General features: G+C 62.5%; 56 protein-coding genes and 3 pseudogenes (1 of these 59 running past the window's edge). 36 read left to right on the forward strand and 23 right to left on the reverse strand.

Going from position 1 to position 55,322, the window contains the following annotated elements; genetic code table 11:
- Positions 1 to 149 (reverse strand): annotated as a pseudogene (locus tag AC0L3K_RS28230) (IS3 family transposase); the annotation flags it as partial.
- Between the two features lie 20 nt (positions 150 to 169).
- On the opposite strand from AC0L3K_RS28230, the pseudogene AC0L3K_RS28235 reads away from it, so the two are divergent.
- The 3 genes and pseudogenes from AC0L3K_RS28235 to AC0L3K_RS28245 all read left to right on the forward strand — a co-directional run.
- A pseudogene (locus tag AC0L3K_RS28235) lies at positions 170 to 758 on the forward strand (IS110 family RNA-guided transposase); the annotation flags it as partial.
- 80 nt (positions 759 to 838) lie between these two features.
- Complete coding sequence (locus AC0L3K_RS28240) at positions 839 to 1,021, forward strand: hypothetical protein (RefSeq protein WP_219684110.1); 183 nt, start codon at positions 839 to 841, stop codon at positions 1,019 to 1,021.
- Between the two features lie 168 nt (positions 1,022 to 1,189).
- Positions 1,190 to 1,582: pseudogene (locus AC0L3K_RS28245) on the forward strand (hypothetical protein); the annotation flags it as partial.
- 42 nt (positions 1,583 to 1,624) lie between these two features.
- Here AC0L3K_RS28245 and AC0L3K_RS28250 read toward each other — a convergent pair.
- From AC0L3K_RS28250 to AC0L3K_RS28350, 21 genes are all read right to left on the reverse strand, one after another.
- Complete coding sequence (locus AC0L3K_RS28250) at positions 1,625 to 2,077, reverse strand: hypothetical protein (protein ID WP_354129020.1); 453 nt, start codon at positions 2,075 to 2,077, stop codon at positions 1,625 to 1,627.
- A gap of 40 nt (positions 2,078 to 2,117) precedes the next feature.
- Complete coding sequence (locus AC0L3K_RS28255) at positions 2,118 to 3,602, reverse strand: phage terminase family protein (RefSeq protein ID WP_246649281.1); 1,485 nt, start codon at positions 3,600 to 3,602, stop codon at positions 2,118 to 2,120.
- Positions 3,599 to 3,778 carry a hypothetical protein gene (locus AC0L3K_RS28260; protein ID WP_219684107.1) on the reverse strand — a complete coding sequence of 60 codons (180 nt, stop codon included), beginning with the start codon at positions 3,776 to 3,778 and terminating at the stop codon, positions 3,599 to 3,601. Before AC0L3K_RS28260 ends, AC0L3K_RS28255 begins: the two co-directional genes overlap by 4 nt.
- A gap of 899 nt (positions 3,779 to 4,677) precedes the next feature.
- Complete coding sequence (locus AC0L3K_RS28265; RefSeq protein WP_246649279.1) at positions 4,678 to 5,346, reverse strand: hypothetical protein; 669 nt, start codon at positions 5,344 to 5,346, stop codon at positions 4,678 to 4,680.
- An 11-nt stretch (positions 5,347 to 5,357) separates the two neighbouring features.
- Positions 5,358 to 5,789 (reverse strand): acyltransferase family protein, encoded by a 432-nt coding sequence (locus tag AC0L3K_RS28270; protein WP_473367306.1) that lies wholly within the window; start codon positions 5,787 to 5,789, stop codon positions 5,358 to 5,360.
- Positions 5,790 to 6,308: 519 nt separating this feature from the next.
- Positions 6,309 to 7,343, reverse strand: a complete 1,035-nt coding sequence (locus AC0L3K_RS28275) for a Gfo/Idh/MocA family protein (RefSeq protein WP_219684105.1) — start codon at positions 7,341 to 7,343, stop codon at positions 6,309 to 6,311.
- Positions 7,340 to 8,551 carry a class I SAM-dependent methyltransferase gene (locus AC0L3K_RS28280; protein ID WP_007602944.1) on the reverse strand — a complete coding sequence of 404 codons (1,212 nt, stop codon included), beginning with the start codon at positions 8,549 to 8,551 and terminating at the stop codon, positions 7,340 to 7,342. Before AC0L3K_RS28280 ends, AC0L3K_RS28275 begins: the two co-directional genes overlap by 4 nt.
- A complete protein-coding gene (locus tag AC0L3K_RS28285; RefSeq protein WP_219684103.1) occupies positions 8,544 to 9,761 on the reverse strand; it encodes a class I SAM-dependent methyltransferase in 1,218 nt (405 codons plus the stop codon). Before AC0L3K_RS28285 ends, AC0L3K_RS28280 begins: the two co-directional genes overlap by 8 nt.
- Positions 9,754 to 10,374: a WbuC family cupin fold metalloprotein gene (locus tag AC0L3K_RS28290; protein WP_007602946.1), complete on the reverse strand. Its 621-nt coding sequence runs from the start codon at positions 10,372 to 10,374 to the stop codon at positions 9,754 to 9,756. The genes AC0L3K_RS28285 and AC0L3K_RS28290 overlap by 8 nt, the downstream gene beginning before the upstream one ends.
- Positions 10,352 to 11,017: a class I SAM-dependent methyltransferase gene (locus AC0L3K_RS28295; RefSeq protein WP_007602947.1), complete on the reverse strand. Its 666-nt coding sequence runs from the start codon at positions 11,015 to 11,017 to the stop codon at positions 10,352 to 10,354. Before AC0L3K_RS28295 ends, AC0L3K_RS28290 begins: the two co-directional genes overlap by 23 nt.
- 25 nt (positions 11,018 to 11,042) lie before the next feature.
- Entirely contained in the window at positions 11,043 to 11,435 is a 393-nt protein-coding gene (locus tag AC0L3K_RS28300) for an LIC12192 family sporadic carbohydrate cluster protein (RefSeq protein ID WP_007602948.1), read from the reverse strand.
- Positions 11,428 to 12,234, reverse strand: a complete 807-nt coding sequence (locus AC0L3K_RS28305) for a sporadic carbohydrate cluster 2OG-Fe(II) oxygenase (protein ID WP_007602949.1) — start codon at positions 12,232 to 12,234, stop codon at positions 11,428 to 11,430. The genes AC0L3K_RS28300 and AC0L3K_RS28305 overlap by 8 nt, the downstream gene beginning before the upstream one ends.
- The gene (locus AC0L3K_RS28310) at positions 12,231 to 13,349 is read right to left on the reverse strand and encodes a DegT/DnrJ/EryC1/StrS family aminotransferase (protein WP_219684102.1); all 1,119 of its coding nucleotides are present in this window, start codon (positions 13,347 to 13,349) and stop codon (positions 12,231 to 12,233) included. The genes AC0L3K_RS28305 and AC0L3K_RS28310 overlap by 4 nt, the downstream gene beginning before the upstream one ends.
- Positions 13,339 to 14,445: a DegT/DnrJ/EryC1/StrS family aminotransferase gene (locus AC0L3K_RS28315; RefSeq protein ID WP_007602951.1), complete on the reverse strand. Its 1,107-nt coding sequence runs from the start codon at positions 14,443 to 14,445 to the stop codon at positions 13,339 to 13,341. The genes AC0L3K_RS28310 and AC0L3K_RS28315 overlap by 11 nt, the downstream gene beginning before the upstream one ends.
- Before the next feature lie 8 nt (positions 14,446 to 14,453).
- Entirely contained in the window at positions 14,454 to 15,413 is a 960-nt protein-coding gene (locus AC0L3K_RS28320) for a transketolase family protein (protein WP_007602952.1), read from the reverse strand.
- A 10-nt stretch (positions 15,414 to 15,423) separates the two neighbouring features.
- Positions 15,424 to 16,272: a transketolase gene (locus AC0L3K_RS28325; protein WP_007602953.1), complete on the reverse strand. Its 849-nt coding sequence runs from the start codon at positions 16,270 to 16,272 to the stop codon at positions 15,424 to 15,426.
- Positions 16,269 to 17,297: an aminoglycoside phosphotransferase family protein gene (locus AC0L3K_RS28330; RefSeq protein ID WP_219684100.1), complete on the reverse strand. Its 1,029-nt coding sequence runs from the start codon at positions 17,295 to 17,297 to the stop codon at positions 16,269 to 16,271. Before AC0L3K_RS28330 ends, AC0L3K_RS28325 begins: the two co-directional genes overlap by 4 nt.
- Positions 17,294 to 17,905, reverse strand: coding sequence for an HAD family hydrolase (locus tag AC0L3K_RS28335; RefSeq protein WP_245286052.1), 612 nt, complete (start codon positions 17,903 to 17,905; stop codon positions 17,294 to 17,296). The genes AC0L3K_RS28330 and AC0L3K_RS28335 overlap by 4 nt, the downstream gene beginning before the upstream one ends.
- A 5-nt stretch (positions 17,906 to 17,910) precedes the next feature.
- The gene (locus tag AC0L3K_RS28340; RefSeq protein WP_007602964.1) at positions 17,911 to 18,912 is read right to left on the reverse strand and encodes an NAD-dependent epimerase/dehydratase family protein; all 1,002 of its coding nucleotides are present in this window, start codon (positions 18,910 to 18,912) and stop codon (positions 17,911 to 17,913) included.
- A gap of 27 nt (positions 18,913 to 18,939) precedes the next feature.
- Entirely contained in the window at positions 18,940 to 20,511 is a 1,572-nt protein-coding gene (locus AC0L3K_RS28345) for a PfkB family carbohydrate kinase (protein WP_007602965.1), read from the reverse strand.
- Between the two features lie 83 nt (positions 20,512 to 20,594).
- The gene (locus tag AC0L3K_RS28350) at positions 20,595 to 21,623 is read right to left on the reverse strand and encodes an SDR family oxidoreductase (protein WP_007602976.1); all 1,029 of its coding nucleotides are present in this window, start codon (positions 21,621 to 21,623) and stop codon (positions 20,595 to 20,597) included.
- A 162-nt stretch (positions 21,624 to 21,785) separates the two neighbouring features.
- On the opposite strand from AC0L3K_RS28350, the gene AC0L3K_RS28355 reads away from it, so the two are divergent.
- The 13 genes from AC0L3K_RS28355 (at position 21,786) to AC0L3K_RS28415 (ending at position 41,992) form a co-directional block, all read left to right on the forward strand.
- Positions 21,786 to 22,373, forward strand: a complete 588-nt coding sequence (locus AC0L3K_RS28355; RefSeq protein ID WP_007602979.1) for an SIS domain-containing protein — start codon at positions 21,786 to 21,788, stop codon at positions 22,371 to 22,373.
- A 76-nt stretch (positions 22,374 to 22,449) separates the two neighbouring features.
- Positions 22,450 to 23,718 (forward strand): class I SAM-dependent methyltransferase, encoded by a 1,269-nt coding sequence (locus tag AC0L3K_RS28360; RefSeq protein ID WP_007602982.1) that lies wholly within the window; start codon positions 22,450 to 22,452, stop codon positions 23,716 to 23,718.
- A 376-nt stretch (positions 23,719 to 24,094) separates the two neighbouring features.
- Positions 24,095 to 24,286: a preprotein translocase subunit SecE gene (gene secE / locus AC0L3K_RS28365; RefSeq protein ID WP_007602984.1), complete on the forward strand. Its 192-nt coding sequence runs from the start codon at positions 24,095 to 24,097 to the stop codon at positions 24,284 to 24,286.
- On the forward strand, positions 24,286 to 24,840 hold the full coding sequence (nusG, locus tag AC0L3K_RS28370; RefSeq protein ID WP_007602985.1) for a transcription termination/antitermination protein NusG: 555 nt from the start codon (positions 24,286 to 24,288) through the stop codon (positions 24,838 to 24,840). The genes secE and nusG overlap by 1 nt, the downstream gene beginning before the upstream one ends.
- A gap of 130 nt (positions 24,841 to 24,970) precedes the next feature.
- Positions 24,971 to 25,399 (forward strand): 50S ribosomal protein L11, encoded by a 429-nt coding sequence (rplK, locus tag AC0L3K_RS28375; RefSeq protein WP_007602986.1) that lies wholly within the window; start codon positions 24,971 to 24,973, stop codon positions 25,397 to 25,399.
- 6 nt (positions 25,400 to 25,405) lie between these two features.
- Entirely contained in the window at positions 25,406 to 26,098 is a 693-nt protein-coding gene (rplA, locus tag AC0L3K_RS28380; protein WP_007602988.1) for a 50S ribosomal protein L1, read from the forward strand.
- 90 nt (positions 26,099 to 26,188) lie between these two features.
- A complete protein-coding gene (locus AC0L3K_RS28385; RefSeq protein WP_473254770.1) occupies positions 26,189 to 27,136 on the forward strand; it encodes a 2-hydroxyacid dehydrogenase in 948 nt (315 codons plus the stop codon).
- 577 nt (positions 27,137 to 27,713) lie between these two features.
- Entirely contained in the window at positions 27,714 to 28,232 is a 519-nt protein-coding gene (rplJ, locus tag AC0L3K_RS28390; protein ID WP_035995742.1) for a 50S ribosomal protein L10, read from the forward strand.
- 54 nt (positions 28,233 to 28,286) lie between these two features.
- The gene (rplL, locus tag AC0L3K_RS28395) at positions 28,287 to 28,664 is read left to right on the forward strand and encodes a 50S ribosomal protein L7/L12 (protein ID WP_007602994.1); all 378 of its coding nucleotides are present in this window, start codon (positions 28,287 to 28,289) and stop codon (positions 28,662 to 28,664) included.
- Between the two features lie 482 nt (positions 28,665 to 29,146).
- A complete protein-coding gene (gene rpoB / locus AC0L3K_RS28400) occupies positions 29,147 to 33,262 on the forward strand; it encodes a DNA-directed RNA polymerase subunit beta (protein ID WP_007602996.1) in 4,116 nt (1,371 codons plus the stop codon).
- 128 nt (positions 33,263 to 33,390) lie between these two features.
- Positions 33,391 to 37,587, forward strand: coding sequence for a DNA-directed RNA polymerase subunit beta' (gene rpoC / locus AC0L3K_RS28405; RefSeq protein ID WP_007602997.1), 4,197 nt, complete (start codon positions 33,391 to 33,393; stop codon positions 37,585 to 37,587).
- A 190-nt stretch (positions 37,588 to 37,777) separates the two neighbouring features.
- Complete coding sequence (locus AC0L3K_RS28410; protein ID WP_007602998.1) at positions 37,778 to 39,838, forward strand: FAD-dependent oxidoreductase; 2,061 nt, start codon at positions 37,778 to 37,780, stop codon at positions 39,836 to 39,838.
- Between the two features lie 132 nt (positions 39,839 to 39,970).
- Positions 39,971 to 41,992 (forward strand): ABC transporter ATP-binding protein, encoded by a 2,022-nt coding sequence (locus AC0L3K_RS28415; protein ID WP_007602999.1) that lies wholly within the window; start codon positions 39,971 to 39,973, stop codon positions 41,990 to 41,992.
- Here the strand turns inward: AC0L3K_RS28415 and AC0L3K_RS28420 are convergent.
- A complete protein-coding gene (locus tag AC0L3K_RS28420) occupies positions 41,920 to 43,158 on the reverse strand; it encodes an FAD-dependent oxidoreductase (RefSeq protein WP_219684095.1) in 1,239 nt (412 codons plus the stop codon). The genes AC0L3K_RS28415 and AC0L3K_RS28420 overlap by 73 nt on opposite strands.
- 640 nt (positions 43,159 to 43,798) lie before the next feature.
- Between AC0L3K_RS28420 and rpsL the strand changes: the two genes are divergently transcribed.
- The 20 genes from rpsL to rpsH form a co-directional block, all read left to right on the forward strand.
- Positions 43,799 to 44,170: a 30S ribosomal protein S12 gene (rpsL, locus tag AC0L3K_RS28425; protein WP_007603006.1), complete on the forward strand. Its 372-nt coding sequence runs from the start codon at positions 43,799 to 43,801 to the stop codon at positions 44,168 to 44,170.
- 15 nt (positions 44,171 to 44,185) lie between these two features.
- Positions 44,186 to 44,656, forward strand: coding sequence for a 30S ribosomal protein S7 (gene rpsG, locus AC0L3K_RS28430; RefSeq protein WP_007603009.1), 471 nt, complete (start codon positions 44,186 to 44,188; stop codon positions 44,654 to 44,656).
- Between the two features lie 30 nt (positions 44,657 to 44,686).
- Positions 44,687 to 46,759, forward strand: coding sequence for an elongation factor G (fusA, locus tag AC0L3K_RS28435; RefSeq protein ID WP_007603010.1), 2,073 nt, complete (start codon positions 44,687 to 44,689; stop codon positions 46,757 to 46,759).
- A 40-nt stretch (positions 46,760 to 46,799) separates the two neighbouring features.
- Positions 46,800 to 47,990 carry an elongation factor Tu gene (gene tuf / locus AC0L3K_RS28440; RefSeq protein ID WP_007603012.1) on the forward strand — a complete coding sequence of 397 codons (1,191 nt, stop codon included), beginning with the start codon at positions 46,800 to 46,802 and terminating at the stop codon, positions 47,988 to 47,990.
- A gap of 82 nt (positions 47,991 to 48,072) precedes the next feature.
- Positions 48,073 to 48,381 (forward strand): 30S ribosomal protein S10, encoded by a 309-nt coding sequence (gene rpsJ / locus AC0L3K_RS28445; RefSeq protein ID WP_002712302.1) that lies wholly within the window; start codon positions 48,073 to 48,075, stop codon positions 48,379 to 48,381.
- A gap of 53 nt (positions 48,382 to 48,434) precedes the next feature.
- Positions 48,435 to 49,148, forward strand: coding sequence for a 50S ribosomal protein L3 (gene rplC / locus AC0L3K_RS28450; protein WP_007603016.1), 714 nt, complete (start codon positions 48,435 to 48,437; stop codon positions 49,146 to 49,148).
- 1 nt (position 49,149) lies between these two features.
- The gene (gene rplD / locus AC0L3K_RS28455) at positions 49,150 to 49,770 is read left to right on the forward strand and encodes a 50S ribosomal protein L4 (protein WP_007603018.1); all 621 of its coding nucleotides are present in this window, start codon (positions 49,150 to 49,152) and stop codon (positions 49,768 to 49,770) included.
- Positions 49,767 to 50,069, forward strand: coding sequence for a 50S ribosomal protein L23 (locus AC0L3K_RS28460; protein WP_007603019.1), 303 nt, complete (start codon positions 49,767 to 49,769; stop codon positions 50,067 to 50,069). Before rplD ends, AC0L3K_RS28460 begins: the two co-directional genes overlap by 4 nt.
- A 12-nt stretch (positions 50,070 to 50,081) precedes the next feature.
- On the forward strand, positions 50,082 to 50,915 hold the full coding sequence (gene rplB / locus AC0L3K_RS28465) for a 50S ribosomal protein L2 (RefSeq protein WP_007603020.1): 834 nt from the start codon (positions 50,082 to 50,084) through the stop codon (positions 50,913 to 50,915).
- Between the two features lie 12 nt (positions 50,916 to 50,927).
- Positions 50,928 to 51,206 (forward strand): 30S ribosomal protein S19, encoded by a 279-nt coding sequence (gene rpsS / locus AC0L3K_RS28470; RefSeq protein ID WP_007603021.1) that lies wholly within the window; start codon positions 50,928 to 50,930, stop codon positions 51,204 to 51,206.
- Positions 51,207 to 51,216: 10 nt separating this feature from the next.
- Positions 51,217 to 51,603: a 50S ribosomal protein L22 gene (gene rplV, locus AC0L3K_RS28475; protein ID WP_007603022.1), complete on the forward strand. Its 387-nt coding sequence runs from the start codon at positions 51,217 to 51,219 to the stop codon at positions 51,601 to 51,603.
- Positions 51,604 to 51,621: 18 nt separating this feature from the next.
- Complete coding sequence (gene rpsC, locus AC0L3K_RS28480; protein WP_007603023.1) at positions 51,622 to 52,347, forward strand: 30S ribosomal protein S3; 726 nt, start codon at positions 51,622 to 51,624, stop codon at positions 52,345 to 52,347.
- Positions 52,348 to 52,379: 32 nt separating this feature from the next.
- Positions 52,380 to 52,793, forward strand: coding sequence for a 50S ribosomal protein L16 (rplP, locus tag AC0L3K_RS28485; RefSeq protein ID WP_007603024.1), 414 nt, complete (start codon positions 52,380 to 52,382; stop codon positions 52,791 to 52,793).
- Positions 52,794 to 52,798: 5 nt separating this feature from the next.
- Positions 52,799 to 53,005 carry a 50S ribosomal protein L29 gene (gene rpmC / locus AC0L3K_RS28490; protein WP_007603026.1) on the forward strand — a complete coding sequence of 69 codons (207 nt, stop codon included), beginning with the start codon at positions 52,799 to 52,801 and terminating at the stop codon, positions 53,003 to 53,005.
- A 13-nt stretch (positions 53,006 to 53,018) separates the two neighbouring features.
- Entirely contained in the window at positions 53,019 to 53,267 is a 249-nt protein-coding gene (gene rpsQ, locus AC0L3K_RS28495; protein WP_007603028.1) for a 30S ribosomal protein S17, read from the forward strand.
- Between the two features lie 83 nt (positions 53,268 to 53,350).
- Positions 53,351 to 53,719 (forward strand): 50S ribosomal protein L14, encoded by a 369-nt coding sequence (gene rplN / locus AC0L3K_RS28500; RefSeq protein ID WP_007603030.1) that lies wholly within the window; start codon positions 53,351 to 53,353, stop codon positions 53,717 to 53,719.
- Entirely contained in the window at positions 53,719 to 54,033 is a 315-nt protein-coding gene (gene rplX, locus AC0L3K_RS28505) for a 50S ribosomal protein L24 (protein WP_007603031.1), read from the forward strand. Before rplN ends, rplX begins: the two co-directional genes overlap by 1 nt.
- The gene (gene rplE, locus AC0L3K_RS28510) at positions 54,026 to 54,583 is read left to right on the forward strand and encodes a 50S ribosomal protein L5 (protein WP_007603032.1); all 558 of its coding nucleotides are present in this window, start codon (positions 54,026 to 54,028) and stop codon (positions 54,581 to 54,583) included. The genes rplX and rplE overlap by 8 nt, the downstream gene beginning before the upstream one ends.
- A gap of 46 nt (positions 54,584 to 54,629) precedes the next feature.
- Positions 54,630 to 54,935 (forward strand): 30S ribosomal protein S14, encoded by a 306-nt coding sequence (rpsN, locus tag AC0L3K_RS28515; protein WP_007603033.1) that lies wholly within the window; start codon positions 54,630 to 54,632, stop codon positions 54,933 to 54,935.
- Between the two features lie 14 nt (positions 54,936 to 54,949).
- Positions 54,950 to 55,322 carry the 5' portion of a 30S ribosomal protein S8 gene (rpsH, locus tag AC0L3K_RS28520; RefSeq protein ID WP_007603034.1) on the forward strand. Its footprint extends 26 nt past the window's final position, so 373 of the gene's 399 nt are visible here — the first part of the coding sequence; its start codon is at positions 54,950 to 54,952; the stop codon falls past the right edge of the window.

Raw genomic sequence — 55,322 nt, forward strand, 5'->3', positions numbered from 1 at the left:
CGCAGCCGGCCACGGAGAGTCGCGTCCGGAGGACGGCTGGAGCGATAGCGGATCATCTTCCGATCCGCTCCGACAATTGAACAGGCCCGCCGCTCCGACAGGCTCATGACGGCCTGCAGATGCGCGACCGCAGCGCGCTTGGCGGCGGGGCTTTTGAAAGGAGGAAGCAATGAGGACACGGAACAAGCCCAGGCCGGCAACGGTGTTTGGGATCGACATTGGCAAGAACCTTTTCCACGTCGTTGGGCTCGACGCCGCCGGAATGCCGATCCAGAAGGCGACCTTTCGGCGCGATACGCTCTTGCAGTTCTTCGAACGTGCAGGACCGGCTTTGGTGGGGATGGAGGCCTGCTCCGGCTCGCAATGGTTGGCCCGCAAGATCGCCGCCATGGGGCACACCGTTCGCATTATCCCAGCTCAATTCGTGAAGCCATATGTGAAGTCCAACAAAAATGACATCATCGATGCCGCGGCGATCCGAAGCCGTGACGAGACCAACGATGCGCTTCGTCGAGCTAAGGTCGCCTGAGCACATTGACCTGCAAGCGCTGCATCGTGTTCGCGATCGGATGATGTCGCAACGGACGTGCCTCATCAATCAGATGCGCGCTTTTTGCCTGGAATATGGGATCGCTATTCACCAGGGCGCCGGCAAGTTCAAGGCTGATCTGCCGAAGGTTTTGGCCGATCAGTCGAATGATCTAACCTCGACAATGCGTCGCATTCTTGCATCTACATTTGACGAGCTGCGGCAGCTGGGGGGGGTGAGCTGGCCTTTGTCGAGTCTACGGTAAGCGAAGAAGAGAGAGGGGGACCTAAACCCTCGGTGGAGCGGCCTATGGTGCTGTTTTGTCACCAGTACTTCACCCCGCAGCGCTGCGTGAAGGGAGGCTCAGCAGGACCGGAACCAAAATCAGGCGCCGTAAAGCTGATGGGTGCTCCCGGCGAGACAGAAGCAATTGATCTGGCGCGGCATGGTAGTAAAGAGATCCGCGACGAATGGGAAAAACTCAGCAAGTAAACGCTATCTTCTTCCGTCGATCTGCTGGCGGTGCCCGGCAGGGTCACGCATGCCAATGGCACCGCCGAACGCCGGGCTGCGGAGGTCATGCTGAAGGCGAGACCCAAAGCCCGCAGGTCGTCGCATCACGGCTGGTGAGGACAAGGCGTACGATACCACCGATCATGTCGCCAATCTTCGCGCCCTCGGCGTGACGCCTCATGTGACACAGAACCAGGCCATCAAGCGATCGACGAACGAACCACGCGGCATCCGGGATTCGGCATGTCGCAATCGCCCGGGGCGATGGTCGAGTGCATTTTCGGATGGGGCAAGCAGCATGGCACCATGCGCAAGAACAAACATTGGGGCATCGCTCGCGTCGCCGCCGACTTCCTGCTTAATCTGATCGCCTATAACCTGATCCGAATCCAAAACTGCTCGCCGCAGAGGCGCCCCATCAGCGCGGAATTTGCCTCGGGCAGTGCTTGTCCAGCCCTGGCTTTGCGCGAGGTTTTTTCTTTGGATCTGGCACAGGAGCGTTCGAAGGTCCCGCCGCGGAACGCGCAGGCACGACGCTGAGGCAATCAGCCAGCGGACAATATGCTTGGGTCACTGACCACTTCAATAGTGCAGGCAATAGGCAGACCTCTGCCGTATCTTACTCCTCTCCAGCAGAAGTCGCTCCATCGCGGCGAGTCCACCTCGTAGTTCGTCCAGCGCCTTGATCAACTTCTGCTTCGCCTCTGACTCTTGCGGCGTCAGCTCCTCGCGTCTGTGCAGCCGCTCGATTTCCCTGGTGGCTGCCACGCTGGCACTATCGAACGGCCTGAACACAGCCAGCTGCTTCATCGCCCGGTGGCCGACCTCGGCGCGGCGTCGCATGATCTCATCACGGGCGAGCTGTCTGCTTCCCTCGATCTCAGTACAGTCGCTATCAAAGGTTCGGGCGAAGTCGTGAAGCTGCTGTACGCACTCATGCAGCAGCCTCCAGACGACGCTCGTGGACGCTTCAGGCCAGCGCAGATGGGTCGGCACGATCCGTATGGCTATCTCGTTCTGGGTCAAGCGCCTCATTGCGGTCTCCTTCTCAATTTAGGACTTCGTAGTGTTGCGATTAGTTCACCTTCAGCCACCGAATTCGCTCTCGCTCAATCGGGCGCATAGTTTTAGGATCGATCTCGCAGCCGGGCCTGCTACCCACTACTGGATAGGTGAACATGCGAAGCCCCGAGCGGACGGCGAGGTTGGAGGCGAGAACGCCGGCGACAGCGTTCGCGAGGTCGTCGTGAGCCCCCGGGGGATGGTCGATTGATTCCCGACCGCTCCTGGCAGTGCGGCGCTCCAGGGCGATGAGCTGGGCGGCGAGTCGCGGGTTGTCGAGTAACTCAGCCCGGCGGCTATTCAGGAGCGGCAGCAAGTCGAGATACAGGTCGCTCTTCGACTTGTTTGAGACGTCATAACTGATGCCGTGCTTGCGAAATTGCTCTCTGGGAAACTCGCCCGCGTACCTGTCGCCCACGATCCCTGAGATTCGGTAGGACCTGCAGGTAGAGGCGAACTCCGCAATCGCGGCTTCGGGTGAGAACGGCGGCTTGATCTCGCGAATACAGTCCAGAATCAGGCTGTCGTTCTCTCGATGAGCGATGGCAAGCGTAAAGCTGTCGGACGACCCGCCACTCGGGTCAGTGAAGGCGAGGTAGCGCAAGCCTGTTCTCGGCTGGCGCTCGAACGTGCCTCTGCTGATGCACGCCTGCACGGCTTCGAGGTTGATGAAGGACTCGACGTCGGACCTGAACTCCGCACCGAACTCGGCGCTCGCGGAGGCGGGATCGCGTTCGTAAGCCTGGTCAATCAATGCCTGCGGGATCGTCGGGTTCATTACCCTCGTCGGTGCCTGCCAGACCAGGACCGGATCGGCATCGCGGCCGAAGTGCCTGCGGTGAGCGTCCCACAGCGCGCCACGCCGCGCGTAGGGGCTGGAGGCGCAGAGCAGCAGCGAATTCGGGAACTGCGCCATGCCGGGCCGCAGAGCATTGATGATCTCGAAGTCGGGCTCCGCCGCGTCGTCGGTCGGCCAGAAGGCAATCTCGTCGCAGAGTGCGGCAACGATGCTATAGCCGCGGGTACTCCGGAATGAGGCGACGTGAACCTCGATGGTGATCTGGTTGTCGAGGTCGAATGCCTCGGCCGTCTCGCGCTCGATCATTTGGGCAAGGAGCGGAACGCGCAGCAGTGCCCGGATGTATCTGAGAATGATACGGGCCTGCTGCCGGTCGCGGGCGATCACCATAATCGTGCCGCGCTCGCCGGGCGCCAGGAATTGTCGGCAGTCGCGGAAGCAGGCGATGAATACCGCCAGCATTGCCAAGACGAACGACTTACCGCCCCTTCTTCCGACGGCCAGCCAAGCCTCGGTCGCGGCTGTAGTAGGCAGCGCCTCGCGGCCCGTGCAGGCTCGATACACCGAAGCTTGCTCCTCCGTCATTTCGATTGCGAACAGGGCAGCAAGAAAGGCGAACCACGCGGCCCAGTGTTCGCGGTTCTTGAACCAAGGGGCGAAGAGGTGCCTGTCACAGGCCGCGTCGAGGATCGAGATCATGTCTCGTCCTCCTCGTCCTCATCCAACTTGCCTTTGAGATAGCTCTCCAGCGAAGGCAGGACCTCCCGCGCCCTGCGGTTGATGCCGATCCGCTGGGCGACCCGGACCATCGTCGACGTGAGCGTCGAGTGGGTGGCCACGTCGATGGGGTGGCCCAGCGCGAGTTGCGCCTCCATCTGCTCGGCGACAACAGCGCTGGCCGCGAAGCGGCGGATCAGCTGAAGCCGAGTCTCGCTAACCTGACGTCAATGGGTACCGCTTTACGATGTACCATCGCGGATTGGTGACGAGTACCGCGGTACGCATGGGCATTGAGAACCCGTCGGCTACCGGAGCCGGCGGGTTTTTCTGTTCGGAATGAGTTAGCGCCGCACTCACTTGCTACCTGTGCCGGGGCAACGCCCTTGTCTCTCGTTGGAGGCGGCCGGTTCGTTCGGATGCCTACAGGAAAGACTCGCCGATCCATTTGCTCTGGAATACGTTGCTCGAGCTACGCGCATTTCGCGTGGCGAATTTTGAACAACGTATATTGGGAGCAGCAAATGTCGATTATGAGAGCTTTTGCCCTGTTCGTAATTCTTGCATTCGGAGGCGCCGTGATCGCCGCCGGGTTCATGACATCGCCGGCATCGGCTAACAAAATGGATGGTAAGCCTGGGGGCTATGGCTCTCGTACCACAGCGAATTATGGTACCCCGAAGAGCGGCACAGCGAAACCGCCAACCGCGACGAAGAAGCCTCCGCAGTAAGCCGTACGGCCCGCCGGTTCGCTGGCGGGCCTCTCTCCCAGGGCGAACTAGTGCTATAATGTGAGGATCGATTCTTCGGCAATCGGTTGGATGAGTCAATGCGCATCCATGTCCTTATGTGGGCAGGTTCGTTGACCCTCTGCGGTCTCCTCATCTCAGCTTGCGCGCATTCAACTGATTCCAACTCGCCGTCAGCTATTCGCGCTGGGGCACCATGGGCGCGAGACCTCAACGAGCCGCCGCCAAGTAGAGAACCCGCTGGTGCGGCAATGCCGCAGATAAAGGCCGATCTAGATGCTGCGCGTGTGAAAGCTTCCACGATTAAATCAAGAAGAAGGAAAGATGCGTCGCGCTAATCTTTGACGTGTTTTAGATCGGGCACCATGCTCGGCGATGCGGGCCATAAACTGCCTTGCCAAGACAATGGACGGATCCGCTTTCGCACTCGAAGCATAGGCTGCTCGATCAATAGCGCCGAAAGTGTACCCATCAGGAGCGTGACCATGAAAGCGAAAAGGGCCCTTGCTCCAGAAGCTTAAAGGCAGGTCTGACGTTAGGTGTTGTATTGGAAGAGCATAGAGATAGACGCCATACGAGATATCGAGCTTGGGCGCAGTCCACCGGGGCAGCGGGATAGTGTTTAGTACGACACAGACCGGTGCGATCGCCACGAGTGCAAGGGTTTCTTTATGGCCACACCACAGGAGCAACACCGCGATCGACGTAAAGCAGGCAACTGCAATCGTCTTCGTTAGGCAACGTTCTAACAGAGCAACGCCGACCCCACCGGCGAAAAGAATTGCGCATGTCAGGCCCCGCTCGCCGAGCCAGATCGGCAATAGCTCGCTCCAAATGCCGGAGATTGCAAAGCCGCCAAGGACAACAAAAACGGCGCCTCCAATGGCGCGGGCATCGAACCGGCAAACTAATGCAACGATGGCCAAACAGACATAGAGCTTTGCCTCCTGGGGAAGCGTCCAGAGCGGTGTTAGCACCTCAGTTGTGCCTAGGCTCGACTCGAAAACTCCCGGAAGCTTGTAATCCAACCCGAAGAAGAGAATCGAGTCCCGCCATAAGAACAAAATGGCGTGTTTCGACCATTGAATCCCAAACCTGGCGGAGCAAAGTAATCGCTTAACGGGAGGGTTGTGACGACAGCACCCATCAGGACGCACAAAGAGACGCAAACGATCAGAGCAGGAAAAATTCGAAACGCGCGACTGACGAGGAATTGCGCCGACGAACGCGATCGGACCATGCTTAGAGAATTCAAATAACCGCTAATCGCAAAGAAGGCGAAGACTGCAAATCCACCCAGCGAGCCAACCCACGGCACGGCGGGCTCAGGGAACCCTGTAATTTGATACTGGTGCGACCAAAACACAAGGGAAGCGGCGACGAGCCGCATCAGATCGAAATTCCCGGCCCGCGGATTCATTGCCGCAACTTATTCGAACGAAAAAAGCAGCGCAATGTACTGCATTGGCCGACACTGTCTGTGTGGCCCGGGCCATGGGCGGACTCCTAGACTTGACGGCGACCACCCGTGGGATCCTGAGCCGCCGCATGGGGCGAGATCAGCGCATCATCGACAAGCTACGGGCATTCGAGCGGCTTTGCATTGAGCTGGCGGCCGACGCGACCATGCCGGAGGAGCCGGCAGGCTCGAGATGGCAGCGAACTATCGCGCCGAGGCTGGCCGCTGCTGGACCCAATCCCGGACCCAAAGGCGAAAGTACAGGACAGAACTGAACGGATAGGGTGGATCAGGGGGCGAGGAGAGCCGCTTGATTTCATTACGCAAACGAATTTGGCGGCACCGGATGATACGATGCCGCCCGTACTCCAAAACCGGGGGTCGCAGGTTCGAGCCCTGCCACTCCTGCCAGCGAAATCAAACGCTTAGCTAGGATGTGGCGATCAGCGATCGGCTGGATATTGCTAGATGGCGTGAGCCCTAGGCGATGACCTGCCGTTTCCAGATCGCCTCCGCAAGGGCGATATCGGCCACAGACTCTGCGCCGGAAGCCAGCGGCGTCCTCCGTTCCACGATATCGGCGACGAATGCATCGGCTTGACGCCGAAACGCCCAGCTCGTGTCGCGCCGCAATTGCGTGCGTTGTCCTTGCTGATCGAGGATGACCTCCGCCTCCTGCTCGGCAAAAGGCGGGGGCAATTCGATGGTCAGCGCGCCCCGCTCGAACGCGATGCTCAGCCCCTCGCGCCAGACGCCTTCGGATCCGTTCGCGAGTTGCAGCGCGCAGGCGACGCCGTCGAAGTCGAGCGTCACGGTCGCCGCGCCCGAGCTCTCGATGGTGCTTTCCGCGACTGTCGGTGACGATCCGAGCATGTAACGCGCGAGGTTGATGATATGGCTGAACACATTCAAAAAATTGTCGTAGCCGGGTAGCATCACGCCCGGCATCCAGTCTGGGCCGTCCTGCCAGAGCTCGAGCCCGTCCGGCCGCACTTCGCCGGTCATGACGAAATTGTCCTGCGACCGGCCAGTGCTGCCGCCGAAGCACCAGCCTCGCGCGCCGACAATGCGTCCAAGCGACTGATCCGTTCGCAGGCGCGCCAACTCGGCCAGCGCGCGCGCCACGCCGGCGTCGTGACGCTTCATGTAGCCGATGCTGTAGACGAGGTTGTGCCGCCGCGCCGCCTCGGCCAGCGCAACGGCCTGAGCCGCGGTGTAGGCCATCGGCTTTTCCGACAGCACATGGCGGCCGCTGTTCAACGCATCCAGCACGATCGGGCCGGTGGCGCGACGCTTCGTAACGACGACGACGGCCGACACCTCGCTATCCGCCAGCAATTCCCGGTGCGTGCCGTAGACCCGCGCGATGTCGAATTTCTGCGCCGCTGCGGCGGCGAGATCAGGCCGGAGATCCGCGATCGCGACAACGCGGCAGGCGGGGTTCGCGGCGAAATTGGCGAGGTGGCACATCTGGCCGACCATGCCCGTTCCGATGATGCCAATGCCCGGCCTCACTTGCTAGGACCCTCGAAGCGTTTCCGGAGAACGAGGAAATGCGCCGGCTGTCCCCAGGTGTTGATGAACGCCCGGTCTGACTGGGTGAGGGCGGTGACTGTGGACGCATCCCGTCGCCCGATCGCGTCAAAGATGCGATGGAAGCTGTCGAGGGTCGCGATGATGGCGTCGATGTCGGACGCATCGTCGGCAAGAATGTCCGTCGCCGGTATCGTCTCGCGCAGTGACGCGAGGTTCGCGATCACACGGGGCAGGCTGGCGCCGAAGGGATCGTCGATCATCGCATCGACATCGAGAACCAGTGTCTCGATCGAAGCCGAGATCGCCTCGACCGCTTCGGTCTTGCCGGCCAGATAGAGCTTCCGTCCGCCGAGAAAGCTCAGACGGCTGCGACCGAGGTGGCGCGTCGCGCGGCGCAGCTTCTCGTCGTCGGAGAGGACCTTCTTGTGCCAGTAGACGTCCAGGCTGTCGCGATAGACGGGCCACCCCGAACAGATATCGAACCCCTGCTCGTGCGCCGCCGTGCACAAGGCCCCCGCGTCGAGGAAGTAGCGGTGCCGGACGAAAGGGTTCTCGAGCACGTCCATCAGCCAGGATTCGAAGCTGCGCGTGTGCGGAATGCTGTTCCATTTCGCGTCGAACAGCAGCTTCGCCGTCTCGAGCCCGGGACGGCCCGTCAGTGCCTTGCCGGCCGCATGAATCGCCTTGAGCGCGAGCTCGAAGAAGCCGCCGTAGCGCTCGTAGTAGGAAACGACGGCGTAACCGTCCGGATTGAGCAGCCGGTGAAAGATGCCGAGCCAATTTTCAGTCGGCTGCACCGTGTAGATGAATCCTTCGGCATCGATAATGTCGAAACGACGATCGCTACGAAATCCTTCGACGTCGAACGACACGAGTTCGCGGAGACGTTGGGCTTGGCTGAAATGCGCGAAGTAAGCCTGGATTTTTGCGTGCGCATGCCGGTTCGGCTCGGCGAGCGTCATGTTCGCGCCCCAGCTCGCAAACACGAGCGCGTTCTCGCCGGAATCAGGGCCGAATTCGAGCATGTCGGCGTCGCGGAACAACCGCGGCGGCAGCACCAGCTTGTCCGAAAACAACTCGCGCCGCAGGCCGGCATAGGCTTCGAGTTCGGCGGCGGATTTGAAATTCCCGAACGTCGGTAGGACGTCCTGACGTTCGTAATAGTTGAAGAGCTTGTCCTCAGCCATGCCGCGACCCTGCGGCCGCCTCGAGACGATCGAGCTCGCTCCAGATGTCGGAGGGCGCGAAGATCGAAACGATGTGGAGCGGACGCTTCACGTTTTCACGCAGCCGGCTGCCGACCTTGTCTTCGTTCTCCTGGTTCACGGCCAGAAGACAGACGAGCGGCTCCGACTTGCCGGCGAGGTCCTCCGGCGGGCGGATCGGAATGCCGGTGCCGGGCAGGAACAAGCCCTGGCGCTCCTTCTGGTCGTCGACCGAGAGGTCGACAAGATCCGCAAATTCATGGGCATTGGTGAAGGTGCAGGCGCGGCAGCCGGCGCCGTAGATGGCAATCTCGGCGCCGTCGGCGCGGGCCTTGGCGAGGATCGGGCGAAGACGCGCGCCGTACTCCCTGGCGCGCCGACCGAATTTCTCGCCGACGCCGGACGGCGCGGCCGGCGTCGTCACGTCGCGCGTCGCGCGTCGCGCTGCAATCGCGAGGCTGCCGCCGCTGAAATTGTACTTCTTCACCGACACCGCCTCGAAGCCGTGGCGCGCCAGCAGCGACAGCAGCGTCGGCTCGGTGAAATAGCTGACGTGCTCCTCCCACAGGACGGAGAGGTCGCCCGCCGTCGAGCCGGGCGCGAAATCAGGCACATCGATGAACAGCAGCCCGTCGTCGCGTAGCGCGATTTTCACGCAGTCGAAAAAGTTCTCGAAATCGACGATGTGCTCCAGCACCTGGCGCGACACGACGAGGTCGAACTTGCCGGCCTCGGCAACCGCGTCGTGAGACAGCGCCGGGCTGATCATGTCGGCATAGACCTTGACGCCACGCTCGCGGGCGATCTTGCCGGACACCGGGTTGGGCTCGACGCCCACCAAAACCTTCGCGCCGCGTTCGCGAAGCCTGTCCATGAACAGGCCGTCGTTGCATCCGATCTCGAACACGGATTGGTGGCTCGAGAATTTGGCGATGGTGTCGAGTTCGTCGACCTGGTGCGGCTCCGGCTTCCAGCTGCTGAAATTGTAGTTGAACTGCCGATACAGAATGTCGGGATCGATCGGCTTCACGATCTGGGGCAGGCCGCACTCGCCGCAGGCGAACACCTCGAACGGATACCGTTCGTCCTGTTCGTCGCGGCTGTGCCGAAGCCGATGCGCAATCGGCATCTGTCCGAGGTCGATGACCGGGCGCAAATTGGTCGAATGGCAGAGGCGGCAATGATTAGTCATCGGTAGCAACCTCTGCTGGAATGGCTCGTGAAGTATGGCGATGGGCCAGATGCTTCGCGGCGAGCGCACCGGTCCTAGTGACATAGTCCTGCACTTCCGCGGCATCGCCGCCATCCGGAGCCCAGTCGGGAAACGCCGTGCGGGAGGGATCGAACGGACCGGCGGTGGTTTCGTGAAACACCAGCCACTCCGAGGTGATCAGGATCGAGTGAAGCACCTGCTCGGGCATCCGGTAGTAGCAGAGCGCGCCCCGACCGTACGGCGCCATCTCTAGCACGTCGCGAATGTGGCCGTCGTCCTCGAAGATCACGACCTGCGCGGTACCCTCGATCAAATGAAACGACTCAGGTTTGCCAAAATGCTTGTGAGGCCGCACATAGGCCTCGCGATGATGCACGATCAGCATCTCGTGCAGGCCGGACGAGGGATCGGGATGCATGCACAGCCGGCTGCGCAGACGCGGATTGCCTGCGGCGATGCGCTTCAGTTCCGCGATCGTGGCGTCGTCCGCCGTGACGATGGCGTCGTCCGAATAATACACTTCAAGATTTTGCGCTCGCAGCGAGGCCGGCCGGCGCAGGCCCGTTGCTTCATTCGAAGAAGATGAACCCATGGTCGCCCCGGTAGCCGCATTTGTCGTAGATCCAGGCCCAGGTTTTCGGACCATGGAAACTCAGGCAGGTGAGCTGCCAGTAGAGCAGGTTCGCCTTCTCGCGCTCGTCGCGGAACGATTCCACCATCAGATATTTCGAGGTGCCGCGTCCAACGCGCTCGATCTCCGACACGGCGCGGAAGACGTCCTCGAGCGGAAGATTGTGGAGCACGCCGAGCGACACCACGAGATCGAAGCTGTGGTCGGGGTAGGGGAGCTCGACGGCGCTGCCGACCTTCAATTGCGGTCGCACCTCTTCCTTGGCATTGGCGATGCCATAGTCGGAGATGTCGATGCCGGCGATGGTGAGGCCAGGGACGAGTTGGGTGAATTCGTAGAGCAAATAGCCCTTGCCGCAGCCGACATCGAGCACGCTCATCCCGGGCTTGATGCCGTAGCGGTCGATCAGGGTCTGGGCGAGCGGCCGCCACCGTCCGTCGTAGCTATAACCGCCATAGCCATAGCGGCGGTCGCCGTCCCAGTAGTCGCGTCCCCATTGCCGCGCGACAGTGGCAGATTCCGCCTTGTCGTGCTCGACGACCCGCTGAACGTAGTGCCGCTTGGTCGATGCGTGCATTGGCTGGAGCAGGTTGATCTCGGTCATTGTTTTCAACCGGTCCGCGGCATCGTCACAGGATGGTCGCGAATTTGTTGACGAGCAGGATGTCCTCGACGGCCTGAATGTTGTCGCGCGAGGACAGCGTGATCTCCTCGACGGCCGCGTGCAGGTCGCAGCCCTCGCTCAGCACGCGGTCATAGATCTTCCGCCGCCTTGCCTCGTCGGGCGGCAGCATGAAGATGCTGTAGAGAATCAAGCCGCGCAATCGAGGCAACTCGTCCAGGATGTCCTCGAGCACCATGTAGCTGCCGGGCATAGTGTGCTCGGCGGCGCTGAGCAGATAATGCAGGTTCTTCCGCCGCGCGTAGTCGCGGATCACGATGTTCTGGACGTGCTGCGGGGTGCGGCTGCCGTTCAGCGGCCGGGCGCCGATATAGCCGCGATGGCCGGCTCGCTCAGCCATGGAAGCCTCCCGGGAGCTTGTATTGCATGCCGACGCGGGTCGCCGGACGTAGCAGGATCGGTTCGAAGAATTCGCCGAATCGCTTGTCCGCATAGGGCGACATGATGCTCTTGAAGCGGCAGTTCATGCTCCAACGCGAGCCGGCTTCCTCGTTGACGCGATTGCCGTGCATCAGGGTCTGGTTGAACAGCATCACGTGACCGTAGGGAATCTCGATGAAGGTCGCGTGCGGCTTGATGGTCTGGTAGAGTTCCTCGGCGCTGCGCAGGCTGGCCATCCGGTCCTGCATGTCGCCGTTCAGGGATGGCGGCAGCAGATACATCGATTTGGTGCGGTGGACGTCGACCAGCGGTACCCACACCACGACCTCGAACGGCGAGTCGCCCGACCAGACGTCGGAATGGGTGGCGAGGAGCGACGAATCGTCTCCGGGCAGCTGGATGCTGAGATTGACGCGGCGCTGCATGCAGAGTTCGTTGCCGACGATGGTCTCGATCGTCGAGCGCGCCAGACGGAAATAGGTCGGCCGGAACCAGGGTTCTGCATTGAGGCCGTTGAAGACGTGCAGCCGCAGGCCGTTGAGATCATCGACGCTCACCCGCGTGTGGATGGTGTCGAGCATCGCGTAGGGGTCGTTGCCGTGTGGCAGCTTCAAAAAGTCCGCCGCGAGCTCGGCGGCGCGCCGCTGGATCCGGTCGAGCCCGGCGCGATCGTCGGCCGGCGTGGTGACGAAGCCGTCATCGATGAAACGTTGCGCCAATGCCTGCTCATCGGCCTCGAGGAAAGCCGTGTCCGTCATGCAAAGTACTCCCGGGCGGTCGCGCAAATATAGCTGATGTCCGAGGTCGAGAGGAACTGGTTGATGGGGAGCGTGAGGATCTGATCTGCCTGCCGCTCGGTCGCCGGGAACGCGCCGCGACCGTGGCCAAGATGCGCAGCCGCCTCCTGGAGGTGGATCGGTACCGGATAGTGGATCGCGGTCTCGATACCTTTGTCGGCAAGATATTTTTGGAAGCTATCGCGACGGTCCGTCTGCACGACGAAGGTGTGGAAGGTGTTGAACTCGATGTTGCGACAAAGCGGGATGAACAGGGGAAGGCCGGCGAGCTCGGCGCGGTATTGCGCGGCGTTGCGGCGCCGGCGTTCGATGACAGAGGGCAGGTGACGCAAGCGAATCCGGAGCACCTCGGCCTGGACCGTGTCGAGGCGTGACACGATGCCCCATTCCTGGACGTCACTGCGATTGATCAGGCCATGATTGCGCAGGCGGCGAATTCTCGCGGCAAGCTCGGCGTCGGCGGTGACGACGAAGCCGGCGTCGCCCGCGGCATTGAGGTTCTTCAGCGGGTGGGCGGAGAAGCAGCCGAACGTTCCGATGGTCCCGCTCATCCGCCCGTCATAGGTCGAGCCGACGGCCTGCGCGCTGTCCTCGATCACGGCGAGAGCGTGCTTGGCCGCGATCGCCATCAGCGGGTTCATGTCCGCCATGCGTCCGGTCAGGTGCACCGGCATGATCGCTTTGGTGCGCGAGGTGACGGCGGCCTCAACTGCGGCGGGATCGATATTCTGGTCCGGCAGCACGTCCGCAAACACGGGCTTGGCGCCGACGGCAATGATGGCCGCGGTCGATGCCACGAACGAATTGGGTGGGGTAATCACCTCGTCCCCGGGACCAATGTTGAGCGCCCTCAAGGACAGGATCAGCGCATCGGTGCCGGAATTCAGCGTCACCACATGCGGCGAGCCGATATAAGTGGTGAGCTCCTCTTCGAACTTGGCAATGGCCGCGCCGCCGATGAAATCGCCGCGCCGGAATACGCCCTCGACCGCCTGCATGATCTCAACGCGCTCTTCCTCGAATTGGGCGGGAAGATTGACGTAACCGATGCGCCGGCGGCCGGTGTCAGCGTCCATGGCAGAACGCCCGAACGATCTCGATGACGCGGTCCTGCTGCGCCCGTGTCAGATGCTGGTCGACGGGGAAGCTGATGACTTCCCGGGCATGGCGGTCGGAGACCGGGAAGGTGCCTGGCGCGTAGCCGAGGTGTTTGAGGCCTTCCTGCTGATACAGCGGGATGGGATAGTGGATCTTCGCTTCGATGCCGTTGTCCAGGCAGTGTTTGTAGAGCTCGTCGCGGCGCTCGGCGAACACCATGTAGAGATGGTAGACGTGCTTCACGTTAGGCCGGCGCGGCGGAATGCGCAGGCCGGGCAGGCACGCGAGGCCTGCATCGTAATAGGCCGCGTTCTCGATTCGACGGCGCGTGATCTCGCTGGTCTGGCCGATCAGCCAGTTGCCGACGACCGCCTGGAGGGAATCGAGCCGCGAATTGCAGCCGAGAATCGCGATTTCGTCGCGATTCTTCATGCCGTGGTTGCGGATCAGGCGAAGCCGCTCGTTCATCCCGTCGTCGTTGGTGACGACGACGCCGGCATCGCCCCAGACGTTGAGGTTCTTCAGCGGATGCAGGGAGAAGCCGGCCGCGATACCGTGGGTGCCGGACCGCTTTCCCGCGAATTCCGACAGGATGCCCTGGCAGGAATCCTCGACCACGGGGATGTTGTGACGCTGGGCGATCGCCATCAGCCTGCCCATGTCGGTGACCTCGCCGGTCAATTGAACCGGCATGATCGCCTTGGTTTTCTCCGTGATCGCGGCTTCGACGTAGTCGACGTTCATGCAGAAGGAGTCGTCGCAGTCGACCAGCACCGGGGTCGCGCCGGTCTCGGCGATGGCGCCGACGGTGGCGATGAAGGTGTTGGCGGCCGTGATGACCTCGTCCCCATGGCCGATGCCGAGCGCCTTGAGCGGCAGCTTGAGCGCATCGGTGCCCGATCCGACGCCGATGGCGTGACGCACGCCGATCAGTTCGGCAAAGCGCCGTTCGAATTCCGCGACCGGCTTGCCCAGAGTGAAGTCACCCGTCGCCACCAGTCGGCCGATCTCGGCCAGGATCGGTGCTGGGTCGGAGAATTGCTCGAGCAGATAGGAATATCGAACGTCGTGCATGGGACCCGTCAGGTGGAATGAAGTTGCGGAGAGGAGGTGTATGAGGCGGGAAGCGCGCGCGCGATCGAGGTCGCAATGGCGTCGGCGGAAAGTCCGTGCTTCTTCAGCAGCGAGTCCTGCGATCCGTAATTGTGCATGAACCGGTCCGGCAACGACAACCGCAGCATCGCGGGCAGGCCAGAGCCGAGCTTGTCGATCAGCGTCTCCGCGACCGCGCTGCCCAGGCCGCCCGAGGGCACGTGCTCCTCCAGCGTCGCCACTAGCCTGATACCCCGGATCGCTTGCAGCAGCGCCTTGGTGTCGAGCGGCTTGACCGTGTGCATGTGCAGGATGCCGGCGCGAATGCCTTGCGCGGCCAGCAGGTCGGCCGCAGCGAGTGCCCGCTGGAGCATGATGCCTGTCGTGATCATGACGACGTCGCCTGGCGGCCGCATCAGGATGGCCTTGCCGATCTCGAAGCCGTGCTCGGCCTTTGAGACTACGGCGTCGCCACCTTTGCCGAGCCGGATGTAGATCGGCCCGGTCCAGTCGAGCGTTTGCCCCATCAGCCGCGCCGCTTCGTCGGCGTCGCACGGGCAGACCACCGTCATGTTCGGCAGCGCCCGCATGATGGCGATATCCTCGATCGCCTGGTGGGTGGGGCCGAGCGGGGCGTAGACGAGCCCGCCGCCATTGGCGATCAACCGCACCGGCAGATTGTGCAGGCACAGATCGACCGCGACCTGCTCGTAGCAGCGGCGGGTCAGAAACGTGGCGATGGTGTTGACGTAGGGCACGAAGCCTTCCATCGCGAGACCTGCCGACATGCCGATGATGTGCGCTTCCGAAATGCCTTCGATCAGGTGGCGCTTGGGAAACTCCTTGCTCATCGCGCGCAAGGTACCTGCGCCGGGATCGGAGCCGATGTAGAGCACACGCTCGTCGCGCGCGGCGAGCTTGTGGACCATGTTCATCGCGGTGTTGCGCATGAGAAGCCGATCAAAAATCCCCGACGGCGACGCGGATGGCGTCGAGCTCGCTGTCGGTGAGCTTGTTCTTGTGATGCCAATCCGCGTTGGATTCCGCGGCCGGCAGACCCTTGCCCTTGACGGTATGGCAGATGATCGCTGTGGGTTTTCCCGGAACGGCCGGGACCTGCTTCAGGACAGTGCGCAGGGCGCCGACGTCGTGGCCGTTGAGCTCCTGCACGGCAAAGCCGAAGCTGCGCCATTTGTCCGCGAGCGGCTCCAGCGGCAGGACGTAATCGGTGGGCCCGTAGCTCTGCAGCTTGTTGTAGTCGATCAGCGCGACAAGATTGTCGAGCCCGTGCTTGGCCGCGCCCATGGCAGCTTCCCACACCGATCCCTCGTTGATCTCGCCGTCGCCGAGAAGGACGAAGGTACGGTAGGTCCGCTCGCGCATGCGCGCGGCGAGCGCCAGGCCGACACCGATCGACAGTCCGTGTCCGAGCGCGCCGGTCGAGGCCTCGACCCCCGGCACCATTCCGTATTCGGGATGTCCGCCCAAAATGCTGTCGGGGCCGCAGAAACCGTCCAGCTCCGACAGCGGAAAGAATCCGCGATCGGCCAAGAGCGCATAGAGTGCCAGACACCCGTGTCCCTTGCTGAGGATCGCGCGGTCGCGGGTCGGATCGCGCGGATTGCTCGGATCGATCCGCAGCACGTCGTCGTAGAGCACGCGGACCATCTCGATCAGCGACAATGCCGGACCGACATGTCCGCGTCCCGCAGAGCGGACAGAACCGAGCACCAGGCGGCGCAGATAGAGGCTGCGCTCATCCAGCGTGCAGGCGAGGGCGGTTTCAGCGTGGGGTGAGATCCGGGTCACTTCGGTAAATCGGTTGGGCGAATCGTCTGGTGAAGTCGGCGGGCTTTGTCGAGCTGACCGGCGAGGCGGATCCTAACATCGCCACCTTGCGCAGGCATTGCGCGCCGGGAGCGGCTGTCCGGCAAATACGCGTTCAGGACAATCAGGCACCAGATTCCCTTGAACACAGGATACAGTACGTCAAGGCGGATCGCAAACGCGTCATCGCTCGCCTCGAAGGCGCGCGACAGCCGTTCGATCAAGCGATTCGCGCTCGCTTCCGGCAGGTCGCTGCCGGGGTGAATGGCGGTGTCGGACACGAGCTTGACCGGATCGTCCCAGCCAAAATATTCGAGGTCGATGAATCGCAAGCGCCCGTCTTCGGCGCGCAGCGCGTTGTGCAGTCCGAAGTCGGACGGACTCAGCGCGCGATGGGTGGGCGCAAGGTCCACCGAGGGACCCCGGCCCAGTTCCGCGTAGCGCCGGCGGAGCTGCCGAATCGCGACGGCAGTGCTGGGAACGAGGCTGCCTTCGATAAACGTGCGCAGGTCCGGATGATCATCCAATGCCCGCCTCAATGCGTCCAGGCGCTGCTCGTACTGGGCGATGGCCGCTTCTGGCGAAAAGATGCTGGCTGAGGCGTTGCGCAAATGCTGCGCGCCTTCGGCGTCGCGCAGCTTCTGCAGCCCGATGAGGAAATCGGCGAGTTGATCGGCATCGTCGCCCTGGGGGCGCAGCACCGCAGGTTCGCCGTCGAACCATTGGTACAGCGCGCAGAACGCATCCGCGTCCTTCGCGACCGGCCGTGGTGTCGACGTGATGCCGTGGCGCGCCAGGAACGAGAGTGCATCATACTCCTGTCCCAGGCGATCGCGTCCGTCGGACCGATAATGCTTGAGGGCGAGGGGCGGTCCCTCCGCCATCTCCAGCCGAAAAACCCTGTTGTTGCCGCCGGACCGTGCCGGCTGGGCGTCTGCGACACGCGCACCGGCCAGGCGGCTGCCGATTGCCATCGCATCCGGCGCGGTGATGTCGCTCTCGCTCATGCTGCAAACACCTCGCGGCGGATATCGGCCCATGTCGCGATCGGCTTGCAGTGTTCGGGGTGAGGAGGCTCCGACCGCGTGAACAGGATCGATCGCGTGGTTTTCGGAAAATGCGGTTGCTCGAAGACGTCGACCAGATCGTCGATGAAGACGTCCAGCTTCAGGCTCGCGAGCCTCTCGACCTTGGCGGCCAGTGTGTGCTCGAAATAGACGTCGTCGACGGCCAGCGCCGCATCCGCAGCGTCGATCAGGCCGGCTCCCCGCAGCCAGCCGCGCGCCGCGTCGCGCAGGTCGGTGCGGTCGGGGTCCTGATGACCGAATCGGGTCTTGTGGCTGACGATGCAGACCTTCGAGCCGGCCCGCTTGCACGCCACCAGGAATTCCCGCACGCCCGGATAGATTTCGGCGCCGCCAATTCCCTTGCCGTAGACGAAGCCTTGCAGTCCTTGCCAGGCGAGCTCGCCGCCCGCGCTGGACCGGAGATGATCCCGTAGGTCGGTCTTCAGCCCCTCCCACCCTTCCGGCACCAGCCCACGCTGAAGTGCGACGGCGGCAAAGACCTTGTCGTAGCAGATGATCGTGTTGTCGAAATCGATGCCGATCCGCACGCCGCTCACTTCAGGCTGATGTTCTGCATCATCTTGATGTTGAAGTACCGGGGGTCGTTAAGCGAGTTCGGCAGGTGGCCCGCCTTGAAAGCGTCAACGAGGCCGGACACGGCCTGCTCGATCGTATGGGACGGCGCAAAGCCGAGCTCGCGCCGGATCTTCTCCGAAGAAACGTGGTAGGAGCGGAGATCGTCGGTCGGCTCGACGACGACATCGACATTGCTGCCGACCACCGACTTGACGATGTCGGCGATCTTCATCAGCGAGTGGTTCTCGTAGCCGATATTGTACGTCTTGCCGTCGATCTTTGCGTCATCCAGCTGGAGCAGGAACAGATAAGCGGCTGACATGTCCTGGATGTGCAAATTGGGCCGGCGCTGCGTTCCGCCGAACACGCGGATGCGGCCGGTGTTAACCGCGAGATTAGTCAGGATGTTGACGACGACGTCGAGCCGCTGTCGCGGTGCGTAGCCGCAGACGGTGGCGGGGCGAACCGTGCAGGCGACGAACCCGGACGCGGCCTCGTCGGCTAGGTCGGTCTCGCACATCGCCTTGAACTTCGAGTAGTCCGTGAGCGGCTCGCAGGACAGGTCCTCGGTCACCTCGGCTTCGTCCTTGATTCCGTAGACGCTGGACGAGGAGGCATAGATGAAGCGCTTGATGCCAGCCTTCTTGGCGGCGCGCACCATCGGCCGGAAGCAGTCGTAGTTGATGGACTTGCCGAGCCCCGGGTCCAGCTCGAACGACGGGTCGTTGGAGATGCAGGCGAGGTGGATTACGGCGTTGTTGCCGCGCAGGGCCTCGTTGATCGCGGCTTCGTCACGGATGTCACCCTTGATCAGGCGCAAATTGGGATTGTCGCGGACGGCATCGAACACGTCCTCGCCATACATGAACAGGTCGAGCACGGTGACCTTGTGGCCCGCAGCGAGCAACTGGGGAACCAGCACGCTACCGACATAGCCGGCACCACCGGTGACCATCACATTCCATTTTCGACCAATCACTGTCGTTCTCCAGTATCTGCCGTCGCGCTACTTCAACAGCGCGGTGACGAACTTGACCAGCGGCACCTTTTCGACCGAGCTGCGGTGGCCGACGATCCCGACCTTGATCGCGCCGGCTGCGTTCCCGATGAAGGCGACGTCCTCGATATTGCCGCCGGCGGCAACCAGCGGCGCGGTGATCGTTAGGAAGGCGTCGCCCGCGCCGACGGTATCGACGACGGTCTTGGTGAAGGCGGGGACGCGCGTGACGCCGGTTTTCGACGAGAAGGGGTAGCAGCCGAAGGAGCCGTGCGTGATGATCATGTTGTCGCAGTCGATCTTGCCGTGCAAGCCGGCCTCGATCACGGACGCGATGTCGCTGAACTTGTCGCTTGCAGCCAGACGCGCCTCCGGCGCGTCGATGCAGATGTAGTCGGCCCGCGGATACCTCGTGATCAGGTTGTAGCCGTGATTGCCGCTGTTGCTCTGGGCATTGACCGCCAGGAATCTGGAGTTGGCGATCAGGGTGTCGATCGTGCTCGACGCGATCATGCCGTGACCGAAATCGGTGGCGATCACCACGTCCGCGCCACGGACGCGCTCCGTCGTGATACGGTCGATCTCCTTCCGATCGGCCTCGTCGAGCGGCGTGTCGTCCATGGTGTAGACTTCGAAGAGCTTGTGCAGATATCCGAGCTCGACGTACCGCGATTTGCGGGTCGTCGGACGGCCCTGAAGGCGGATCGGCGTCAACGTGACGTTCGGGCGGACATGCGCCCGAATGAACTCCTCAGGGTAGTCGTTGCCACCAAGCGTCGTGACGACCTCCACCGACTTGCAGAAGCTCGCGACATGGTTCGCCGCGGCAATGACGCCGCCCGCAAATTGCTCGCCGCTCTTGAACAGCGTGGCGACGATGTTTTCCTTCGAGGCCTTTCCGAGCGCCGTGACGTACTGGTATTCGTCGATGATGGTGTCGCCGACCAGCACGACGTGCATGTCCTGCACCTTGTCGATCAGCTTCAGCAGGCGATCGGCGCCGCCACCTTCACGGACTTTTTGCAGGTAGTCGCGGAGGGGAGGATCGTAGATGTCGAAATACCGGTTCACCAGCGACGAGGAGCTGAATGTCACGTCGCGCGTGAACACGATGCGCCCGCCGTGACGCTCGACGGCGTCGCGCTCGGTCCGGATCTTGCCGGTTACGTCGTCTTCGGGGTTTTCATAGTCAGACCCCTTCACATAGATGTCCGGCCGCACCGTATCCAGGATCGGCTCGGCGCTGGAAGTGTGATTGATGCCGACCCAATCGACGGTCGCGAGCGAGGCCAGCATCTCGGCCCGCATGTTTTCGGGGAAGATCGGCCGACCGGGTCCCTTGTTGACGTAACGGTCGGCGGTGATCGTGACCATGACGACGTCGCCGTCGTTGCGCGCCGCCTGGATGTGTCTGATATGGCCGAGATGCACGAGGTCGAAGACGCCATGGCAGAGTGCAACCTTCCGGCCCCGCGCTTGCGCGGAGCGCGCGATCTCGCCCAGTTCCTCGATTGTCCTGATCTTTTCGTGCTCCGCCAGTTGGTCGTTCAACGCGGGATTGTCGGTCGGAATATAGCCCATGTGAATTACCTAAAGCGCCGGCCGGCCTCAGCCGGGCGGCCCGGAATTGATCGATTCGCGGCAACGATACCCGGCGAACCTGTTCACTGGCTTGCCTTCTGCGGCGCGCCGGATGGCGCGTCGTTGTTGTCTGCGAGATATTTGAACCAGTCCTTCGTGGCGTCCGCGATCTTGTCCACTGTCCACAGGGGAGCGTCCTTGTACTGATCCATCGAATTCAGCATCGTCGCGACCCCGTCCTCAAATCTTACCTTCGGCGTCCATTTCAGGATCCGCTTGATCTTGGTGATGTCGGCATAGGTGCAATCGGGCTCGCCGGGACGCTTGGGAATGTGGACCTTGTCGCCGCCGAGAAGCTCAACCAGCCGGTTGACACTGTAGGTGTTGTCGGAGCCGACGTTGAAAATCTCGTTCGAGACCTCGGAGCGCGCGGCGGTCACGAAAGCATCGGCGACATCGCTGACGAAGGTGAAGTCGCGGGTCTGTTCGCCATCGCCGACCACCGTGAAGGGCTTGCCGGCGAGCTTCTGCGCCATGAACACGCCGAACACGGCGCCGTAGGTGCCCGTGGTGCGATGGCGCGGCCCGTACACGTTGAACAGGCGCAGCGCGACCGCGGGCAGCTTGTAGACCTGGCACCAGTGCATGACGCACTGCTCGCCGAGATTCTTGGTGAGGGCATAAGGATACATCGGTCGGATCTCAGCGCTCTCCGGCGTCGGATAGACATCGGGAATTCCGTAGCAGGAGGACGACGCAGCATAAACGAAGCGGCTGACGCCGGCCTGCCGGGCAGCCTCGAGAACGTTGATCGTGCCGTCGACATTGGCGCGGTGATACGGGATCGGGGACTCGATCGAGGGGACGATGTCGGCCAGCGCGGCGAGATGAAACACCCAGTCGATGCCGTCGAAATGCGGCTTGATCGATTCGAGTTCGGTGACGTCGGCCCGCACGATCTTCAGTCGACCAGAATCGACACGCGAGGCCAGATTTTCGGGGCGTCCGATCACGAAATTGTCGAGCGCGACGACCTCATGGTCGTCGTCGAGGAGGCGGTCGACGAGGTGACTGCCGATGAAGCCCGCGCCACCGGTAACGATGCATTTCATAGGAACATCCGTGATGCGAATGCCCAGCGAAACAGGCCCGCCAATGTTGAGTGAAGGTGGAAACCGAATCGGCTGTTGGTCGACTTCGATGGTAATATAGCTTTGCAATCGCTGGTGATAGCCGGTATCAGGGGCGCCATGTTGCCGTCGAGCTGCCAACCCATGCCTGTGGAGCCCATCAATCCCGATCACAAGGCCTTCCTCGACGATTATGTGGGGCGCCTCCATCGCGCGACGGCGGTTGACGACGGGGTTTTCGCCAGGATTTCCGCCACCCGCACGGCTTGGTTGCGCGCGCGCGAGCAGGGCGGCCGAGTCATCTTCATCGGCAATGGAGGCTCGGCCGGCATCGCCTCCCATCTCGCGATCGATCTGGCGAAGAACGCATCGGTGCCCGCACTCTGCTTCAGCGATGCCAGCATGATGTCGTGTCTTGCCAATGATTACGGTTTCGAGCACTGGCTTGCGCATGCTGTGCGGCTGAGCGCCCGCGCCTGCGATTGCCTCGTCGCGATCAGCTCGTCGGGACGCTCGAAGAATATTCTCAATGCGGTCGCGCAGGCGCGGGCGATGAAGCTCGATGTGATCACGCTGTCGGGCATGAACGCCGAGAATCCGCTGCGCAATCTCGGCGACGTCAATTATTACGTCGACAGCCGCAGCTACAACATCGTCGAGACCACGCATCAGTTCTGGATGATGGCCGCGATCGACCTCATCATCGGTGGCGCGGAATATCCGGCGTCCTGAGGCGGTGCCGTCGATCTGATCACCACGGGGTGAGATTGCCTCACCCGCTCGCATGTCTCCGTTTTACGGTCCTACGATGAAAAACCTGTTTTACGTCCGCCATACCTGCCGCCTCTGTCATTCGGACAAGCAAGAGCTTGTCGTCCCGATGGCGGGCATGCCCATCGGCACCCCGAACTTCCAGGTGCCGGATGCAAGCGCCGACGATTCTGTCTTTCGGGCCGCGGTGCCGATGGCGCTGCACCTGTGCGCAGACTGCGGCCACCTGCAGATTCTCCACGTCGGCAATCCGGAGATCCAGTACCGCAACTACGTCTATACCACCTCGCTCTCGCTTGGCCTGCGGGAGCACTTCGCAGGCTATGCCAACGACGTCGTCAGCCGGTTCGCCGTCGCGCCGGGCTCGCTGGTCGTCGAGCTCGGCAGCAACGACGGATCGCTGCTCGGTTTCTTCAGGGAGCGCGGCATGCGGGTGCTGGGTGTCGATCCCGCCGTCGACATCGCGCGGCGTGCGACGGAAGCAGGAATCGAGACCATCGGCGATTTCTTCACCGATGCCATCGGTCGCCGCATCCTGCAAAGCCACGGCGCGGCCAGCGTCGTGATCGCCAACAACATGATCGCAAATGTCGACAATCTCGACCCGCTGGTGATCGGGGTTCGCGACGTGCTTGCGCCGGACGGGCTGTTCGTTTTCGAAACGCAGTATGGCCTCGACGTCACCGAGAAGAACCTTCTCGACACCGTCTATCACGAGCATCTGTCGTATTTTAACATCAAGCCGCTGACGCGCTTCTTCGCGCGGCTCGGCATGGAAGTGATCGACGTCCAGCACATCGAGACCAAGGGCGGCTCGATCCGGGTGACGGTGCAGCGTGCCGGCGGCGCGAAGAAGCCGTCCGCTGAGGTCGCGCGCTTCATCGCCGAGGAAGATCGGCTCGGCGTCGACCAGCCGGGCTACTATGTGCCCTATGCGAAGAGGATCGCCGCCATCCGCGACGAGTTGGTCGCGATGGCCGATGCCGCCCATGCGCGCGGTCAACTCGTGGCCGGCTACGGCGTCTCGGTCGGGACCACGACCCTGCTGCCGCAGTTCGGCCTGGAGAACAAGATCGACTTCCTGGTGGACGACGATCCCAAGAAGGCGAACGTGATGGCCGGCCCGGGATACGACATCCCCATCCTGCCGCCCGCCGCCCTTTACGAGCGCAAGCCAGCGTTCGTCGTCGTCTTCGCCTGGCGCTACGTGGACCCGATCCGGGCCAAGCATGCCGGCTATTTCGCCGAGGGCGGAAAGTTCGTTGTGCCGTTGCCGGGCATTTCGACGATCGACCGGGCCGACTGACCTTGAGGAGGCGCTAATGGGGCGGCAGATGACGGGCCCGGTGGTCTCGTCCTGCCAGGAACCGGCTGCGCCCCTTGGGACGGCGGATTGCAGGCGGCAGATAAGCCCTTGATTGGCCTGATCTCTGGTCGGTCGCCTGTGGAGGTCGTTTTGCTCGCGCCAGCCCTCCCTGTCTTGACCTTTGGCCCCATCCGCAGTAGATACCGCGCACTCGCAGCCGGCCCGTTAGACGCGGATCTCCGGCGCGGCTTTGAAATCCCCGAACAATCGAGCCCGGATTCCGGCTCATCCTTCGAGACAGAGGGCTGGGCCAACGGCGGCTGTTCGGATCCCTGAAATTCATTCGCGTCTGTCGACGGACGTTGGACATCAAACGATGGCAGTCAGCCCGTTCAAGTTCTTGCAGGAAGTGCGCTCGGAGACCGCCAAGGTCACCTGGCCGACCCGCCGCGAGACCACGATCACCACCATCATGGTGTTCGTCATGGTCGCCGTGGCCTCGATCTTCTTCTTCGCCGCCGACCAGATCATCCGCGTCCTCATCACCTTCCTTCTGGGCATTCACTGATGGCAACAGCAACGGCTCAATTGTCTGACAAGCGCTGGTACATCGTCCACGCCTATTCGAACTTCGAGAAGAAGGTCGCCGAATCGATCCGCGAGCAGGCCAAGCAGCGCGGGCTCGAGGAGCTGTTCGAGCTGGTGCTGGTTCCGACCGAGAAGGTCACGGAAGTGCGCCGCGGCCGCAAGATCGACGCCGAGCGCAAGTTCTTCCCGGGCTACGTGCTGGTGAAGATGAAGCTGACCGACGAGGCGTTTCATCTGATCAAGAATACGCCGAAGGTGACCGGCTTCCTCGGCGCGGAAAACAAGCCGATGCCGATCTCGGAAGCCGAGGCCATGCGCATCCTGCACCAGGTGCAGGAGGGCGTGGAACGGCCGAAGGCGTCGGTGTCGTTCGAAATCGGCGAGAACGTGCGTGTGGCCGATGGCCCGTTCGCCTCGTTCTCGGGTGTGGTCGAGGAAATCGACGAGGCGCGCTCGCGCGTGAAGGTCGCCGTGTCGATCTTCGGCCGCGCCACGCCGGTCGAACTGGAATTCGGTCAGGTCGAGAAGGTCTGATCGGGTAGGCGCGAGACTTCGGTCTCGCGCAACAAGAGGCCGTGGGAGGGAGAGGGTGGTTGCCAGCCGCATCTGACCCAGACCACGAACCTGAAACCGCCGGCCCAGGCCGGCCCAACAGGAGTGATACATGGCAAAGAAAGTGACCGGATACCTGAAGCTTCAGGTCCCGGCCGGTGCGGCGAATCCTTCGCCCCCGATCGGTCCCGCGCTCGGTCAGCGCGGTCTCAACATCATGGAGTTCTGCAAGGCGTTCAACGCCCAGACCCAGAAGGAAGAGAAGAATACTCCGATTCCCGTCGTGATCACGATCTACGCCGATCGTTCGTTCACGTTCGAGATGAAGACGCCGCCGATGTCCTTCTTCCTCAAACAGGCTGCCAAGATCCAGTCCGGCTCCAAGGCGCCGGGCCGTGACAAGGCCGGCGCGGTGACTAAGGCGCAGGTGCGCGAGATCGCCGAGAAAAAGATGAAGGATCTCAATTGCGACTCGATCGAGTCGGCCATGAAGATGGTCGAGGGCTCTGCCCGCTCGATGGGTCTGGAAGTGGCGGGGTAAGGGCTCATGGCAATCGGAAAACGTTTGAACAAAGCCCGCGAAGGTATTGATCGCGAAAAGCTTTACCCGCTCGCGGACGCCATCAAGATGGTCAAGGAACGCGCGAAAGCGAAGTTCGACGAGACCATCGAGGTCGCGATCAATCTCGGCGTCGATCCGCGTCACGCCGACCAGATGGTCCGCGGTGTCGTGACCCTGCCGAACGGCACCGGCCGTACGCTCCGCGTCGGCGTGTTCGCCCGCGGCGCCAAGGCTGACGAGGCCAAGGCTGCCGGAGCCGACGTCGTCGGCGCCGAGGACCTGGTCGAGAAGGTGCAGAACGGCACGATCGATTTCGACCGCTGTATCGCAACCCCCGACATGATGCCGCTGGTCGGCCGCCTTGGTAAGGTGCTCGGCCCGCGCGGCCTGATGCCGAACCCGAAGATCGGCACCGTGACCATGGACGTCACCGGCGCTGTGAAGGGCGCCAAGGGCGGCTCGGTCGAGTTCCGCGTCGAGAAGGCCGGCATCCTGCAGGCTGGCGTCGGCAAGGCCTCGTTCACCGAGGAAAAACTGGTCGAGAACATCAAGGCTCTGGCTGACGCTGTCTCCAAGGCCAAGCCGGCCGGTTCCAAGGGCACCTACATCCAGCGCGTTGCGGTGTCCTCATCGATGGGCCCCGGCGTGAAGGTCGAGCCGGGCACCATTCTCGGCTAAGGTTCGGAAACGACATGAGGCGAGGGGCGGAATTGGGCAACCGATTCCGCCCCTCGTCGTTTGTGACGGCGTTCACCGGAAACAAGAACAATGACTGACAAGGTCCTGATCTACTCGCGCTTTCCCAAGACGATGATGGCGCGCTTCGCCGAGCGGTTCGAGCTGCTCGACACCGGCGGCAAGCCTGCGCGCGAGGTGTTTTCCGCCGACGAGCTCGGCGGCATCCGCGCGGTGCTCACCGCGGGTGGCACGCCACTGGGTGCGGAGGCGATGGACCTGTTTCCGAAGCTCGGCGCCATCGTCTGCTACGGCACTGGCTATGACGGTGTTGACCTGAGGGCCGCTGTTGCCCGCAACATTGCGGTCGGACATAGCCCGGGCGCCAATGCGGCCTCGGTCGCCGACATCGCGATGACCCTGATGCTCGCGACGACGCGGCGAATCCTGGTTGCCGACCAGTACGTCCGCAGCGGCGATTGGGCCGCGTCAAAGCCCTCGCCGATGATGCGCCCGCAGGCCGGGATGCCGGGCCGCCGCATCGGCGTCTACGGCATGGGTGAGATCGGCCGCAAGATCGCAGCGCGCTGCGCATCCTTCGAGAGCGAAATCGGCTATTTCAGCCGCAGGAGGTACGATCTGCCCTATCAATATTTCCCGACGCTGGAGGCGCTCGCCGACTGGTGCAGCGTGCTGATGATCGCGGTCCGGGCAGGGGCCGAGACCCAGCATGCCGTCAGCGCCGATATCCTCAAGCGCCTCGGGGCGGACGGCTATGTCGTCAACATCTCCCGCGGCTCGGTGATCGACGAGAAAGCCCTGGTGGTGGCGCTCACCGAAAAGACCATCGCCGGCGCCGGTCTCGACGTCTACGACCAGGAACCGCACGCCCCGGACGCGCTGACGGCGCTCCCAAATGTCGTGTTCGCCCCCCATATCGGCGGCCACACCCTCGAATCGCACGTAGCCATGCAGAACTGCGTGCTGGCGAACCTGACCGCGTTTTTCGAAGGCAGGCCGCTGCCTTATGAGGTCAAATGAGCGGAAGCCGGCCCTTGTCGGCCATGGTTAAGCGCGAGCGGCAACGGATTGGAACTGGTGTGAATTTTGCTCTTGGCAAGCAGGCCCCGAGCGGTTAAAGAACCGCTTCCGGACGTGCCGGCCTCGGCTGGCGCGTTCGTGCACGCATTCCGAAAACAAGCGATGGAGATCATTCCTTTTCAGGACGTCCGTGAGGATTGGCTGGAAAAGGAGGGAAATTCGTCGGGTGTGGGATGCGGGCAGAGGTCAGGCGGTTCGCCGGCTGACCTTGTCCTGTCCAAGACTGCAGGCGCTCGCGGGGAATTTCGATTTCTCAACGGCTTAATCGCATGGCCTGCATAGACGGGTGAAGACCGGATTTCACTTCGTGGCCACCTTAGGGTCGGTTGCGGAATGGGTTTGGTTCGGACCTCGACACGCCGTGGGCCCTAACGGGCTCCCGGAGGGCAGGCTTTGAATTGTCGTCTTGCCCGGCGTGTCCGATGGGTTTGGCCCTGAGGTTCAGGTTTGGGCGGGACGATGGGTGCAACCCGGCGGTCCCGCTTTCGCGATGACCGCCAACCGGAAAGAGCTTGCTGTGGAACGAGCGGCAAAAAAGGAAGCGGTCGAACAGCTCAATGGGGTCTTCAAGACCACGAGCGTCGCGGTCGTTGCCCAATATTCCGGCCTGACCGTTGCCCAGATGCAGAAGCTGCGCATGCAGATGAAGCAGGCTGGCGCCTCGGTGAAGGTCTCGAAGAACCGTCTCGCCAAAATTGCTCTTGAAGGCACTGACGTCGTTGCCATCGGCCCCATGCTGAAGGGACCGACCGTGATCGCCACCTCGGACGATCCGGTAGCGGCGCCAAAGGTCGCCGTCGAATTCGCCAAGGCGAACGAAAAGTTCGTCATCATTGGCGGCTCGATGGGAAAGACCGTCCTGAATGTCGACGGCGTGAAGGCACTTGCCTCGCTGCCGTCGCTTGACGAACTGCGCGCCAAGATCGTCGGCCTGCTTGTGGCCCCGGCGACCAAGATCGCTCAGCTCGCCAACGCGCCCGCGGGCAAGCTCGCGCGCGTCATCCAGGCTTATGCCTCAAAGGGCGAAGCGGCCTGACGCCCTTCGCAAAACTCAAACCCGAACCAGACTTACATTCAAGGAAACTGAACAATGGCTGACCTGCAGAAGATCGTTGACGACCTCTCGAGCCTCACCGTGCTCGAAGCTGCCGAACTCGCGAAGCTCCTCGAAGAGAAGTGGGGCGTTTCGGCTGCCGCGGCTGTCGCCGTGGCCGGCCCGGCTGGTGGTGGCGCTGCCGCCGCTCCGGCCGAAGAGAAGACCGAGTTCACGGTCGTTCTTGCCGCCGCCGGCGACAAGAAGATCGAGGTCATCAAGGAAGTCCGCGCCATCACCGGCCTGGGCCTGAAGGAAGCAAAGGACCTCGTCGAGGGCGCGCCCAAGCCTGTCAAGGAAGGCGTGAACAAGGACGAAGCCGAGAAGCTCAAGGCCCAGCTCGAGAAGGCTGGCGCGAAGGTCGAGCTCAAGTAAGCAACGCTTACTGGCACGAGATCCCGGTGCGCATCATCGCAACCGGGGTCTCGGTCCACTCCCCGAAAGGGTGGGCTGGATGCAAAAGGCGTGCGACGGAACGACCCGACGCAGGCCGAACACGAAAAAGTGTGGGGATTTGAGGGTTTGTCCCTCGAATCTGCACTAATGTCGCCCCATATCGGGTCGGCAGCACGAAAGCGCGGTGGGCAGGGATGCCGCATTCCCTGTAAGCCGTTGGGAGAGCAAGCTATTTCGGGCTTTTGCAGTCCGTGAAGAGGATGGTTGTGACGGGCGGGCGCGCTCCTGCGCCCCGCGCGTCGTTTTGCGTTTTGAAGGTCTGAAGAACAGATTCAGGACATTCCTGCCTGAAACTGAGTCTCCGGCCCCCAAGACGGGTTCGAAAAATTCAACCCGGGGAGCGGCGGTCGCCGCGTTCCGGAGGACGCGCCCAAATCGGGCGACGAAAATGAGAGGCCACGATGGCGCAGCAGACATTCACCGGTCGCAAACGCGTTCGCAAGTTCTTCGGACACATCAAGGAAGTGGCCGAGATGCCGAACCTGATCGAGGTTCAGAAGGCGTCCTATGACCAGTTCCTGATGGTCGACGAGCCCCAGGGCGGACGGTCGGACGAGGGCTTGCAGGCGGTGTTCCGCTCGGTGTTCCCGATCTCCGACTTCTCGGGCACCTCGATGCTGGAATTCGTCCGCTACGAGTTCGAGCCGCCGAAATACGACGTCGACGAGTGCCGCCAGCGCGGCATGACCTTCGCGGCTCCCCTCAAGGTGACGCTGCGCCTCATCGTGTTCGATATCGACGAGGAAACCGGCGCGAAGTCGGTCAAGGACATCAAGGAGCAGGACGTCTACATGGGCGATATCCCGCTCATGACGATGAACGGCACCTTCATCGTCAACGGCACCGAGCGCGTCATCGTCTCGCAGATGCACCGTTCGCCGGGCGTGTTCTTCGACCACGACAAGGGCAAGACCCATTCGTCGGGCAAGCTGCTGTTCGCCGCCCGCGTGATCCCGTATCGCGGCTCCTGGCTCGACATCGAGTTCGACGCCAAGGACATCGTCTATGCGCGTATCGACCGTCGCCGCAAGCTTCCGGTGACGTCGCTGATGTTCGCGCTCGGTCTCGACGGCGAGGCGATCCTCAGCACCTTCTACAAGAAGATCCAGTACAAGCGGATCAAGGAAGGCTGGCGCGTTCCGTTCGACGCCAATCGTTTCCGCGGCTACTCGACCATCAACGACCTGATCGACGCCGATACCGGCAAGGTCGTGCTCGAAGCCGGCAAGAAGCTCACCGTGCGCGGTGCGCGTCAGATGCAGGAGAAGGGTCTGAAGGCGCTGCGCCTGTCGGATGCGGAGCTCGTCGGCAACTACATCGCCGAGGACCTCGTCAATCCCAAGACCGGCGAGATCCACGCGGAAGCCGGTGAAGAGATCACCGACAAGTCGATGAAGGCTCTCAACGAGCAGGGTTACAAGGAACTGCCGCTGCTCGACATCGACCACGTCAATGTCGGCGCCTACATCCGCAACACGCTCTCGGCCGACAAGAACATGACGCGTGAGGACGCGCTGTTCGACATCTACCGCGTCATGCGTCCCGGCGAGCCGCCGACGCTGGATTCGGCGCAGGCGATGTTCCAGTCGCTGTTCTTCGACGCCGAGCGCTACGACCTCTCGGCCGTCGGCCGCGTCAAGATGAACATGCGCCTCGACCTCGATGCGCCCGACACCCAGCGCACGCTGCGCAAGGAAGACATCCTCTCCGTCATCAAGACGCTGGTGGACTTGCGCGACGGCAAGGGCGAGATCGACGACATCGACCATCTCGGCAACCGCCGTGTGCGCTCGGTCGGCGAGCTCATGGAGAACCAGTACCGCATCGGCTTGCTCCGCATGGAGCGTGCGATCAAGGAGCGCATGTCTTCGGTCGACATCGACACGGTCATGCCGCAGGACCTGATCAACGCGAAGCCGGCGGCCGCTGCCGTGCGCGAGTTCTTCGGCTCCTCGCAGCTCTCGCAGTTCATGGACCAGACCAACCCTCTGTCGGAGATCACCCACAAGCGCCGCCTGTCGGCGCTTGGACCGGGCGGTCTGACCCGCGAGCGCGCCGGCTTCGAGGTGCGCGACGTGCATCCGACGCATTACGGCCGCATCTGCCCGATCGAGACGCCGGAAGGTCCGAACATCGGCCTGATCAACTCGCTCGCGACCTTCGCGCGCGTGAACAAGTACGGCTTCGTTGAGACCCCGTATCGCAAGGTCAAGGACGGCCGCGTCACCGACGAAGTCGTGTACCTCTCGGCAATGGAAGAGGGCCGCTACACGGTCGCGCAGGCCAACGTGCCGCTCGATCCGAAGGGCCGCTTCACCGAAGACCTCGTGGTCTGCCGTCACGCCGGCGAAGTCTTGCCGGTGACCCCGGACAAGGTCGACTACATGGACGTGTCGCCGAAGCAGCTCGTTTCGGTCGCAGCCGCGCTGATCCCGTTCCTCGAGAACGACGACGCCAACCGTGCGCTGATGGGCTCGAACATGCAGCGCCAGGCGGTGCCGCTGGTTCGCGCCGAAGCGCCGTTCGTCGGCACCGGCATGGAAGGCGTGGTTGCGCGTGACTCGGGTGCTGCGATCGCGGCGCGCCGTTCGGGCGTGATCGACCAGATCGACGCGACCCGCGTCGTCATCCGCGCCACCGAAGATCTCGATCCGACCAAGTCGGGCGTCGATATCTACCGGCTGATGAAGTACCAGCGCTCCAACCAGTCGACCTGCATCAACCAGCGTCCGCTGGTGAAGGTCGGCGACATCGTCAAGAAGGGCGACATCATCGCCGACGGTCCGTCGACCGATCTCGGCGAGCTCGCGCTCGGCCGGAACGTGCTCGTCGCGTTCATGCCGTGGAACGGCTACAACTTCGAAGACTCGATCCTGCTCTCCGAGCGGATCGTGAAGGAAGACGTGTTTACCTCGATTCATATCGAAGAATTCGAGGTGATGGCCCGCGACACCAAGCTCGGACCCGAGGAAATCACCCGCGACATTCCGAACGTCTCGGAAGAAGCGCTGAAGAACCTCGACGAAGCCGGCATCGTGTACATCGGCGCGGAAGTGCGCGCCGGCGACATCCTGGTCGGCAAGATCACGCCGAAGGGCGAAAGCCCGATGACGCCGGAAGAAAAGCTCCTGCGCGCCATCTTCGGCGAGAAGGCTTCCGACGTCCGCGACACCTCGCTGCGCGTTCCTCCGGGCGTGCAGGGCACCATCGTCGAAGTGCGCGTGTTCAACCGGCACGGCGTCGACAAGGACGAGCGTGCGCTGGCGATCGAGCGGGAAGAGATCGAGCGTCTGGCCAAGGACCGCGACGACGAGCAGGCGATCCTGGACCGCAACGTCTACAACCGCCTTGCCGAGCTGCTCGAAGGACGGCAGGGCATCGCCGGTCCGAAAGGCTTCAAGAAGGACACCAAGATCACCCGTGCGGTGCTCGAGGAGTACCCGAAGTCGCAGTGGTGGCTGTTCGCTTCGCCGAACGACAAGCTGATGGCCGAGATCGAGGCCATGCGGAAGCAGTACGACGAGTCGAAGAAGGGGCTTGAACAGCGCTTCCTCGACAAGGTCGAAAAGCTTCAGCGCGGTGACGAATTGCCGCCCGGTGTGATGAAGATGGTCAAGGTCTTCGTCGCGGTGAAGCGCAAGATCCAGCCCGGCGACAAGATGGCCGGCCGCCACGGCAACAAGGGCGTGGTGTCGAAGATCGTGCCGATCGAGGACATGCCGTTCCTCGAAGACGGTACGCATGCCGACATCGTGCTCAATCCGCTCGGCGTGCCCTCGCGCATGAACGTCGGACAGATCCTCGAGACCCATCTCGGCTGGGCATGTGCCGGCCTCGGCAAGCGTATCGGCCAGACGGTCGATGCCTATTTGTCGAAGCAGGACATCAGGCCGCTGAAGGAAACCTTGAAGAAGGTCTACGGCGAGGACGAGACGATCAAGTCGCTCAACGACAACGAGTTGATCGAGCTCGGCCACAATCTGAGCCGCGGCGTTCCGATCGCGACGCCGGTGTTCGACGGCGCCAAGGAAGCCGACATCGAGGAGATGCTGAAGCTTGCCGGTCTCGACGCTTCGGGCCAGTCGACCGTCTATGACGGCCGCACCGGCGATGCCTTCGACCGCAAGGTGACGGTGGGCTACATCTACATGCTCAAGCTGCACCATCTCGTCGACGACAAGATCCACGCGCGTTCGATCGGTCCGTACTCGCTCGTTACCCAGCAGCCGCTGGGCGGCAAGGCGCAGTTCGGCGGCCAGCGCTTCGGCGAAATGGAAGTGTGGGCGCTCGAGGCTTACGGCGCGGCGTACACGCTCCAGGAGATGCTGACCGTGAAGTCGGACGACGTCGCTGGCCGTACCAAGGTGTACGAGGCGATCGTGCGTGGCGACGACACCTTCGAGGCCGGTATTCCGGAATCGTTCAACGTGCTGGTCAAGGAAATGCGCTCGCTCGGCCTCAACGTCGACTTGCACAATTCCAAGGTCGGACCGGGGACGGCGGAAGCGGCCGAGTAATACGACCCTCATGCCCGGCCTGAATGGCCGGGCATCGGCGCCCAGTCCTCGAATCGCGAGGGCAGGGCGCCCCGCATAGTGATTTTCGAATTTGCTGCCGGAGGCGACCGGCACGCGAGGAGAAGACGATGAACCAAGAAATTATGAATCTCTTTAATCCGACGACGCCGGCTCAGGTCTTCGACCAGATCCGGATCTCGATCGCGAGCCCCGAGAAGATTCTGTCCTGGTCGTACGGCGAGATCAAGAAGCCGGAAACCATCAACTACCGTACCTTCAAGCCCGAGCGCGATGGCCTGTTCTGCGCCCGCATCTTTGGGCCCATCAAGGACTACGAGTGCTTGTGCGGCAAGTACAAGCGCATGAAGTACAAGGGCATCATCTGCGAGAAGTGCTCGGTCGAAGTCACGCTGTCGCGCGTCCGGCGCGAGCGCATGGGCCATATCGAGCTCGCAGCCCCCGTCGCCCACATCTGGTTCCTGAAGTCGCTGCCCTCGCGCATCGGCCTCCTGCTCGACATGACGTTGAAGGATCTCGAGCGGATCCTCTATTTCGAATATTACGTGGTGCTCGAGCCGGGCCTCACCGCGCTGAAGGACCGTCAGCTCTTGTCCGAAGACGAGTATCTGAAGGCGCAGGACGAATACGGCCAGGATTCCTTCACCGCCATGATCGGCGCGGAAGCGATCCGCGAGCTGCTCAAGGGCATGGATCTCGAGAAGCTCGAGCTGACCTTGCGCGCAGAGATGCAGGAGACCGACTCCGACATCAAGCACAAGAAGCTCGCCAAGCGCCTGAAGATCGTGGAAGCGTTCCGCCACTCCGGCAACAAGCCGGAATGGATGATCATGACCGTGGTCCCGGTGATTCCGCCGGACCTGCGTCCGCTGGTGCCGCTGGATGGCGGCCGCTTCGCGACCTCGGACCTCAACGACCTGTACCGCCGCGTCATCAACCGCAACAACCGCTTGAAGCGGCTGATGGAGCTGCGCGCGCCGGACATCATCATCCGCAACGAGAAGCGCATGCTTCAGGAGGCCGTCGACGCGCTGTTCGACAACGGCCGCCGCGGCCGCGTCATCACCGGCGCCAACAAGCGTCCGCTGAAGTCGCTCGCCGACATGCTCAAGGGCAAGCAGGGCCGGTTCCGTCAGAACCTGCTCGGCAAGCGCGTCGACTATTCGGGCCGTTCGGTGATCGTGGTCGGTCCCGAGCTGCGCCTGCATCAGTGCGGCCTGCCGAAGAAGATGGCGCTCGAGCTGTTCAAGCCGTTCATCTACTCGCGGCTTGACGCCAAGGGCCTGTCCACCACCGTGAAGCAGGCCAAGAAGCTGGTCGAGAAGGAGCGGCCCGAGGTCTGGGACATCCTGGACGAGGTCATCCGCGAGCATCCCGTGCTGCTCAACCGCGCACCGACGCTGCATCGCCTCGGCATCCAGGCGTTCGAGCCCGTGCTGATCGAGGGCAAGGCGATCCAGCTCCACCCGCTGGTCTGCGCCGCGTTCAACGCCGACTTCGACGGCGACCAGATGGCCGTGCACGTCCCGCTGTCGCTCGAAGCGCAGCTGGAAGCGCGCGTCCTGATGATGTCGACCAACAACATCCTGCATCCGGCGAACGGCCAGCCGATCATCGTGCCGTCGCAGGACATCGTGCTCGGTCTCTACTACGTCTCCATCATGCGCGAAGGCCTGCCCGGCGAGGGCAAGATCTTCGGCGAGATGGCGGAGCTCGAGCACGCGCTGCACGCGAAGGTCATCCACCTCCACACCAAGATCAAGTACCGGTGGGAAGGCATCGACGAGACCGGCAAGATCTCCAAGCGCTGGATCGAGACCACCGCTGGCCGCGTCATGCTGGGCAATTTGCTGCCGAAGAACCCGCGCGTTCCGTACGAGATCATCAACAAGCTGATGACCAAGCGCGAGATCTCCGGCGTCATCGACCAGGTCTACCGCCACTGCGGTCAGAAGGAGACGGTGATCTTCTGCGACCGCATCATGGCGCTCGGCTTCTACAACGCGTTCAAGGCCGGCATCTCGTTCGGCAAGGACGACATGGTCGTGCCGCACTCCAAGTGGAAGATCGTCGACACCACACGTACGCTGGCGAAGGATTTCGAGCAGCAGTACAACGACGGTCTGATCACCCATGGCGAGAAGTACAACAAGGTCGTCGACGCCTGGTCGAAGGCCACGGAAGAAATCGCCAAGGCGATGATGAAGGAGATTTCCTCGACCAAGAAGACGGCGAGCGGGGCGGATGCCGACATCAACTCGATCTACATGATGGCTCACTCCGGTGCCCGCGGTTCGCCGGCCCAGATGCGCCAGCTCGCCGGCATGCGCGGCCTGATGGCCAAGCCGTCTGGCGAGATCATCGAGACGCCGATCATCTCGAACTTCAAGGAAGGCCTCTCGGTGCTCGAGTACTTCAACTCGACCCACGGCGCCCGCAAGGGCCTCGCGGACACCGCGTTGAAGACTGCGAACTCCGGCTACCTGACCCGTCGTCTCGTCGACGTCGCGCAGGATTGCATCATCACGCAGGACGATTGCGGCACCAAGCTCGGCATCAAGATGCGCGCCATCGTCGATGCCGGCACCGTGGTCGCTTCGCTCGGCTCGCGCATCCTCGGACGCACGGCCTGCGAAGACGTGCGTGACAGCACGGGCAAGGTGATCTTCAAGCGCGGTACGCTGATGGAAGAGAGCCATCTGGATGCCATTCATCAGGGCGGCGTCCAGGAGGTGAAGATCCGCTCGGCGCTGACCTGCGAGCTCGTCAACGGCATCTGCGGCAAGTGCTACGGCCGCGATCTCGCTCGCGGCACGCCGGTCAACCACGGCGAAGCGGTCGGGGTCATCGCGGCCCAGTCGATCGGCGAGCCGGGCACCCAGCTCACCATGCGTACCTTCCACATCGGCGGTGCGGCGCAGCTGAACGAGCAATCTTTCGTCGAATCCAACTTCGACGGCAAGATCGTGATCAGGAATAAGGCCATCGCCCGCAACAGCGACGGCCACCTGGTTGCGATGGTTCGCAACATGGTGATCGCGATCGTCGATGCCGACGGCACCGAGCGTGCGACGCACCGTATTCAGTACGGTTCGCGCCTGCACGTCGACGAGGGCGACATGGTCAAGCGCGGCCAGCGTATCGTCGAATGGGATCCCTACACCCGTCCGCTCCTCACCGAGGTCGAAGGCACCATCGGCTTCGAGGATCTGGTCGAGGGACAGTCGATCTCGGAAACGCTCGACGAGGCCACCGGCATTGCCAAGCGCGTGGTCATCGACTGGCGCTCGATGCGCGGCGGCGGGGACCTGCGTCCCGCCATCGTGATCAAGGGCAAGGACGGCAAGGTGCTCAAGCTCGCCCGTGGCGGCGATGCTCGCTACATGCTGTCGGTCGACGGCATTCTGTCGGTCGATGTCGGAGCCAAGGTCCAGGCGGGCGACATTCTCGCCCGTGTCTCGACCGAAAGCGCCAAGACGCGCGACATCACCGGCGGTCTGCCGCGGGTGGCGGAACTGTTCGAGGCTCGGCGTCCGAAGGATGCGGCGATCATCGCCGAAATCGCGGGCACCATCCGGTTTGGGCGCGACTACAAGAACAAGCGTCGCATCTCGATCGAGCCGATGGACAAGACCGACGAGGCGCGCGAGTACCTGATCCCGAAGGGCAAGCACATCCACCTTCAGGACGGCGACGTCGTCGAAAAGGGCGACTTCATCGTGGAAGGCAACCCGGCGCCGCACGACATTCTGGCGGTCAAGGGCATCGAGGAACTCGCGGCCTATCTGGTCAACGAGATCCAGGAGGTCTACCGGCTCCAGGGCGTGCTCATCAACGACAAGCACATCGAGGTGATCGTCCGGCAGATGCTCCAGAAGGTGGAAGTCACCGACCAGGGCGACACGGACATGATCTCGGGTGAGCAGATCGACAAGATCGAGTTCGACCAGATCAACGCGAAGGCCAAGGAAGAGGGCAAGAAGATCGCCACGGGGACGCCGGTTCTGCTCGGCATCACCAAGGCCAGCCTTCAGACCCGCTCCTTCTTCTCGGCGGCCTCGTTCCAGGAGACCACCCGCGTCCTCACGGAAGCGGCGGTCAACGGCAAGGTCGATCCGCTCGAAGGCCTCAAGGAGAACGTCATCGTCGGTCGGCTGATTCCGGCAGGCACCGGCGCCTCCATGGCGAAGATCCGCGAAGTCGCGGTGAAGCGCGACAAGATGATCCTCGACGAGCGCGAGAAGCAGGCGGCCGTCGTGCCGCCGGCGCCGGAAGTGGAGCCGATGGCGCTGCCACCTGCGGAATGATCATTCATCCGTAGGAATACCGAGGACACTGAAAAGGCCGGCGCAAGCCGGCCTTTTTGCTGCTTTGTTTCCCTGTTGCGGTGCAGGATCAACCTTTGTTCATCTTTCCTTCAGGCGCAAAAGCGCTTCTGCTAGGAGAGCTTAGACCGGTGGTCCCGTGAAGGGGCGGGCCGGAGACCACGGAATTCTCATGCTTGATCTCGCAATCGTAGGCGGCGGCCCCGGTGGGCTGATGAGCGCTTGGTATTTGAAGCGCAAGCTCGGCGACCTCTGCCGCGTCACCATCTACGAGGCATCCGACCGGCTCGGCGGCAAGATCGTCACGCGCAAATTCGATTCCGCGCCCGCGATGTACGAGGCCGGCGTTGCCGAGATCTACGACTACTCGATGACCGGGCCGGATCCGTTGCGCGAGTTGATCCAGCATTTCGGCTTGCAGACCATTCCGATGGATGCCGAGCAGGTGCAGTTCGGCGGCGAGCTCCTCAACGACGTCGCGGGCATGCGTCGCAAATATGGTGCCAAGACCGCGGCTGCGATTGAGGCGTTCCGTAAGCGCTGCGCCGAGGCGATGACGCCGATCGAGTATTACGAGGGCGTCGGCGCGCACGACAACGAGAATCCCTGGGCCTACAAGACCGCCGAACAGGTGCTCGACGAGGAGGTCGAGGACGAGACCGCAAAACGATTCTTCAAGGTGATGGCGCGTTCGGACCTCGCGACCGAGAGCCACAACACCAACGGTCTCAACGCGCTCAAGAACTACCTGATGGATGTCGACGGCTATATCGGCCTCTATTCCATCCAGAACGGTAACGAGCAGCTCATCGAGTGCCTCCAGTCGGAGGTCAATGCCGACATCCAGCTCAATCACCGAATCCTCACGGTCGGCAAGGCGCCGACCGGTCGCTATCAACTCAAGATGATGAACGGCAAGGGGCCAGAGACGCGCGACTTCGACCTTGTGCTGGTCTGTCTGCCGCATTCCTGGCTCGGAACCGTCGGCTGGGAGGGCGAACAGCTCCGCAAGTCGATGGTCAAGCACGTCTCGTACTTCGACCGTCCTGCGCACTATTTGCGGGTCTCGATTCTGTTCGACACGCCGTTCTGGGGCGACAAGATCGCCGGCGCCTGGTTCATGTCGGAGGCCTTTGGCGGTTGCTGCGTCTATAACGAGGGCGCGCGCCATGATGTGGGCAAGCACGGCGTGCTGAACTGGCTGATTCCGGGCTCCGACGCGCTGGCGTTCGCGAATCTCTCCGACCAGGAGCTGATCGATGCCGCGCTGAAATCGCTGCCGGCATCGCTCGGCGATGCACGCGCGCATTTCATGGAAGGCAAGATCCACCGCTGGTTGTCGTCAGTGAACGCGATTCCGGGCGGCTTGCCCGTGCGCGACGTCATGACCAATCACCGCCCCGAGCCGAAGGAACATCCCGGAATCGTGGTGGTCGGCGACTATCTGTTCGACTCGACGCTGAACGGCCTGCTCGATTCCTCGGACGCGGCGACCGACATCATCTTGACCGAGATGATGCGCCTGCGCCGCGAGCGTTCGCAGGACGACAAGCCGCTCTCGGACAAGATCGATCGCGATTATTTTGACAATTATCGCGGCCAGGGTCCTTACAGCGAAGTGTGGCAACACTTCACCGATCCCGACTATCTCACAAAACTGATCGGCATCGTCTGGGGCAAAACCAAAGGCACGAAGCTCTTGATCGCGGGCTCGGCCAGCGGCGAGCTTGTCGGCGCGCTGCGCGACCGCGGTATCGATGCCTTCGGCATCGAGAACAACCGCACCATTCACGCCAGAACGCCGAAGGCGCTGAAGAAGTACAACAAGCTCGGTTCGATCACCGCCATGCCGTTCAAAGACGGTGCGTTCGACTTCGTGTTCGAGACCAGCCTCTGCCATGTTTCCCCGAAGCAGGTGGTCCGTGCGATCAGGGAGCTGAACCGTGTGGTCAAGACCGGGCTCGTGTTCGGCTCGATCACCTCGGACATGGCGCCGGCACTGATCGACCGCTACGACCTTCTGCGCGGCGTCAAGAAGCTCGGCACCTGGTGGGAATGGTCCGAACTGTTCTTCGGCAACGGCTTCGAGCTGTCGATGCACCGCAAGGACTGCACCGACGCGCTCTGGGAGACGACGCTCGCCGCCAACAAGGGCCCGGGCCAGTGGTACGCCGACGCCGATTCGTTGCGCTATTCCTTTTTCGACAAGGTCGAGGACGAGGAAGACGACTAGCCGCCTGAAGCGGACGCCTTCGCCAATTGTTTTGCCGAATTCATCCTGATCGCATAGAATCGATGCAATAGCGGTTTCCGCTATTTCCTTCTTTCTCTGCGGTCATGCCGGCCGTCAGCATCGGTTGGTTTCATGGCGTCCAAGCCCCTCCCGCCCGACAAACAGAAGCTCGCCGCGGAAGAGGCGGCCGAGCTCGACGATAAGCTCGTCCCTATCGCCAAGCCGGACCTCGAAGACGACGAGGACGATGAAGACGAGGAGGATGGCGGGCTGGAGCTCGATGACGACGATGAGGACGAGGACCTCGTCGTCTTTACCGCGCGCGAGGCCGCCGGCGCGCTCGCGACTATCCTGGGCTTCGTCAAACCCTTCCTGGTCAATTACAAGCAGATGCTGTCCTTCGTGGCGTTTGGCGTCTTCGTCGAGACGCTATTCAACGTCATCATGCCGCTCAGCCTGAAGTACCTGATCGACGACGCGCTCGGCGAGGAGGATTTCCAGGCGCTGTACAAGATCCTCGGCGTGCTCGCGGTCGCGGGCATCTTCACCTCGATCGTCGCGGTCTGGTACGAGCGCTGGGATGCGCGGCTCGCGGCGTGCATCATCTCCGACGTCCGCAAACGGCTGTTCGAGCACGTCCAGGACCTGCCGGCGGCCTATTTCGGCCGCACCAAGCGCGGCGAGATCCTGTCGCGCTTCTCCGTTGACCTCGCGGCCTTCGAGGGCTCGGTCAAGACCTTCGCCAACAGCGCGGCATTGCCGTTCCTGGAGTTGATCGCGGGAATCATCCTCATGGTGTTCCTGAACTGGCAGCTCGCGGCGGTTGCGCTGCTGGTGTTCCCGATCACGCTGATCGGTCCCCGCATGCTGACGCCGAAGGCCGTTCAGGCGAATTACGAGCAGAAGCTCAATGAGTCCGCGCTGCTTGGCATGGTGCAGGAGAACGTGGCGGCGCAGGCCGTGATCAAGGCGTTCAGCCTGCAACGCCGGATGCTCGGCTTCTTCACCTTTCGCAACGACGAGACGCGAAACAGGATGGCCTCGGCGGCGTTCCTGTCGACCATGGTAGAGCGGACGGTCACCATCTCGGTGCTGCTCTTGCATCTCGTCGTGCTCGCGATCGGCGCATATCTGGCGACAAAGGGTCAGATCACCATCGGCACCTTCGTCACCTTCGAGAGCGCGTTCTGGGAGGTGTCCTACAACATCGCCCATGTGATGCACTTCATCCCCGTGTCGATCTCCTCGGCAGCCGCGATTCGTCACATGCAGGAGCTGCTCGACGAGCCCACGCGCAGCGCCGATCGTGCCGGCGCGCCCGATCTGCCCCGCATCACCAACGACATCACCTTCGACCACGTGACGTTCCAGTACGAAGGCAGCCAGACGCCGGTGCTGGACAATCTCAGCCTCAAGCTCAATGTCGGCAAGCGCATTGCCGTCGTCGGTCCCTCGGGCTCCGGCAAAAGCACGCTGCTGAATCTGATCCTGCGGCTCTATGTGCCGGACGAGGGGCGGGTCACCATCGACGGCGTCGACGTCCGCAAGGTGACGCTGGATTCGCTGCGCCGGAGCATGGCGGTGGTGTTCCAGGAGAACATGCTGTTCAACATGTCGATCCGGGAGAACATACGGCTCGGCAAGGAGGGCGCGACCGACGAGGAGGTGGAGGAGGCGGCCAAGAAGGCCGAGATCCACCGCTACATCATGAGCCTGCCGCAGCGATACGACACGCCGGTGGGCGAGCGCGGCGATACCTTGTCGGGCGGCCAGCGCCAGCGCATTGCGATCGCGCGCGCGGTCATCCGTAATCCCTCCGTGCTGCTGCTGGACGAAGCCACTTCGGCGCTCGACCAGACCACGGAAGCCGCAATCAACCGCACGCTGCTGAAGGTTGCCAAGGGCCGCACCATGATCTGGTCGACCCACCGCCTGACCTCGGTGGTCGAGATGGACGAGATCATCGTGATTTCAGGGGGCAGGGCGATCGAGCGCGGCTCGCATGCCGAGCTGCTCGCCAAAAACGGCACCTATCGCAAGCTGTGGAACGACCAGATCCATCAACCGCATGGCGCGCCGGCTCACGTCGACGAGGACAGCGACGATGACGACGAGGATGAAGACGACCTCGACGAGGACGATGAGGAGGAGTGACCGAGGAAGTTCGGCTCCAGATCGAAGGCTCCTCCAAGCGGCCGCAATAGCCCCTGAACCGACCAGGCAATGAAGCGTCCCCAGCGCTGCGCCGTCCAATAGGGGCTCGTCGCAATCGAGACCGAGCGGAAGTCGAACGCCTTCGCCGCCGACCAATCGTCGCACGCCCGCTTGACCGGATCTGCGTAGAAGGTGGCGATCTTGCTTGTATCCATCCCGTCGGAGGCCAGCCACTGCGGGATGTAGAGGTTGCAGAGCCGCTCGACGTCGGTGAAGACCTTGTCGCAGCCGGTGCCGGCGGCAGGGCAGGAGGTCGAGAAGGCATCGCCCACCAGCACGAGGCCGGGTTGGCCGCTGGCATCGTTCACATAGAGATCGACCGGGCGGATTTTCAGCTCACCGGGAATGTCGAATCGTCCGGTGATGCGCTTGAGCCGTGGCAGCGCGGCGTTCAACGTCTCGGCGGGCGCGCGGCGCAGCTCAACCAGCCAGGGATCGTCGAAGCTGCGGTAGACGAACAGATTGGCGCGCATCCGCGTCCCGATCGGAAAAAGCGTGAGATAGGGGATGCGGTCGCTCGGCCGTTCCGAGAAATAGGTCAGCGCCGGGAAGTCGAACGAGTCCCGTCCCGCGGGCACCACGTCGAACCCGATCGAAATCGAATGGCAGGCACTGACGACTTTTCGGGCGATTCCCAGCTGGTGGCGCAGGCCGACATTGAGTCCGTTGGCGAGCACGACCAGTCGGGCGGAGACCATCTCGTCGTTGGACAGAGTGACCTTCTGCCGCTCCGTACTTGTCTCGACCGAGACGGCCTTGGCGCAGACGCGCTCGACACCGGCAGGAATTTCGTCGCGGACAGCGTTGACGAGGGAATCGTAGAGGATGTTGAACTGCCGGCTTGGCGCCTTGTCGAGAAGGCGGCCAAAGCGCGCGATCCAGTTCTCACCCACAAAGGTCGCGCGGCGCAGCACCGATTCGGCGATTCCCGTCTGCAAGAATCGCCCGACCTGCACGTGGCCGCTGAGTTTTTCGACTCGAAAGTCCGCAGAATAGCTCTCATGCGGATCGATCAGGATGGTCGAAATGCCGCTACGGCCGAGCATCGCGGCGGCGGTCGAGCCGGACAATCCCCCGCCGATAATGGCAATGTCGGTGTACCGCATGGTGCCAATCCCTGCCCAAGGCGGTACATTGGCGCCCCAACAGGAAAGAAAGCCTTAGCCAAAGGTCATAAAAGTATATTTAACCCGGGTATAAATTGGATTCGAGGTGGCGGAACGCGCTCTTCATTTCCATGTCGCGAAGGCGCAGCGAGCGGCCCAGGAAGCGATTTCGGCAGGCGCGGGAAGCGCTTCTGACTGACGTTTCGCCTTGACTTGACCGACTCCCACTTATAGAACCCCCTCACTTAACGACAGGCGGTGAGCATCGCCAACGTCGGAACGGGCCACCTGTTTGATCCCCTGGGATCACCAAGACAGGCACCAACCTCGACGAATGCCGCTCAAACGCTGTCGATCATAGCTAGGCAATGCCAGTGCGATTTTAGGTCTCGTGAGCATGTTCTCTCGAGATCGAATTCGGATGCATGACCTCGGTGCGCGGACCGCAGCTTCAAGCTGACCGGTTCAACTACTGCGGTCCTCTGTGGCGTCGAAGCGCTTTCCGCCCGTTAATGGGTGGTTGGCGCGATTTCGCTTTGTGCGGATTGTTCCGCGCAAGGTGGCCTCGTCGGGCGGGTAGCTCGAAAGAATTTGCGGACCCGGTGACGGGCCGCGGCAGAACACAAAGGGTAATGCCAGGATGCCGACGATCAACCAGCTGATCGCTCAACCGCGGGAAGTGCAGAAGTCGCGCAAGAAGGTGCCGGCGCTGCAGCAGTCGCCGCAGAAGCGCGGTGTTTGCACGCGCGTTTACACCACGACCCCGAAGAAGCCGAACTCGGCGCTTCGTAAGGTTGCCAAGGTGCGCCTGACCAACGGCTTCGAGGTGATCGGCTACATCCCCGGTGAGGGCCATAACCTCCAGGAGCACTCGGTGGTCATGATCCGCGGCGGTCGCGTCAAGGACTTGCCCGGCGTGCGCTACCACATCCTCCGCGGCGTTCTGGATACCCAGGGCGTCAAGAACCGTAAGCAGCGTCGTTCGAAGTACGGCGCCAAGCGTCCGAAGTAAGCGGGAACCAGGTCCATGTCTCGTCGCCATTCTGCCGAAAAGCGCGAAGTCCTTCCCGATCCGAAGTTCGGGAATATCATCGTTACGAAGTTCATGAATTCGGTGATGTACGCCGGAAAGAAGTCGGTCGCCGAAGGCATCGTCTACGGCGCGTTCGGCCTCATCGAAAGCAAGACCAAGCAGAACCCGCTCGGCGTGTTCGAGCAGGCACTCGAGAACGTCATGCCGACGATCGAAGTGCGCTCCCGCCGCGTCGGCGGCGCGACCTATCAGGTTCCGGTCGAAGTTCGCTCGGTGCGCCGTCAGGCGCTGGGCATTCGCTGGTTGATCTCGGCTGCGCGTGACCGCAACGAGAAGACGATGACCGAGCGGCTCTCTGCGGAGCTCCTGGACGCGTCGAACAACCGGGGTAACGCCGTCAAGAAGCGCGAAGACGTGCACCGGATGGCGGAAGCCAACCGCGCCTTCTCGCACTATCGCTGGTAACGGCGACACACGGAATCTAAGGAACACTCCATGCCCCGCGTTCATGCCATAGAGAACTACCGTAACTTCGGTATCATGGCGCATATCGATGCCGGCAAGACCACGACCACCGAGCGCATCCTCTATTATACCGGCAAGAGCCACAAAATCGGCGAAGTGCACGAAGGTGCCGCGACGATGGACTGGATGGAGCAGGAGCAGGAGCGCGGCATTACGATTACGTCGGCCGCGACCACCGCGTTCTGGGAAGGCAAGCGTCTCAACATCATCGACACTCCCGGCCACGTCGACTTCACCATCGAAGTCGAGCGCAGCCTGCGCGTGCTCGACGGCGCCGTGTGCGTGCTCGACTCGAACCAGGGCGTCGAGCCCCAGACCGAGACGGTCTGGCGCCAGGGCGACAAGTACAAAGTTCCGCGCATCGTCTTCGCCAACAAGATGGATAAGACCGGCGCCGACTTCTACAAGTGCATGCAGGACATTATCGATCGTCTCGGCGCAAAGCCGATCGCGATCCAACTTCCGATCGGTTCCGAGAACAACTTCAAGGGTCTGGTCGATCTCGTTCGCATGAAGGGCGTGATCTGGGAAGAAGAGAAGCTCGACGCCAAGTTCGTGGACATCGATATTCCCGAGGACATGGTCGAGAAGGCCAAGGAATATCGCGAGAAGCTGCTGGAAGCCGCCGTCGAGCTCGACGACGAAGTTCTCGCCGCTTACCTCGACGGCAAGGAGCCCGATGAGGCGACGTTGAAGCGCTTGATCCGCAAGGCCGTGCTGACTGGCGCGTTCTTCCCGGTGTTGTGCGGCTCGGCGTTCAAGAACAAGGGCGTGCAGCCTTTGCTCGACGCGGTCGTGGATTATCTGCCGTCGCCGGTTGACGTGCCCGCCATCAAGGGCGTCGATGAAGACGGCAACGAGGTCGTTCGCCTGCCGGACGACAAGGAGCCGCTGGCTCTGTTGGCCTTCAAGATCATGGACGACCCGTTCGTCGGCACCATCACCTTCTGCCGCATCTATTCCGGCACGCTGCTGTCGGGTACCGGCGTCATCAATTCGACGCGCGACCGCAAGGAGCGCATTGGTCGCATGTTGCTGATGCATGCGAACAACCGCGAAGACATCAAGGAAGCCTATGCCGGCGACATCGTTGCGCTGGCTGGCCTGAAGGAAGCGCGCACCGGTGACACGCTGTGCGATCCCGACAAGGCGGTGATCCTCGAAAAGATGGAATTCCCCGAGCCGGTCATCGAGATCGCGATCGAGCCCAAGTCCAAGGCCGACCAGGAAAAGCTCGGTGTGGCGCTGGCGAAGCTCGCTGCGGAGGATCCGTCGTTCCGCGTGTCGACCGACCAGGAGTCCGGCCAGACCATCCTCAAGGGAATGGGCGAGCTCCATCTCGACATCAAGGTCGACATTCTCCGCCGCACCTACAAGGTCGATGCCAACATCGGCGCGCCGCAAGTGGCGTTCCGTGAGCGCGTCACCAAGAGGGCCGAGGTCAAGTACACCCACAAGAAGCAGACCGGCGGTACCGGTCAGTTCGCGGAAGTGTCGATCGTGGTCGAGCCGAACGAGCCCGGCAAGGGTTACGAGTTCGAGTCCAAGATCGTCGGCGGTGCGGTTCCGAAGGAATACATCCCCGGCGTCGAAAAGGGCCTCAACAGCGTGATGGGCTCTGGTGTCGTCGCGGGCTTCCCCGTGGTCGACGTCAAGGTTCAGCTCGTCGACGGCAAGTATCACGACGTCGACTCGTCGGCGCTCGCCTTCGAAATCGCATCGCGTGCTGCATTCCGCGAAGCCTTGCAGAAGGGCAAGTCCGTCCTGCTCGAGCCGATCATGAAGGTCGAAGTGGTGACCCCGGAAGATTACACCGGCTCCGTCATCGGCGACCTGAATTCCCGGCGCGGTCAGATCCAGGGTCAGGACATGCGCGGCAACGCCAACGTCATCAACGCGATGGTGCCGCTCATGAACATGTTCGGTTACGTGAATAACCTGCGCTCGATGAGCCAGGGTCGCGCAACCTTCACCATGCAGTTCGACCACTACGCAGAAGCGCCGGCCAACGTGTCGGCAGAAGTCCAGAAGAAGTTTGCCTGATTGTCGTCGGTCTCGAACTGACGATTGAACGGAGAGTCAAATGGCCAAAGCAAAGTTTGAACGTAACAAGCCGCACTGCAATATCGGCACCATCGGTCACGTCGACCATGGCAAGACGTCGCTGACCGCGGCGATCACCAAGGTCCTCGCCGAAGCCGGCGGTGCGACGTTCACGGCGTACGACCAGATCGACAAGGCGCCGGAAGAGAAGGCGCGCGGCATCACGATCTCGACGGCGCACGTCGAATACGAGACCAAGAACCGCCACTACGCGCACGTCGACTGCCCCGGCCACGCCGACTACGTGAAGAACATGATCACTGGCGCTGCCCAGATGGACGGTGCGATCCTGGTCGTGTCGGCCGCTGACGGTCCGATGCCGCAGACCCGCGAGCACATCCTGCTCGCCCGCCAGGTCGGCGTTCCCGCGCTGGTCGTGTTCCTCAACAAGTGCGACATGGTCGACGATCCGGAACTGCTCGAGCTGGTCGAGCTCGAGGTTCGCGAGCTGCTCTCGAAGTACGAATTCCCGGGCGACACCATCCCGATCATCAAGGGCTCGGCGCTCGCCGCCCTCGAAGATTCCGACAAGACGCTCGGCCATGAGGCCATCCTCGAGCTGATGAAGCAGGTCGACGCTTACATTCCGCAGCCGGAGCGTCCGGTCGACCTTCCGTTCCTGATGCCGGTTGAAGACGTGTTCTCGATCTCGGGCCGCGGCACCGTCGTGACCGGCCGTGTCGAGCGCGGTATCGTCAAGGTCGGCGAGGAAATCGAGATCGTCGGTCTGCGCGCCACGCAGAAGACCACGGTTACCGGCGTCGAAATGTTCCGCAAGCTGCTCGATCAGGGCCAGGCCGGCGACAACATCGGTGCGCTGCTTCGTGGTACCAAGCGCGAGGACGTCGAGCGCGGCCAGGTGCTGTGCAAGCCGGGTTCGGTCAAGCCGCACACCAAGTTCAAGGCTGAGGCCTACATCCTCACCAAGGAAGAGGGCGGCCGCCACACCCCGTTCTTCACCAACTACCGTCCGCAGTTCTACTTCCGCACCACCGACGTGACCGGTGTCGTGCATCTGCCGGAGGGTACCGAGATGGTGATGCCGGGCGACAACATCGCGATGGAAGTGCACCTGATCGTGCCGATCGCGATGGAAGAGAAGCTCCGCTTCGCGATCCGCGAAGGCGGCCGCACCGTCGGCGCCGGCGTCGTGGCCTCGATCATCGAGTAATTACGAGAATAGGGATCGGCGAATAGCGAATGTGACATTCGCTATTCGCTATTCGCCACCCCACTGAAGAAAGACCACGGCAATGAACGGCCAAAATATTCGCATCCGTCTCAAGGCGTTCGACCATCGTATCCTCGATACGTCGACCCGCGAGATCGTGAACACGGCGAAGCGCACCGGCGCGCAGGTCCGCGGACCCATTCCGCTGCCCACCCGCATCGAGAAGTTCACCGTCAACCGTTCGCCGCACGTCGACAAGAAGAGCCGCGAGCAGTTCGAGATGCGCACTCACAAGCGCCTGCTCGACATCGTCGACCCGACCCCGCAGACCGTCGATGCTTTGATGAAGCTCGACCTGGCCGCCGGTGTCGACGTCGAGATCAAGCTCTAAGATTTTTGGATCACGTTCGCCACTAGCGGACAGAAAGAACAGGAAGCACGCCGATGCGCTCCGGAGTGATCGCACAAAAGGTCGGGATGACGCGGGTCTTTACAGAGGCCGGCGAACATATCCCCGTGACCGTGCTGAAGCTCGGCAATTGCCAGGTCGTAGGCCACCGCACCGAAGAGAAAAACGGTTATGTCGCGCTCCAGCTTGGTTCTGGCAGCCGCAAGACCGTGTACATGCCCAAGGCGGAGCGCGGCCAGTTCGCGGTCGCCAAGGTCGAGCCGAAGCGGCAGGTCGAGGAATTCCGCGTCTCCGCGGATCAGATGATCCCCGTCGGTGCCGAGATCCTGGCCGACCACTTTGTCGTCGGTCAGTTCGTCGACGTCACCGGTACTTCGGTCGGTAAGGGTTTTGCCGGCGGTATGAAGCGCTGGAACTTCGGCGGTCTGCGCGCCACTCACGGCGTCTCGGTCTCGCACCGTTCGATCGGTTCGACCGGTGGCCGTCAGGATCCGGGCAAGACCTGGAAGAACAAGAAGATGCCCGGTCACATGGGCGTCGACCGCATCACCACGCTCAACCTTCGGGTCGTTCAGCTCGATGTCGAGCGCGGTCTGATCCTCGTCGAAGGCGCCGTTCCCGGTTCCAAGGGCGGCTGGATCCGCGTGCGCGACGCCGTCAAGAAGCCGCTGCCGAAGGAAGCTCCGAAGCCCGGCAAGTTCAAGGTTGCTGGCGAAGCGGACGCTGCTCCGGCTGCGCAGGAGGCGTGAGATGGAATTGAAGGTCACGACCCTCGAAGGTAAGGAAGCCGGCTCGGTCCAGCTTTCCGACACCATTTTCGGCCTCGAGCCGCGCCAGGACATCATTGCACGTTGCGTGCAGTGGCAGCTCAACAAGCGCCAGGCCGGTACGCACAAGGCCAAGGGCCGCGCCGAGATCTGGCGCACCGGCAAGAAGATGTACAAGCAGAAGGGCACCGGTGGTGCTCGTCACGGCTCGGCTCGCGTGCCGCAGTTCCGCGGCGGTGGCCGTGCCTTCGGTCCGGTGGTGCGTTCGCACGCCACCGACCTGCCGAAGAAGGTCCGTGCGCTCGCCCTCAAGCATGCGCTCTCGGCCAAGGCCAAGGACGGCGATCTCATCGTGATCGACAAGGCAGCGCTGGAAGCTGCCAAGACCAAGGCGCTGCTCGGTCATTTCTCCGGTCTGGGTTTGACCAACGCGCTGATCATCGACGGCGCCGAGCTCAACAACGGCTTCGCCGCTGCAGCCCGCAACATCCCGAACATGGACGTGCTGCCGATCCAGGGCATCAACGTCTATGATATCCTGCGCCGTCGGAAGCTTGTTCTGACCAAGGCCGCCATCGATGCGCTGGAGGCGCGCTTCAAATGACGAAGAACATCGAGCCTCGCCACTACGACGTGATCCTGTCGCCGGTCGTGACCGAAAAGGCCACGATCGCCTCGGAGCACAACAAGGTGCTGTTCAAGGTGGCCGCAAAGGCGACCAAGCCGCAGATCAAGGAAGCGATCGAGAAGCTGTTCGACGTCAAGGTCAAGAGTGTCAACACGCTGGTCCGCAAGGGCAAGACCAAGATCTTCCGCGGCAATCTCGGCTCGCAGTCGAACTCCAAGCGCGCGATCGTGACTCTCGAAGAGGGTCACCGGATCGACGTGACCACCGGTCTGTAAGGTCGTACGACGATGGCACTGAAGACATTCAATCCCACGACGCCGGGCCAGCGCCAGCTGGTCATGGTCGATCGTTCGGCCCTCTACAAGGGCAAGCCGGTCAAGGCGCTCACCGAAGGTAAGCACTCCTCTGGCGGCCGCAACAACACCGGTCGCATCACCGTGCGCTTCCGCGGCGGCGGTCATAAGCGGACGTTGCGTACGGTCGATTTCAAGCGTGACAAGGTCGATGCGCCCGCGACGGTCGAGCGGCTGGAATACGATCCGAACCGCACCGCCTTCATCGCGCTGGTCAAGTACGAAGACGGCACCCAGGCCTATATCCTGGCGCCGCAGCGTTTGGCCGTCGGTGATTCCGTCGTCGCCGGCAACTACGTCGACGTGAAGCCGGGCAATGTCATGCCGCTCGGCAACATGCCGGTCGGCACGATCATCCACAACATCGAGGTCAAGATCGGGAAGGGCGGCCAGCTCGCCCGTTCCGCGGGCACCTACGCCCAGCTCGTCGGTCGCGACCAGGACTACGTGATCGTCCGCCTGAACTCGGGCGAACAGCGCCTGGTGCACGGCCGTTGCCGCGCCACGATTGGCGCGGTGTCGAACCCGGATCACATGAACACGTCGATCGGCAAGGCCGGCCGCAACCGTTGGCTGGGCCGCAAGCCGCACAACCGCGGCGTTTCCATGAACCCGATCGACCATCCGCACGGCGGTGGTGAAGGTCGTACCTCGGGCGGTCGCCACCCGGTTACTCCGTGGGGCAAGCCGACCAAGGGCAAGAAGACCCGCTCGAACAAGTCGACCAACAAATTCATTCTCCTAAGCCGCCACAAGCGGAAGAAGTAAGGAACGCCGGACATGGTTCGTTCAGTCTGGAAAGGCCCGTTCGTCGAGGGTTCTCTGCTCAAGAAGGCAGATGCCGCGCGCTCGTCCGGCCGTCACGACGTCATCAAGATCTGGAGCCGTCGCTCGACGATCCTGCCGCAATTCGTCGGCCTGACCTTCGGCGTCTACAACGGTCAGAAGCACGTGCCGGTGGCCGTCAACGAGGAAATGGTCGGTCACAAGTTCGGCGAGTTCTCGCCGACCCGTACCTTCCATGGCCACTCCGGGGACAAGAAAGCCAAGAAGGCTTGAGGATTAAACGATGAGCAAACCTAAGCGCGAACGGAGCCTCGCCGAGAACGAGGCCAAGGCGGTCGCCCGGATGCTGCGGGTGAGCCCGCAGAAGCTCAACCTGGTCGCCCAGCTCATTCGCGGCCGGAAGGCGGCTGCTGCGCTCGCCGACCTGCAGTTTTCGCGCAAGCGGATCGCGGTTGACGTGAAGAAGTGCCTGGAATCGGCTATTGCCAACGCCGAGAACAACCACGACCTCGACGTCGACGATCTCGTCGTGGCGCAGGCCTTCGTCGGCAATGGCCTCGTGATGAAGCGCTTTGCCGCCCGCGGCCGTGGCCGCTCGGGCCGTGTCTACAAACCATTTTCACAGCTGACGATCATCGTTCGTCAGGTCGAAGCCGCAGCAGCGGCTTAAGGGACGCAGGAGAACACGATGGGTCAAAAGATCAATCCGATCGGTCTGCGTCTCGGCATCAACCGGACCTGGGATTCCCGCTGGTACGCCGGCAAGCAGGAATACGGCAAGCTGCTGCACGAGGACGTCAAGATCCGCGAGATCCTGCACAAGGAGCTCAAGCAGGCGGCCGTCGCCCGCATCGTGATCGAGCGTCCGCACAAGAAGTGCCGCGTCACCATCCACTCGGCTCGTCCGGGCGTGGTGATCGGCAAGAAGGGCGCCGACATCGACAAGCTGCGCAAGAAGGTCGCGGACATCACCGCGTCCGACGTCGTCATCAACATCGTCGAAATCCGCAAGCCGGAGCTCGATGCGACGCTGGTGGCCGAGTCGATCGCGCAGCAGCTGGAGCGCCGCGTGGCGTTCCGCCGCGCCATGAAGCGCGCCGTCCAGTCGGCGATGCGTCTCGGCGCGGAAGGCATCCGCATCAACTGCTCGGGACGTCTGGGCGGTGCGGAAATCGCGCGCATGGAGTGGTACCGCGAAGGTCGCGTGCCGCTGCACACGCTGCGCGCAGACATCGACTACGGCGTTGCGACCGCGTTCACGACCTTCGGCACCTGCGGTGTCAAGGTCTGGATCTTCAAAGGCGAGATCCTCGAGCACGATCCGATGGCCCAGGACAAGAGAATGGCCGAAGGTGAGACTGGTGGCGGCGGCGATCGCGGCGGCCGGCAGCGCCGTGACAACGCTGCAGCCTGACGCCAGCACAGAGAATTTGAGGGCTTGAAGCCATGATGCAACCTAAGAAAACGAAGTTCCGGAAGGCGCATAAGGGCCGTATCCACGGCGTTGCGTCTTCGGGCGCGACGTTGGCGTTCGGCCAGTTCGGTCTGAAGGCGACCGAGCCTGAGCGCGTCACCGCGCGCCAGATCGAAGCCGCTCGCCGCGCGCTGACCCGCCACATGAAGCGCGCCGGCCGCGTCTGGATCCGCATATTCCCCGACGTTCCCGTGTCGAAGAAGCCTGCCGAAGTCCGCATGGGTTCCGGCAAGGGCGCGCCGGAATTGTGGGTCGCGCGCGTCAAGCCGGGCCGGGTACTGTTCGAGATCGACGGCGTCAACACCCAGACAGCGCGTGAAGCGCTGACCCTGGCGGCAGCCAAGCTGCCGATCAAGACGCGCTTCGTCGAGCGCATTGCGGAGTAATGGCCATGGCCCAGATGAAAATCGAAGACATCCGCGCGTTGAGCCCCGATCAGCAGGATGACGCCATCCTGAACCTGAAGAAGGAGCGCTTCAACCTGCGCTTCCAGCGCGCCACCGGGCAGCTCGAGAACACCTCGCGCCTGCGCGAGGCCCGCCGTGACATCGCCCGGATCAAGACCGTCGCCGCGCAGACGCGCGCGAAGAAGAAGTAAGAGGCTTACGAAGATGCCGAAACGTACTTTGCAGGGCGTGGTCGTCAGCGACAAGCAAGCCAAGACCATCGTGGTGCGCGTCGATCGCCGCTTTACGCACCCGATCTACAAGAAGACGATCCGCCGTTCGAAGAACTACCACGCGCACGACGAGAGCAACGAGTTCAAGCCGGGCGACATGGTGTGGATCGAGGAATCGAAGCCGATTTCGAAGTTGAAGCGCTGGGTCGTGATCCGGGGCGAACACAAGAAAAGCGCCTGATCTGTTGGCTTTAGCCGACTGACTTCAGGTAAATGTTGAGCGCCGGCTGGGCTGGCGCAAAGAGAAGAGGACGAGGTGCATCAATGATTCAGATGCAGACCAACCTCGACGTGGCCGATAATTCTGGCGCACGCCGTGTCATGTGTATCAAGGTGCTCGGGGGCTCCAAGCGCCGCTACGCCACGATCGGCGACATCATCGTTGTCTCGATCAAGGAAGCGATTCCGCGTGGCAAGGTGAAGAAGGGCGACGTGATGAAGGCCGTCGTGGTGCGCGTCCGCAAGGACATCCGCCGCGCCGACGGTTCGGTCATCCGCTTCGACCGCAACGCCGCCGTTCTGATCAACAATCAGTCCGAGCCGGTCGGTACCCGTATCTTCGGGCCCGTGCCGCGCGAGCTGCGCGCCAAGAACCACATGAAGATCATCTCGCTCGCGCCGGAGGTGCTGTGATGGCTGCGAAGATCCGCAAGGGCGACAAGGTCGTCGTGCTGACCGGCCGCGACAAGGGCCGCACCGGCGAGGTGTTCGAAGTGCGTCCCGACGCCGGTACGGCGCTGGTGCGCGGCATCAACATGGTCAAGCGTCACCAGAAGCAGACGCAGGCCCAGGAGGGCGGCATCATCTCGAAAGAGTCGCCGATCCAACTGTCCAACATCGCGTATGTCGGCAAGGACGGGAAGCCGACCCGCGTCGGATTCAAGATTCTGGCGGACGGCAAGAAGGTCCGCATCGCCAAGAGCTCGGGAGCTGAGATCGATGGCTGAGGCCGCTTACACGCCGCGCCTGCGCGCGGAATACGACGCGAAGATCCGGACGGAAATGACCGAGAAGTTCGGTTATGAGAACGTCATGCAGGTTCCGCGGCTGGACAAGGTCGTGCTGAACATGGGCGTTGGCGATTCCGTCAACGACCGCAAGAAGGCCGAGAACGCCGCTGCGGAATTGACCCAGATCGCCGGCCAGAAGGCGATCGTGACCTATTCGCGCATCGCAATCGCGACCTTCAAGTTGCGTGAGAACCAGCCGATCGGCTGCAAGGTCACGCTGCGCAAGGCCCGCATGTACGAGTTCATCGATCGCCTGGTGACGGTCGCGCTGCCGCGCGTCCGCGACTTCCGCGGCTTGAACCCGAAGAGCTTCGACGGCCGCGGCAACTACTCGCTCGGCCTCAAGGAACACATCATTTTCCCCGAGATCGACTTCGACAAGGTCACGGAATCCCGTGGTATGGACATCACCGTCTGCACCACGGCCAAGACCGACGACGAGGCGAGGGCCTTGTTGACCGCTTTCAATTTCCCGTTCCGGCAGTGAGACGCTGACCTAAAGCCTCTCAAACGCGGATACCCAGGAGCCAAGCATGGCAAAGAAGAGTTCAGTCGAGAAGAACAACCGGCGCAAGCGGATGGCGAAGAACGCCGCTCCGAAGCGCGAGCGGTTGAAGGCGATCATCGCCGACAAGTCGCTGCCGATGGAGGAGCGGTTCGCCGCGACCCTGAAGCTGGCGGAAATGCCGCGCAACTCGTCGACGACCCGCATCCGTCTGCGTTGCGAGCTGTCGGGCCGTTCGCGCTCGAACTATCGCTTGACCAAACTGTCCCGCATCGCAATGCGGGATCTTGGCTCCAGGGGCATGGTCCCGGGCCTCGTAAAGTCCAGCTGGTAAGGAGGGTCGTTTAGATGTCTACGCACGATCCAATCAGCGATCTGATCACCCGCATCCGTAACGCGCAGATGCGTTCCAAGAACAAGGTCTCCACGCCTGGCTCGAAGATGCGTGAGAACGTCCTCGAGGTGCTCAAGAGCGAGGGCTACATCCGCGGTTACGCCACGCTCGAGCACTCCTCGGGCCGCAGCGAGATCGAGATCGAGCTGAAGTATTTCGATGGCGAGCCCGTTATCCGCGAGATCGAGCGTGTCTCCAAGCCCGGGCGTCGCGTTTACGCCTCGGTGAAGAACCTGCCGCGGGTCAATAACGGACTCGGCATTTCGGTGTTGTCGACGCCGAAGGGAATCATGGCTGACCACAGTGCGCGTGAAGCGAACGTGGGCG

This window comes from Bradyrhizobium sp. MI1.10 (assembly GCF_055811035.1).

What these genes read in the sequence shown, in the direction of transcription:
- AC0L3K_RS28260 (WP_219684107.1), bottom strand. Translation starts at nt 3,778, where the DNA reads ATGGAGGCGCAACTCGCGCTGGGCCACCCCATCGACGTGGCCACCCAC.
- AC0L3K_RS28270 (WP_473367306.1), bottom strand. Translation starts at nt 5,789, where the DNA reads ATGAATCCGCGGGCCGGGAATTTCGATCTGATGCGGCTCGTCGCCGCT.
- AC0L3K_RS28385 (WP_473254770.1), top strand. Translation starts at nt 26,189, where the DNA reads ATGACTGACAAGGTCCTGATCTACTCGCGCTTTCCCAAGACGATGATG.
- rpoB (WP_007602996.1), top strand. Translation starts at nt 29,147, where the DNA reads ATGGCGCAGCAGACATTCACCGGTCGCAAACGCGTTCGCAAGTTCTTC.
- rplK (WP_007602986.1), top strand. Translation starts at nt 24,971, where the DNA reads ATGGCAAAGAAAGTGACCGGATACCTGAAGCTTCAGGTCCCGGCCGGT.
- AC0L3K_RS28420 (WP_219684095.1), bottom strand. Translation starts at nt 43,158, where the DNA reads ATGCGGTACACCGACATTGCCATTATCGGCGGGGGATTGTCCGGCTCG.
- rplX (WP_007603031.1), top strand. Translation starts at nt 53,719, where the DNA reads ATGGCTGCGAAGATCCGCAAGGGCGACAAGGTCGTCGTGCTGACCGGC.
- AC0L3K_RS28295 (WP_007602947.1), bottom strand. Translation starts at nt 11,017, where the DNA reads ATGACCGAGATCAACCTGCTCCAGCCAATGCACGCATCGACCAAGCGG.
- AC0L3K_RS28315 (WP_007602951.1), bottom strand. Translation starts at nt 14,445, where the DNA reads ATGCACGACGTTCGATATTCCTATCTGCTCGAGCAATTCTCCGACCCA.
- AC0L3K_RS28320 (WP_007602952.1), bottom strand. Translation starts at nt 15,413, where the DNA reads ATGCGCAACACCGCGATGAACATGGTCCACAAGCTCGCCGCGCGCGAC.
- AC0L3K_RS28240 (WP_219684110.1), top strand. Translation starts at nt 839, where the DNA reads ATGGTGCTGTTTTGTCACCAGTACTTCACCCCGCAGCGCTGCGTGAAG.
- AC0L3K_RS28330 (WP_219684100.1), bottom strand. Translation starts at nt 17,297, where the DNA reads ATGAGCGAGAGCGACATCACCGCGCCGGATGCGATGGCAATCGGCAGC.
- AC0L3K_RS28415 (WP_007602999.1), top strand. Translation starts at nt 39,971, where the DNA reads ATGGCGTCCAAGCCCCTCCCGCCCGACAAACAGAAGCTCGCCGCGGAA.
- nusG (WP_007602985.1), top strand. Translation starts at nt 24,286, where the DNA reads ATGGCAACAGCAACGGCTCAATTGTCTGACAAGCGCTGGTACATCGTC.
- AC0L3K_RS28285 (WP_219684103.1), bottom strand. Translation starts at nt 9,761, where the DNA reads ATGACTAATCATTGCCGCCTCTGCCATTCGACCAATTTGCGCCCGGTC.
- AC0L3K_RS28305 (WP_007602949.1), bottom strand. Translation starts at nt 12,234, where the DNA reads ATGACGGACACGGCTTTCCTCGAGGCCGATGAGCAGGCATTGGCGCAA.
- rpsJ (WP_002712302.1), top strand. Translation starts at nt 48,073, where the DNA reads ATGAACGGCCAAAATATTCGCATCCGTCTCAAGGCGTTCGACCATCGT.
- rplE (WP_007603032.1), top strand. Translation starts at nt 54,026, where the DNA reads ATGGCTGAGGCCGCTTACACGCCGCGCCTGCGCGCGGAATACGACGCG.
- AC0L3K_RS28255 (WP_246649281.1), bottom strand. Translation starts at nt 3,602, where the DNA reads ATGATCTCGATCCTCGACGCGGCCTGTGACAGGCACCTCTTCGCCCCT.
- rplC (WP_007603016.1), top strand. Translation starts at nt 48,435, where the DNA reads ATGCGCTCCGGAGTGATCGCACAAAAGGTCGGGATGACGCGGGTCTTT.
- rpsQ (WP_007603028.1), top strand. Translation starts at nt 53,019, where the DNA reads ATGCCGAAACGTACTTTGCAGGGCGTGGTCGTCAGCGACAAGCAAGCC.
- AC0L3K_RS28300 (WP_007602948.1), bottom strand. Translation starts at nt 11,435, where the DNA reads ATGGCTGAGCGAGCCGGCCATCGCGGCTATATCGGCGCCCGGCCGCTG.
- rpoC (WP_007602997.1), top strand. Translation starts at nt 33,391, where the DNA reads ATGAACCAAGAAATTATGAATCTCTTTAATCCGACGACGCCGGCTCAG.
- fusA (WP_007603010.1), top strand. Translation starts at nt 44,687, where the DNA reads ATGCCCCGCGTTCATGCCATAGAGAACTACCGTAACTTCGGTATCATG.
- AC0L3K_RS28460 (WP_007603019.1), top strand. Translation starts at nt 49,767, where the DNA reads ATGACGAAGAACATCGAGCCTCGCCACTACGACGTGATCCTGTCGCCG.
- rplB (WP_007603020.1), top strand. Translation starts at nt 50,082, where the DNA reads ATGGCACTGAAGACATTCAATCCCACGACGCCGGGCCAGCGCCAGCTG.
- AC0L3K_RS28410 (WP_007602998.1), top strand. Translation starts at nt 37,778, where the DNA reads ATGCTTGATCTCGCAATCGTAGGCGGCGGCCCCGGTGGGCTGATGAGC.
- rplV (WP_007603022.1), top strand. Translation starts at nt 51,217, where the DNA reads ATGAGCAAACCTAAGCGCGAACGGAGCCTCGCCGAGAACGAGGCCAAG.
- rplD (WP_007603018.1), top strand. Translation starts at nt 49,150, where the DNA reads ATGGAATTGAAGGTCACGACCCTCGAAGGTAAGGAAGCCGGCTCGGTC.
- rpsC (WP_007603023.1), top strand. Translation starts at nt 51,622, where the DNA reads ATGGGTCAAAAGATCAATCCGATCGGTCTGCGTCTCGGCATCAACCGG.
- rplN (WP_007603030.1), top strand. Translation starts at nt 53,351, where the DNA reads ATGATTCAGATGCAGACCAACCTCGACGTGGCCGATAATTCTGGCGCA.
- rpmC (WP_007603026.1), top strand. Translation starts at nt 52,799, where the DNA reads ATGGCCCAGATGAAAATCGAAGACATCCGCGCGTTGAGCCCCGATCAG.
- secE (WP_007602984.1), top strand. Translation starts at nt 24,095, where the DNA reads ATGGCAGTCAGCCCGTTCAAGTTCTTGCAGGAAGTGCGCTCGGAGACC.
- rplP (WP_007603024.1), top strand. Translation starts at nt 52,380, where the DNA reads ATGATGCAACCTAAGAAAACGAAGTTCCGGAAGGCGCATAAGGGCCGT.
- AC0L3K_RS28250 (WP_354129020.1), bottom strand. Translation starts at nt 2,077, where the DNA reads ATGAGGCGCTTGACCCAGAACGAGATAGCCATACGGATCGTGCCGACC.
- rpsS (WP_007603021.1), top strand. Translation starts at nt 50,928, where the DNA reads ATGGTTCGTTCAGTCTGGAAAGGCCCGTTCGTCGAGGGTTCTCTGCTC.
- AC0L3K_RS28350 (WP_007602976.1), bottom strand. Translation starts at nt 21,623, where the DNA reads ATGAAATGCATCGTTACCGGTGGCGCGGGCTTCATCGGCAGTCACCTC.
- rpsG (WP_007603009.1), top strand. Translation starts at nt 44,186, where the DNA reads ATGTCTCGTCGCCATTCTGCCGAAAAGCGCGAAGTCCTTCCCGATCCG.
- rpsN (WP_007603033.1), top strand. Translation starts at nt 54,630, where the DNA reads ATGGCAAAGAAGAGTTCAGTCGAGAAGAACAACCGGCGCAAGCGGATG.
- rplL (WP_007602994.1), top strand. Translation starts at nt 28,287, where the DNA reads ATGGCTGACCTGCAGAAGATCGTTGACGACCTCTCGAGCCTCACCGTG.
- AC0L3K_RS28280 (WP_007602944.1), bottom strand. Translation starts at nt 8,551, where the DNA reads ATGGCTGAGGACAAGCTCTTCAACTATTACGAACGTCAGGACGTCCTA.
- AC0L3K_RS28355 (WP_007602979.1), top strand. Translation starts at nt 21,786, where the DNA reads ATGCCTGTGGAGCCCATCAATCCCGATCACAAGGCCTTCCTCGACGAT.
- AC0L3K_RS28290 (WP_007602946.1), bottom strand. Translation starts at nt 10,374, where the DNA reads ATGGGTTCATCTTCTTCGAATGAAGCAACGGGCCTGCGCCGGCCGGCC.
- AC0L3K_RS28360 (WP_007602982.1), top strand. Translation starts at nt 22,450, where the DNA reads ATGAAAAACCTGTTTTACGTCCGCCATACCTGCCGCCTCTGTCATTCG.
- AC0L3K_RS28310 (WP_219684102.1), bottom strand. Translation starts at nt 13,349, where the DNA reads ATGGACGCTGACACCGGCCGCCGGCGCATCGGTTACGTCAATCTTCCC.
- rplA (WP_007602988.1), top strand. Translation starts at nt 25,406, where the DNA reads ATGGCAATCGGAAAACGTTTGAACAAAGCCCGCGAAGGTATTGATCGC.
- rpsL (WP_007603006.1), top strand. Translation starts at nt 43,799, where the DNA reads ATGCCGACGATCAACCAGCTGATCGCTCAACCGCGGGAAGTGCAGAAG.
- AC0L3K_RS28345 (WP_007602965.1), bottom strand. Translation starts at nt 20,511, where the DNA reads ATGGGCTATATTCCGACCGACAATCCCGCGTTGAACGACCAACTGGCG.
- tuf (WP_007603012.1), top strand. Translation starts at nt 46,800, where the DNA reads ATGGCCAAAGCAAAGTTTGAACGTAACAAGCCGCACTGCAATATCGGC.